The organism is Streptomyces telluris (genome assembly GCF_024519335.1).
GTDB classification, from domain to species: Bacteria; Actinomycetota; Actinomycetes; order Streptomycetales; family Streptomycetaceae; genus Streptomyces; species Streptomyces telluris.
The window spans coordinates 1-50,216 of sequence record NZ_JANIID010000044.1 but is presented as its reverse complement, the minus strand read 5'-3'; the positions used below and the strand labels follow the sequence as shown (position 1 = coordinate 50,216).

General features: G+C 72.5%; 41 protein-coding genes and 2 pseudogenes. 31 read left to right on the top strand and 12 right to left on the bottom strand.

Features of this window, described 5'->3' with window-relative positions:
• Positions 1–311: 311 nt before the first annotated feature.
• Complete coding sequence (locus NQU55_RS32570; protein WP_168095413.1) at positions 312–1,409, bottom strand: AraC family transcriptional regulator; 1,098 nt, start codon at positions 1,407–1,409, stop codon at positions 312–314.
• Between the two features lie 158 nt (positions 1,410–1,567).
• On the opposite strand from NQU55_RS32570, the gene NQU55_RS32565 reads away from it, so the two are divergent.
• Positions 1,568–3,310, top strand: coding sequence for an AMP-dependent synthetase/ligase (locus NQU55_RS32565; RefSeq protein WP_168095412.1), 1,743 nt, complete (start codon positions 1,568–1,570; stop codon positions 3,308–3,310).
• 157 nt (positions 3,311–3,467) lie between these two features.
• Here the strand turns inward: NQU55_RS32565 and NQU55_RS32560 are convergent, their stop codons facing one another.
• Positions 3,468–3,671 (bottom strand): cold-shock protein, encoded by a 204-nt coding sequence (locus tag NQU55_RS32560; protein WP_003984261.1) that lies wholly within the window; start codon positions 3,669–3,671, stop codon positions 3,468–3,470.
• A gap of 285 nt (positions 3,672–3,956) precedes the next feature.
• On the opposite strand from NQU55_RS32560, the gene NQU55_RS32555 reads away from it, so the two are divergent.
• A complete protein-coding gene (locus tag NQU55_RS32555; RefSeq protein ID WP_168095411.1) occupies positions 3,957–4,847 on the top strand; it encodes a menaquinone biosynthetic enzyme MqnA/MqnD family protein in 891 nt (296 codons plus the stop codon).
• Between the two features lie 48 nt (positions 4,848–4,895).
• Here the strand turns inward: NQU55_RS32555 and NQU55_RS32550 are convergent, their stop codons facing one another.
• Positions 4,896–6,008 (bottom strand): alpha/beta hydrolase, encoded by a 1,113-nt coding sequence (locus NQU55_RS32550; RefSeq protein WP_168095410.1) that lies wholly within the window; start codon positions 6,006–6,008, stop codon positions 4,896–4,898.
• Between the two features lie 163 nt (positions 6,009–6,171).
• On the opposite strand from NQU55_RS32550, the gene NQU55_RS32545 reads away from it, so the two are divergent.
• From NQU55_RS32545 to NQU55_RS32510, 9 genes and pseudogenes are all read left to right on the top strand, one after another.
• On the top strand, positions 6,172–7,737 hold the full coding sequence (locus NQU55_RS32545; RefSeq protein ID WP_256791657.1) for a serine/threonine-protein kinase: 1,566 nt from the start codon (positions 6,172–6,174) through the stop codon (positions 7,735–7,737).
• A gap of 52 nt (positions 7,738–7,789) precedes the next feature.
• A complete protein-coding gene (gene mqnC / locus NQU55_RS32540) occupies positions 7,790–9,001 on the top strand; it encodes a cyclic dehypoxanthinyl futalosine synthase (RefSeq protein WP_256791656.1) in 1,212 nt (403 codons plus the stop codon).
• 7 nt (positions 9,002–9,008) lie between these two features.
• Positions 9,009–9,668 carry an amidohydrolase family protein gene (locus NQU55_RS32535; protein ID WP_256791655.1) on the top strand — a complete coding sequence of 220 codons (660 nt, stop codon included), beginning with the start codon at positions 9,009–9,011 and terminating at the stop codon, positions 9,666–9,668.
• Positions 9,669–10,001: 333 nt separating this feature from the next.
• Positions 10,002–10,700 (top strand): demethylmenaquinone methyltransferase, encoded by a 699-nt coding sequence (locus NQU55_RS32530; protein ID WP_168095120.1) that lies wholly within the window; start codon positions 10,002–10,004, stop codon positions 10,698–10,700.
• A gap of 168 nt (positions 10,701–10,868) precedes the next feature.
• Positions 10,869–10,940 (top strand): annotated as a pseudogene (locus tag NQU55_RS37225) (zinc-ribbon domain-containing protein); the annotation flags it as partial.
• A gap of 393 nt (positions 10,941–11,333) precedes the next feature.
• The gene (locus tag NQU55_RS32525) at positions 11,334–12,287 is read left to right on the top strand and encodes a serine/threonine kinase C-terminal domain-containing protein (RefSeq protein ID WP_206329834.1); all 954 of its coding nucleotides are present in this window, start codon (positions 11,334–11,336) and stop codon (positions 12,285–12,287) included.
• Between the two features lie 109 nt (positions 12,288–12,396).
• Positions 12,397–13,674, top strand: a complete 1,278-nt coding sequence (locus NQU55_RS32520) for a geranylgeranyl reductase family protein (RefSeq protein ID WP_058047629.1) — start codon at positions 12,397–12,399, stop codon at positions 13,672–13,674.
• Positions 13,675–13,793: 119 nt separating this feature from the next.
• Positions 13,794–14,450 (top strand): hypothetical protein, encoded by a 657-nt coding sequence (locus NQU55_RS32515; protein WP_168095118.1) that lies wholly within the window; start codon positions 13,794–13,796, stop codon positions 14,448–14,450.
• Positions 14,447–15,076, top strand: a complete 630-nt coding sequence (locus NQU55_RS32510; RefSeq protein ID WP_168095117.1) for a hypothetical protein — start codon at positions 14,447–14,449, stop codon at positions 15,074–15,076. The genes NQU55_RS32515 and NQU55_RS32510 overlap by 4 nt, the downstream gene beginning before the upstream one ends.
• Positions 15,077–15,085: 9 nt before the next feature.
• Here NQU55_RS32510 and NQU55_RS32505 read toward each other — a convergent pair whose 3' ends face one another.
• Both NQU55_RS32505 and NQU55_RS32500 read right to left on the bottom strand, forming a co-directional pair.
• On the bottom strand, positions 15,086–16,108 hold the full coding sequence (locus NQU55_RS32505) for a winged helix-turn-helix domain-containing protein (RefSeq protein WP_168095116.1): 1,023 nt from the start codon (positions 16,106–16,108) through the stop codon (positions 15,086–15,088).
• A 350-nt stretch (positions 16,109–16,458) separates the two neighbouring features.
• Positions 16,459–17,307 carry a C40 family peptidase gene (locus NQU55_RS32500; RefSeq protein WP_168094323.1) on the bottom strand — a complete coding sequence of 283 codons (849 nt, stop codon included), beginning with the start codon at positions 17,305–17,307 and terminating at the stop codon, positions 16,459–16,461.
• A gap of 730 nt (positions 17,308–18,037) precedes the next feature.
• Here NQU55_RS32500 and NQU55_RS32495 point away from each other — a divergent pair.
• From NQU55_RS32495 to nuoN, 14 genes are all read left to right on the top strand, one after another.
• Positions 18,038–18,397 carry an NADH-quinone oxidoreductase subunit A gene (locus NQU55_RS32495; RefSeq protein WP_058047631.1) on the top strand — a complete coding sequence of 120 codons (360 nt, stop codon included), beginning with the start codon at positions 18,038–18,040 and terminating at the stop codon, positions 18,395–18,397.
• 10 nt (positions 18,398–18,407) lie between these two features.
• A complete protein-coding gene (locus NQU55_RS32490; protein WP_058047632.1) occupies positions 18,408–18,962 on the top strand; it encodes a NuoB/complex I 20 kDa subunit family protein in 555 nt (184 codons plus the stop codon).
• Entirely contained in the window at positions 18,959–19,675 is a 717-nt protein-coding gene (locus NQU55_RS32485; RefSeq protein WP_168094324.1) for an NADH-quinone oxidoreductase subunit C, read from the top strand. Before NQU55_RS32490 ends, NQU55_RS32485 begins: the two co-directional genes overlap by 4 nt.
• On the top strand, positions 19,675–20,997 hold the full coding sequence (locus NQU55_RS32480) for an NADH-quinone oxidoreductase subunit D (protein ID WP_168094325.1): 1,323 nt from the start codon (positions 19,675–19,677) through the stop codon (positions 20,995–20,997). Before NQU55_RS32485 ends, NQU55_RS32480 begins: the two co-directional genes overlap by 1 nt.
• A gap of 145 nt (positions 20,998–21,142) precedes the next feature.
• On the top strand, positions 21,143–21,964 hold the full coding sequence (gene nuoE, locus NQU55_RS32475; protein ID WP_168094328.1) for an NADH-quinone oxidoreductase subunit NuoE: 822 nt from the start codon (positions 21,143–21,145) through the stop codon (positions 21,962–21,964).
• Positions 21,961–23,322 carry an NADH-quinone oxidoreductase subunit NuoF gene (gene nuoF / locus NQU55_RS32470; protein ID WP_168094326.1) on the top strand — a complete coding sequence of 454 codons (1,362 nt, stop codon included), beginning with the start codon at positions 21,961–21,963 and terminating at the stop codon, positions 23,320–23,322. Before nuoE ends, nuoF begins: the two co-directional genes overlap by 4 nt.
• Positions 23,319–25,826: an NADH-quinone oxidoreductase subunit G gene (locus NQU55_RS32465; protein ID WP_168094327.1), complete on the top strand. Its 2,508-nt coding sequence runs from the start codon at positions 23,319–23,321 to the stop codon at positions 25,824–25,826. The genes nuoF and NQU55_RS32465 overlap by 4 nt, the downstream gene beginning before the upstream one ends.
• 71 nt (positions 25,827–25,897) lie before the next feature.
• Entirely contained in the window at positions 25,898–27,211 is a 1,314-nt protein-coding gene (gene nuoH / locus NQU55_RS32460) for an NADH-quinone oxidoreductase subunit NuoH (protein WP_256791661.1), read from the top strand.
• A gap of 5 nt (positions 27,212–27,216) precedes the next feature.
• Complete coding sequence (gene nuoI, locus NQU55_RS32455; protein WP_168096519.1) at positions 27,217–27,828, top strand: NADH-quinone oxidoreductase subunit NuoI; 612 nt, start codon at positions 27,217–27,219, stop codon at positions 27,826–27,828.
• Entirely contained in the window at positions 27,825–28,685 is an 861-nt protein-coding gene (locus NQU55_RS32450; protein ID WP_168096518.1) for an NADH-quinone oxidoreductase subunit J, read from the top strand. The genes nuoI and NQU55_RS32450 overlap by 4 nt, the downstream gene beginning before the upstream one ends.
• On the top strand, positions 28,682–28,981 hold the full coding sequence (nuoK, locus tag NQU55_RS32445; protein WP_058047640.1) for an NADH-quinone oxidoreductase subunit NuoK: 300 nt from the start codon (positions 28,682–28,684) through the stop codon (positions 28,979–28,981). Before NQU55_RS32450 ends, nuoK begins: the two co-directional genes overlap by 4 nt.
• 12 nt (positions 28,982–28,993) lie before the next feature.
• A complete protein-coding gene (gene nuoL, locus NQU55_RS32440) occupies positions 28,994–30,889 on the top strand; it encodes an NADH-quinone oxidoreductase subunit L (protein WP_256791653.1) in 1,896 nt (631 codons plus the stop codon).
• Positions 30,890–30,891: 2 nt separating this feature from the next.
• Positions 30,892–32,493 carry an NADH-quinone oxidoreductase subunit M gene (locus NQU55_RS32435; RefSeq protein ID WP_256791652.1) on the top strand — a complete coding sequence of 534 codons (1,602 nt, stop codon included), beginning with the start codon at positions 30,892–30,894 and terminating at the stop codon, positions 32,491–32,493.
• The gene (gene nuoN / locus NQU55_RS32430; RefSeq protein ID WP_256791651.1) at positions 32,490–34,142 is read left to right on the top strand and encodes an NADH-quinone oxidoreductase subunit NuoN; all 1,653 of its coding nucleotides are present in this window, start codon (positions 32,490–32,492) and stop codon (positions 34,140–34,142) included. The genes NQU55_RS32435 and nuoN overlap by 4 nt, the downstream gene beginning before the upstream one ends.
• Before the next feature lie 70 nt (positions 34,143–34,212).
• On the opposite strand, the gene NQU55_RS32425 is transcribed toward nuoN, so the two are convergent.
• From NQU55_RS32425 to fahA, 3 genes are all read right to left on the bottom strand, one after another.
• The gene (locus NQU55_RS32425) at positions 34,213–34,737 is read right to left on the bottom strand and encodes a hypothetical protein (RefSeq protein ID WP_168095467.1); all 525 of its coding nucleotides are present in this window, start codon (positions 34,735–34,737) and stop codon (positions 34,213–34,215) included.
• Positions 34,738–34,831: 94 nt separating this feature from the next.
• Positions 34,832–35,527 carry a GOLPH3/VPS74 family protein gene (locus tag NQU55_RS32420; RefSeq protein ID WP_168095466.1) on the bottom strand — a complete coding sequence of 232 codons (696 nt, stop codon included), beginning with the start codon at positions 35,525–35,527 and terminating at the stop codon, positions 34,832–34,834.
• Entirely contained in the window at positions 35,524–36,717 is a 1,194-nt protein-coding gene (fahA, locus tag NQU55_RS32415; RefSeq protein ID WP_168095465.1) for a fumarylacetoacetase, read from the bottom strand. Before fahA ends, NQU55_RS32420 begins: the two co-directional genes overlap by 4 nt.
• A gap of 368 nt (positions 36,718–37,085) precedes the next feature.
• Here fahA and NQU55_RS32410 point away from each other — a divergent pair, with 368 nt between their 5' ends.
• The 6 genes from NQU55_RS32410 (at position 37,086) to NQU55_RS32385 (ending at position 44,967) form a co-directional block, all read left to right on the top strand.
• Complete coding sequence (locus NQU55_RS32410) at positions 37,086–38,348, top strand: carboxylate--amine ligase (RefSeq protein ID WP_168095464.1); 1,263 nt, start codon at positions 37,086–37,088, stop codon at positions 38,346–38,348.
• A 145-nt stretch (positions 38,349–38,493) separates the two neighbouring features.
• Positions 38,494–39,696 carry an FAD-dependent oxidoreductase gene (locus tag NQU55_RS32405; protein WP_256791649.1) on the top strand — a complete coding sequence of 401 codons (1,203 nt, stop codon included), beginning with the start codon at positions 38,494–38,496 and terminating at the stop codon, positions 39,694–39,696.
• Positions 39,697–40,391: 695 nt separating this feature from the next.
• Positions 40,392–41,402 carry a polyprenyl synthetase family protein gene (locus tag NQU55_RS32400; protein ID WP_168095574.1) on the top strand — a complete coding sequence of 337 codons (1,011 nt, stop codon included), beginning with the start codon at positions 40,392–40,394 and terminating at the stop codon, positions 41,400–41,402.
• Positions 41,403–41,760: 358 nt separating this feature from the next.
• Positions 41,761–43,035, top strand: a complete 1,275-nt coding sequence (locus NQU55_RS32395) for a LolA family protein (RefSeq protein ID WP_168095575.1) — start codon at positions 41,761–41,763, stop codon at positions 43,033–43,035.
• Positions 43,036–43,124: 89 nt separating this feature from the next.
• Complete coding sequence (locus tag NQU55_RS32390; protein WP_168095576.1) at positions 43,125–44,084, top strand: ABC transporter ATP-binding protein; 960 nt, start codon at positions 43,125–43,127, stop codon at positions 44,082–44,084.
• On the top strand, positions 44,071–44,967 hold the full coding sequence (locus NQU55_RS32385; RefSeq protein WP_168095577.1) for an ABC transporter permease: 897 nt from the start codon (positions 44,071–44,073) through the stop codon (positions 44,965–44,967). Before NQU55_RS32390 ends, NQU55_RS32385 begins: the two co-directional genes overlap by 14 nt.
• A 172-nt stretch (positions 44,968–45,139) precedes the next feature.
• On the opposite strand, the gene NQU55_RS32380 is transcribed toward NQU55_RS32385, so the two are convergent.
• The 4 genes and pseudogenes from NQU55_RS32380 to NQU55_RS32365 form a co-directional block, all read right to left on the bottom strand.
• Positions 45,140–46,507, bottom strand: coding sequence for a M28 family metallopeptidase (locus tag NQU55_RS32380; RefSeq protein ID WP_168095980.1), 1,368 nt, complete (start codon positions 46,505–46,507; stop codon positions 45,140–45,142).
• A 121-nt stretch (positions 46,508–46,628) separates the two neighbouring features.
• Positions 46,629–47,732 (bottom strand): EamA family transporter RarD, encoded by a 1,104-nt coding sequence (gene rarD / locus NQU55_RS32375; RefSeq protein WP_168095981.1) that lies wholly within the window; start codon positions 47,730–47,732, stop codon positions 46,629–46,631.
• Positions 47,733–47,817: 85 nt separating this feature from the next.
• Positions 47,818–49,794: an APC family permease gene (locus NQU55_RS32370; RefSeq protein WP_168095982.1), complete on the bottom strand. Its 1,977-nt coding sequence runs from the start codon at positions 49,792–49,794 to the stop codon at positions 47,818–47,820.
• 134 nt (positions 49,795–49,928) lie between these two features.
• Positions 49,929–50,216, bottom strand: a pseudogene (locus tag NQU55_RS32365) (2-oxoacid:ferredoxin oxidoreductase subunit beta); the annotation flags it as partial.

The window sequence follows — 50,216 nt, the reverse complement described above, 5'->3', positions numbered from 1 at the left end:
CGGTGGGCGGGCGGGGCGGGGGGTGGAGGGGGGCGGGGGGGGGGGTGCCGACGCCCCCCGGCCGGGCGGGGGGCGGGGGCCGGGCGGCGCCCGCCGTGCCCGCGAAGCCCAGTGAGACGGCCAGTGCGGCGAGGGCGGCCCAGGCCTTCGTACGCAGGTGCCTACGCAAGTGCATGCGGCTCTCCCGACAGTGCAGTTGTGAGGGGTCACTCATGTCTCGTCGCGGATCCCCTCCGCGAAACTCCCCGGTGACGGCGGGAGTCGGGGAGACCGTAGTGACCGACGGGTAGGAAAGAAGCTGACCGGAAAGCTCAGCTTTGCTGACCCCCGTCATGGCCGGGCTTTGCCCCGCCGTTCACGGCCGGCTTTGCCGACCCCGTTCGCGCGCCCAGGAGCCGGTACGCACCCGGGGTGGTGCCCGTCCAGCGGCGGAACGCGCGGTGGAAGGCCGTGTCCTCGGAGAAGCCCAGCCGCGCCGCGAGCTCCGCGATCGGCTCCCGCCCCTCCGCCAGCCCGGCCACCGCCGCCTCCCGCAGCACCTGGTCGCGCAGCCGCCGGTAGGACGTGCCCTCCTCCTGCAGCCGCCGCCGCAGCGTCGCCGGGCTGACCGCCAGCCGCGCGGCGAGCTGCGCCACCTCCGGCAGCCGGGCCGCCCGGCGCTGCGGGGCCGCCTCCCGCAGGGCCCGCACGAGCGCGTGCCGCACCTGCTCGGCGACCGTCGTGCCGTACTCGCGGCGGCTGAGCAGCCCGGCGGGCGCGCGCCGCAGCAGCTCCGCCAGGCCGGCCTCGTCCCGGACGACGGGCGCGGCCAGCCAGCGCGGGTCGAACCCGGCGCGGGTGCGCGGCGCGCCGCAGCGGACCGGGCAGCCGAACAGCAGGCCGTACTCGTCCGCGTACGGCGGCGCCGGGTGGGCGAACTCCGCCCAGCGCAGGGGGATCCTGCGGCCGATCAGCCAGCTCGCCGCGCGGTGCCAGACCAGCACCAGGCACTCGGCGACGAAGGGGGCCTCGGCGAGCGCCCGCAGATCGGTGCGCACGGCGAACGCGGCGTCGGGCCCGGTGCGTTCGACGGCGAGGTCGGGGCCGCCGGGGAAGAGGCCGTAGAAGCGGGTGGCGCGGCGCAGGGCCGTGCCGAGGTCGGGGCAGCCGATGCTCGCGTGGCACATCATCGCGAACGTGCCGGGCCGGCTGGGCACGGGCCCCAGGCCCAGGAACTCGTCGCGGGTGGCCTGCCGGACGGCGGTGACCAGACGGGCGAACTGCTCGGGCGCCACGCGCGCGTGCGCGTCGCCGAGGAGCAGCGGGGGGATGCGGGCGCTCTGCAGGAGCGGCACGGTGTCGATGCCGAGTCGCCGCGGGCCGGTGAGGGTGGCGCGTACGTGATGCACGGTGATCGTGCGACTCGTCATGTGAATGACGGTAACTCCGTTGAGCGCCGGGGTCAGTGGGGCCGACCGTTCCGGTCATCCCCCGCGCGGGCGAACGTCCCTAGCGTTCGGGAAGGTCTCGGCACGCGGCGCGCTCCCGCGCGAGGGGCGGGCCGGCCTCAGCCACCAGGGAGGAACCCATGCCGCGCCCCCCTACGCTCGCCGTTCTCGTCCAGTGGGCCGCCGGGCAGTACGGTCCGCAGCCCGCCCAGCGGTTCCGCCGCGGGGGAGGGTGGGCGGAGCTCACCTATGCCGGCTTGTGGGAGGCCGTGCAGGAGACCGGGCGCGGGCTGATGGCGCTCGGGGTGCGCCCCGGGGACCGGGTGGCCGTCCTCTCCGAGACCGCTCCGGCGTGGACCCGTACGCACTTCGGCGCGCTGGCCGCCGGCGCCGTCGTGGTGCCGGTCTACCCGACGGCGGGCGACGAGGAACTGACCTGGGTGCTGGCCGACTCGGGCGCGTCCGTGGCCGTGTGCGGGACCGCGGACCTGGCGGCGCGCGTGACGGCCGTCCGCGGCGGGCTGCCGGAGCTGCGGCACGTGGTGCCGATGGACGCTCCGCCGCCCCACGGCGACGTGCCCGCGGCCGAGCTCCTGGCCCGGAGCGCGGCCGTCACCCCCGCCGACCTGTGCGCCGTCGTCTACACCTCCGGCACCACGGGCCCGCCCAAGGGCTGCTGTCTCACGCATGGCAACTTCACGGCCGTCGACGACGCCTCCGCCGACCTCGTCGGGGGCGGGCCGGGTGACGTCACGTATCTCTACCTGCCCCTCGCGCACCTCCTGGCCCAGCTCATCCAGCTGTCGGTGTTCGTCCGCGGCGGCACCCTGTGCTACTTCGGCGGGCGGATCGAGGACGTCGTCGCCGAGCTGGCCGAGGCGCGGCCCACGCATCTGCCGTCCGTACCGCGCCTGTTCGAGAAGGTGCACGCGACGGTGGTGTCGTCGGCCGAGGCCTCGGGGCCGGACGGCCGGGCCCGGCTGGAGGCTGCGGTGCGGACCGGGCTGGAGGCCGCCGCCGTGCGCGCGCGGGGCGAGGAGCCCGCGGGCGAGCTGCTTACGGCCTGGCGGGCGGCGGACGAGGGCGTGTTCGCGCGGGTCCGGGCGGCCTTCGGGGGCCGGCTGAAGCTGGCGATCACCGGCGCCGCCCCGATCGCCCCGCAGACCCTGGACTTCCTGCGCGCCTGCGGCATCGCCCTCTACGAGGGCTACGGGATGACGGAGGCCACCGGCGTGATCACCCTGAACCACCCGGGCGGGGTCCGCCCCGGGACGGTCGGCAGGCCTGTGCCCGGCGTCGAGGTGCGGATCGCGGAGGACGGCGAGGTGCTGGCCCGCGGCCCGGGCGTCTTCGCGGGCTACCGCAACGCCCCGGCCGCGACCGCCGGGGTGCTGGACGCGGACGGCTGGCTGCACACCGGGGACCTCGGCGCGCTCGACGCGGACGGCTACCTCACGATCACCGGCCGGAAGAAGGACCTGATCATCACGTCGGGCGGCAAGAACCTCGCGCCGGCGCCGGTCGAGTTCGCCGTGCAGCAGTCCCGGTGGGTCTCCCGTGCCGTGCTGATCGGCGACCGGCGTCCCTATCCGGTGGCGCTGCTCACGCTGGACGCGGAGGAGGTCGGGGCCTGGGCGGCGCGCGAGGGCGTGGACCTCGGCGGGCGGCCGGCCCGGCACCCGGCGGTGCGGGAGCTGTGCGCGGAGGCGGTGAAGGCGGCGAACGCGACGGTGTCCCGGCCGGCCCGGATTCGGGCCTTCGGGATTGTCGACGGAGATTTCACGGTGGCGGACGGGACGCTGACGCCGACCCTCAAAGTGCGGCGGTCCGTGATCGCCGAACGCTATGCGATCGAAATCAATGCACTGTATGACAGAAAGTGAAAGAAAGTGGTCAACAAGAAGTCGCTAAGGGAGGGTTAACGATCAGCGACGGGTGGGTGAAAGGCAGGAGCCCCGCCCCCTCCGCCGAGGCGGGGGAGCAGGGCTCCTTGGGTACAGCACGTCGACCGCGATCGGTCGATCCGGAGAGATCCGAGGATCAGACCGGGGTGACGTTCTCCGCCTGCGGACCCTTCGGGCCCTGCGTGACGTCAAAGTTGACCTGCTGGTTCTCCTCGAGGGAGCGGAAGCCAGAGGCGTTGATCGCGGAGTAGTGGACGAAGACGTCGGGGCCCCCGCCGTCCTGGGCGATGAAGCCAAAGCCCTTTTCAGCGTTGAACCACTTCACGGTTCCGGTAGCCATAAAGCCCTCCTTGGGCCCAAAGGGTTGCCCTGCTCCAGAACCTGCGAGAAGTCTGAAAACTACAAAAGCCTGCGGGTCACATGCTCCGCAGGCTCTGTACTGCAAGGGAAACCAAACTGCAACTTGCGGCGAGCCTAGCACGCGAGGGTTCTCGCGCGGAAGGAGTTGAAGATCACGCTGTCGGATGGTTTTCCCGGTGTTCCTGACGGAAAAGATCCCGAGTCGGGCACCGCCCGGCGGACCCCCGCCACCGCCGTCCCGGCCGCCCGGGGCTAGCCTCCGGATGTGGACATTTCTGCCTCGGCCGTAGAGACCGACCCCGAAGCCGGCATCCCCCAGCGCAGCCGTCCGCGCGTGGGTCACATCCAGTTCCTGAACTGCCTGCCCCTGTACTGGGGCCTCGCGCGCACCGGCACCCTGCTGGACCTGGACCTGACCAAGGACACCCCGGAGAAGCTCAGCCGGCAGCTGATCGAGGGCGAGCTGGACATCGCCCCGGTCACCCTCGTCGAGTTCCTGCGCAACGCCGACGACCTGGTCGCCCTGCGGGACATCGCCGTGGGCTGCGACGGCCCGGTCATGTCCTGCGTGATTGTCTCGCAGGTCCCCCTGGACCGGCTGGACGGCGCCCGCGTCGCGCTGGGCTCCACATCCCGCACCTCCGTGCGCCTGGCGCAGCTGCTGCTGGCCGAGCGGTACGGTGTGCGGCCGGACTACTACACCTGCCCGCCGGACCTGAGCCTGATGATGGGCGAGGCGGACGCCGCCGTGCTGATTGGGGACGCCGCCCTGCGGGCCTCCCTGCACGACGCCCCGCGGCTGGGCCTGGAGGTCCACGACCTCGGGCAGATGTGGAAGGACTGGACGGGCCTGCCGTTCGTCTTCGCGGTGTGGGCCGTGCGCCGGGACTACCTGGCCCGCGAGCCGCACATCGTGGCCAAGGTCCACGAGGCCTTCCTGGCCTCCCGGGACGTCTCTTTGGAAGAGGTGGCGAAGGTGGCCGAGCAGGCGGCGCGCTGGGAGGCCTTCGACGCCGGGCTGCTGGAGCGCTACTTCAGGACGCTGGACTTCCGCTTCGGCCCGGACCAGCTCGCGGGCGTCACCGAGTTCGCCCGCCGCACGGGCCCGACGACGGGCTTCCCGGCCGACGTGCGGGTGGAACTGCTGGAGCCCTGACCCCCCGGAGGGGATCAGGGCTCCCGGAACAAGCAGTCAGCCCGGAGGCTACGGGGCGACGGGGCCCACCATGTGCTCACTGATCCACTGCATGCTGCCGTCGTTCATGCCCTGGATGTAGGTCTTGGCGTTGTGCTTGCCGCCCTCGATCTTCTGCAGGCGCGTGTGGATCGGGCCCTTGTTGCCGTAGGTCGCGATGAACCTGTCCACGTGCGGGATGACGCTGGCCTCCTTCGTCCCGTACTGGAACGCGAGGTAGACGTCGGTCCCGGGCTTGTTCGCGGCGATCAGGTTCTTCGCGAGGACCTCGGGGTTGTTCTCGGCCTTCTCCTTCTCGTGGCCCTTCCACAGCGGGGAGTCCGGGACGATGTCCGGGCCGGAGGCGATCACGGCCTTGAACTTGTCCGGGTGCTTCAGGACGGCCTTCAGGCCGGAGAAGGCGCCGGAGGAGGAGCCCATGAACGCCCAGCCGTCGCGCGACTTCACCGTGCGGAAGTTGGCCTTGACCAGGTCCGGGACGTCCTCGGTCAGCCAGGTGCCCATCTTCGGCTGGCCCGGGATGTCACTGCCGTCCCAGTAGAGGCCGCCGTCGTCCGGCTTCGGGTTGAGGACCGGCATGGCCAGGATGAACGGCTTGCCCTTGCCCTCGTTGTACCACTTGGTGACCGACGACTCGAGGTGCAGGCCTCCGTCGTCCATCCAGTAGTTGTTCGGGAAGCCGGGGCCGCCGGGGAGCGCGACGAGGACCGGGAAGCCGTGGTCCTTGAACTTCGGGTCGTTGTACGCCTTGGGCGCCCAGACCCACACCTTGCCCTTGAAGCCGGACTTCTTGCCGTCCAGGGTCGTCACGGCGACCTGGGTGCCGTCCGAGAGGGTGCTGGTGTTCTTGAACTCGGCCTTGGGGCCCGTCGGCATCAGGACCTTGGAGTCCGCCTTCTGCGGGCCGTTCGCGCCGCCGGCCTGGCCGCCGCCGGGCTGGTCCTGGCCGAAGCTGACCGGCTTGCCCTTGTCCGAGAACGGGCCGAACTTGAAGTAGTTCATGATGCCGGCGGTTATCAGGCCGACCACGGCTATGGACGCCACGATGATCGTCCATCGTTTGGCGCGGGATGCGCGCTGGTGGCCCTGGGACTGGTAGGCCCCGTGTGGTGAGTACGTCATCGCGTCGCTCCGGACGTTGCTGCTGCCCCGAAGGACATGACGGTTTGTTCCGTCCTGGTGGATGGGGAAACCGCCCTGGGGGGTTCCTGGGACACCCCGTGAATTGAGTCATAGGCCGAAAAACCGGGGCCCCAGGCCCCCGCCGGGGGAGGCGAAAGGCCCGATGGAACCCTTGCTGCCGGAAGATCCGCAGGTCATCGGTGCGTACCGGCTGCTGGGCAGGCTGGGGGCGGGCGGCATGGGCCGTGTGTACCTGGGCCGCAGCGCCGGCGGCCGGACCGTCGCGGTCAAGGCCGTTCATCCCCATTTTGCCCTGGATGAGCAGTTTCGCGCGCGCTTCCGGCGCGAGGTCGAGGCCGCGCGCAGCGTGGGCGGGGCGTGGACGGCTCCCGTGCTGGACGCGGACCCGGACGCCGCGGTGCCCTGGGTGGCGACCGGCTACGTGGCCGGCCCGTCCCTCACCGAGGCCGTCCTGGCCGGCGGTCCCCAGCCCGGGCGGACCGTGCGGGCCCTCGGCGCGGGGCTCGCGGAGGCCCTGGCGGCCGTCCACGCGCTCGGCCTCGTCCATCGCGACGTCAAGCCGTCCAACGTGCTGCTCACCCTCGACGGGCCCCGGCTGATCGACTTCGGCATCGCCCGGGCCACGGACGGCACGGCGTCGCTGACGGCCACGGGCGTCTCGGTCGGCTCGCCCGGCTACATGGCCCCGGAACAGATCCTCGGCCACGGGGTGACGGGGGCGGCGGACGTCTTCTCCCTGGGGGCCGTGCTCGCCTACGCGGCCACGGGCGAGCCGCCCTTCGCCGGGGACGGCGCGGCGGTGCTGCTCTACAAGGTCGTCCACGAGGCGCCGGTCCTCGGGCCGGGCCTCACCGGGGAGCTGCGCTCCCTGGTCGGTGAATGCCTGGCCAAGGATCCGGCGGCCCGCCCTGCCCCGGAGGAGGTCGCCCGCCGGCTGGCCCCGGAGGGTGCCGGAGCCCTGGTGGGCGCGGGCTGGCTGCCCGGGCCCGTGGTGGAGCGCGTGAGCCGGCGCGCGGTGGAGCTGCTGGACCTGGAAGGGGGAGCGCCCACGGCCCCGGACGCGGGCCCGCTCCGGGCGGACGCCGCCCCGCCGCCCGCCGGTGCCGCCCCGTCCCCGGAGGACGCCGTGCCGCCCCCGTGGGGTGCGGGGCTGCCGCCCGCGGCGGAGGCCGCGGACCCCTCCCCAGGAGCCGGTGCGGGACGACGCAGAACGAAGGCCGTGCTCGCCGCGGTCGGCGCGCTCCTGCTCGCGGCGGCCGTCGCCGTGGTGCTCAGCCTCGGCCTCCTGCCGGGCGGGGACGGCGGCAAGGGCGGGGCCGGCACCACCACGGGCACCGGGGGCGGCCGGGCGAAGTCCGTGCCCGAGCAGTTCCTCGGCACCTGGACCGGGCAGGTCGTCCAGAGCGACGGCACCCCCAACGGCACCATGACCGCCGTCATCGCCGACGGCGCCCCCGGCGCCTACGTCGTCCGCACCACCTACTCCGCGCTCAACGTCCTGGAGTGCCGCAGCAAGGGCAAGCTGCTGACCGCCGTCCCCACCCGGCTCACCCTGGAAGAGGCCACCGACGGCACGCCGTCGCTCGGGTGCACGGGCGAGACCGCGCGGATCACGTTCTCCCTGGCCGCCGACGGCAAGCTCATGTACACGTCCGAGGACACCAAGGGCGGCAGCCCCCACGCAACCCTCACCCGCCGGGACGGATGAGGGCTGGCGTAGGCTGACGGTCGTGTCAAACCCCCTCCGAAGGGACGCCCCGGTGAGCGAGAAGGCCGACCTCACGACCATTGATGTCACAGCCGTCCTCGACCGCGCCGCCGCCGGTGGCCGCATCACTCCCGAGGAGGCGCTGGAGCTCTACCGCTCCGCGCCGCTGCACGCGCTCGGCGCGGCGGCCGACGCGGCGCGCCGCAAGCGCTACGCGGGCACCGAGCACATCGCGACGTACATCATCGAGCGCAACATCAACTACACGAACTCGTGCGTCACCGCGTGCAAGTTCTGCGCCTTCTACGCCCCGCCGAAGAGCGACAAGGTCTGGACGCGCCCCCTCGACGACATCCTGCGCCGCTGCGCGGAGACCGTGGAGCTCGGCGGCACGCAGATCATGTTCCAGGGCGGCCACCACCCGGACTACGGCGTGGAGTACTACGAGGAGCACTTCTCCGCCATCAAGAAGGAGTTCCCGCAGCTGGTGATCCACTCCCTCGGCGCGTCCGAGGTGGAGCACATGGCGCGGATCTCCGGGGTGAGCGCGGAGGAGGCCATCCGCCGCATCCACGCCGCCGGCCTGGACTCCTTCGCGGGCGCCGGCGCCGAACTCCTGCCCGCACGGCCCCGCAAGGCCATCGCGCCGCTGAAGGAGTCCGGCGAGCGCTGGCTGGAGATCATGGAGCTCGCCCACACCCTGGGCGTCGAGTCGACCTCCACCATGCTGATGGGCACCGGCGAGACCAACGCCGAGCGGATCGAGCACATCCGGATGATCCGTGACGTGCAGGACCGCACGGGCGGCTTCCGCGCCTTCATCCCGTACACCTACCAGCCGCAGAACAACGTGCTGAAGGGCCGTACGCAGGCGACCGTCTTCGAGTACCTGCGGATGATCGCCGTCGCGCGGCTGTTCCTGGACAACGTCGCCCACATCCAGGGCTCCTGGCTGACCGTCGGCAAGGAGGCGGGCCAGCTCTCGCTGCACTACGGCGCGGACGACCTGGGCTCGGTGATGCTGGAGGAGAACGTCGTCTCCTCGGCCGGCGCCAAGCACCGCTCCAACCGCATGGAGCTCATCGACCTCATCCGCAAGGCGGGCCGCGTCCCGGCGCAGCGCGCCACCACGTACGAGCACCTGCTCGTGCACGAGGACCCGGCGAACGACCCGGTCGACGACCGCGTCGTCTCGCACCTGTCGTCGACGGCGATCGAGGGCGGCACGGCCCACCCCGAGCTGAAGCTCATCGACGCGAGCTGACGCCGCTGTGCTGACGCTGCACACGGCCGGCCTGCTGCTGACCGCCGCCCCGGGCGCGGCTCCCGTGCCCGGCGGGGCCGTGCTGGTGGACGGGGACACGATCGCGGCGATCGGCCCGTACGAGGAGGTCGCCGCGGCCTTTCCGCGGGCGCGCGAGCGTCGCTGGCCGGGCGTGCTGACGCCCGGTCTGCGCCAGTGGCACGCGGCGCGGCTCCTGGGAGACGCCTATTTCCCGGATCCGCGCGAGTACGACGAGCTGGGGGACCGCCCGCTCACCGGCGAGCGGCTCGCGGCGCTGGAGATGACCGAGACCCGCCGGGCGGGCAGCGTCCGGCGCGGGTTGCAGCAGATGCTGCGGCACGGCACCACGGCGGTGGCCGCGACGGGCGGCTTCACGGACCCGGTGGTGGCGACGGCGGTCGCCCGGTCGGGGATGAGGGTCGTCTCCGCGCGCCTCGCGCCGGGGATCCTGCTCGACGGTCCGGACCTGGACCCCCTGCGGGAGGGCCGGGACCTGCCCGGCTCCGCCGAGGCGCCTCTCGCCGTCGGCGGTCCGGCCGACCTCGCCGCCTTCGACGTGCCGGACGAGGCGGCGCTCCTGTCGGCGGGCGCGGGGACGTGCGTGGCGACGGTGCTGGGCGGCCGGCTGGTGTACCGGCGGCGCTGACCGCCGTCAGTGATCCGTAAGGACGCCCGGCCCCTGCGTCAGGAGCCCGTCAAGGCGGAAGGCCCTGGTCCGTTCCGCGGGGCAGGATGGGCAGCGCGGGGACGGCCGCTACGGACGTCCCGCGGTGCCACTGTGGAGGGCCCTGGCAACGGTTCGTGACGCCGGGCCGCAAGGGCGCGCAACGCCGGGCGGGGGGTCCGGCGGTCCCGGGGAGCGGGGGCTCCCGGGACGAGCGCAGTCGGCACCGCAGGGCGGCCGGTCCTTCCCGGGCGCGCCGTCCCCGTCCAGCCACCCTCTGCGTCCCCGCCCGCCCCGGGGGTGAACAATGGGGGCGTGACCCGAGCATCCCTGGACAAGCAGCCGCACGAAGTCGCCGCGATGTTCGACGACGTGGCGGCCAAATACGACCTCACCAACGACGTGCTCTCGCTCGGCCAGGCCCGTCTGTGGCGCAAGGCCGTCGCCCGGGCCGTCGACGCCCGCCCGGGGGAGAAGGTCCTGGACCTCGCGGCCGGCACGGGCACCTCCTCGCTGCCGTTCACCATGGCCGGCGCCTACGTCGTGCCGTGCGACTTCTCCGTCGGCATGCTGCGCGAGGGCAAGAAGCGCAACCCCTGGATGCCGCTGACCGCGGGCGACGCCACCCGGCTGCCCTTCGCGGACGGGGTGTTCGACGCCGTCACGATCTCCTTCGGGCTGCGCAACGTGCAGGACACCGGCGCCGCGCTGCGCGAGATGCTGCGCGTGACCCGGCCCGGCGGCCGCGTGGTGATCTGCGAGTTCTCCACGCCCACGTGGGCGCCCTTCCGCACGGTCTACAGCGAGTACCTGATGCGGGCCCTGCCGCCGGTCGCGCGGGCCGTCAGCAGCAGCCCCGACGCGTACGTCTACCTCGCCGAGTCGATCCGCGCCTGGCCCCGCCAGCCGGAGCTGGCCGCGCTGCTGCAGGAGGCGGGCTGGTCGAAGGTCGCGTGGCGCGACCTCACGGGCGGCGTCGTCGCGCTGCACCGGGGCACGAAGCCTTCGGAGTGACGCGTCCGGGGGGACGCGTCCCGGACGGGCCGGGCCCGGAGCGGGCCGGATCGCGGGTGGGCCGTCCTGGGTGGTGACTGACGGTTTGTCATGGGCAGGGCGCCCTCAGTGGATACGATCAAGGCACCCCCGCCCTCCGAATGACCCGCCCGAGCTCCGGAGCGCTCCATGACCTTGCCCTGCTGTCCCGCCTGCGGTTCCACGCTCCCCGCGGAAGCACGCTTCTGCATGAAGTGCGGGCGCGAACGGCCGCTGGAGACGGAACCGGCCGCGGTGGCGCGGGGCGGGGCGGAGGCCCCGCCGATGCCGGCGGCGCCGGCTGCGGAGGAGATACCGGACAAGCCGGGCGCGGCGCCGATACCGGACCCGCCGGAGGCCCCGCCGGCGCCGGATGTGGCCTCGGCTCCCGCGGCCCCAGCTCCCGCGGCCCCAGCTCCCGCGACCCCGGCTTCCGCGGTCCCGGCCCCGGCGGCTCCCGCCCCCGCGGCTCCGGTTTCCGAGGCCCCGGCTCCCGCGGCCTCCGCTTCCGCGGCCCCGGCTTCCGCGGCCTCCGCTTCCGCGGCCTCCGCCCCTGCGGCTCCGGCCCCCATGCCCGTGCCCCCCGTTCTCCCGCCGCCCCCCGCGCCCTGGACCGTGCCCGCCACCGCCGGCCCGGCCGCGCCCGCCGCCGCGCCTGCGTACCCCGCCGCACCGGCACCGGCGTCCGCGCCCGGGACGCTCCCCGGAGCCGTGCCGGGCCATGCCGCCCCGCCCTTCCCGCCCGCGCCGGAGGCGAACCCGCTCACCGTCATCGGCCCCACCCCCGAGTTCTTCGTGCTCCCCAAGGCCCGCCGCAAGCTCAACCTCGGCTGGGTGGCGGCCGCCGTGGCGGTCATGGTGATCGGCGGAGCCGTGGGCGGCGGGATCCTCCTGACGCAGGGCAAGGACGACGGCAAGCGGGACGCCGCCCGCATCGAGGACACCGAGTCCGTGGAGCCGGCGCCGCCTACGAAGGCGCCGAGCACGCCGCCCTCGCCGTCGCCGTCCGCCTCGCCGTCCGCGTCGCCTTCGGCCTCCGCCTCCGCGTCGGCGTCCCCGTCCGCCTCCGAGTCCGCCTCGGCCTCGCCGTCGCCCTCCGCGTCGTCGGAGGCGGCGAGCGGCGGCCCCGCGCCCGCGGGGTACGAGAACGTGTCCGCTCCGGAGGGGTTCTCCCTCGCCGTGCCCCAGGGCTGGCGCCGCGAGGACAACGGCAGCGGCCAGATCGACTACGCGGGCCGCACGGGCAGCGAGTACCTGCGCATCGGCATCGTGCACGGCACCAAGCAGCCCGCCTACGACCACTTCCAGGAGCTGGAGAAGGGCGTGGCCCAGCTGAACGGCTACAAGCGGGTCAAGATGACCCGCAACACCTTCCAGGGCCGCCCGGGCGCCCTGTGGGAGTGGACCTGGGTCGAGAAGTCCTCCGGCCGCACCATGCACGGCTACAACCAGGCGTACGTGGACGGTTCGGGCACGGAGTACGCCATCATGTTCCGCGGCCGGGACGGCGGCGGGGACGCGTACCGCAAGCCCTTCGACACCGCGCTCGGCTCCTGGCGGGCCGGGTAGCCGGGCGCGCTCCGGCGCCCCCTGAAGGGCCGGGTGGCCCCCGCCCGGCCGCGGCCGGGCGGCTCATAGACTCGGGTGACCAGTCCTCAGCCGAACGGGAGAGCCGACCGTGACCGATACCGAACACTCCGCGGATGTGATCGTCGTCGGGGCCGGCCCGGCCGGGTCGACCACCGCGTACTACCTCGCCAAGGCCGGACTGGACGTCCTCCTGCTGGAGAAGACGGCGTTCCCGCGCGAGAAGGTGTGCGGCGACGGGCTGACCCCCCGTGCCACCAAGCAGCTCGTGGCGATGGGCATCGACATCTCCGAGGAGGCGGGCTGGCTGCGCAACAAGGGCCTGCGCATCATCGGCGGCGGCGTCCGGCTGCAGCTCGACTGGCCGGATCTCGCCTCCTTCCCGGACTATGGACTGGTCCGCAAGCGCGACGACTTCGACGAGCAGCTGGCCCGCAACGCGGTGAAGGCCGGCGCGCGGATGTACGAGCGCTGCAACGTGGGCGCGCCCGTCATCGACGACCGCACGGGCCGGATCGTGGGCGTCGAGGCGAAGCTCGGCGAGGAGAAGACCCCGGTCACCTTCCGCGCCCCGCTGGTCGTCGCGGCCGACGGCAACTCCTCCCGGCTGTCGCTGGGCATGGGCCTGCACCGCCGCGAGGACCGCCCCATGGGCGTGGCCGTGCGCACGTACTTCACCTCCCCGCGCCACGACGACGACTACCTGGAGTCCTGGCTGGAGCTGTGGGACCGGCGCGGCCCGAAGGACCGGCTGCTGCCCGGCTACGGCTGGATCTTCGGCATGGGCGACGGCACGAGCAACGTCGGCCTCGGCGTGCTCAACACCTCCGATTCCTTCAAGGAGCTGGACTGGCGCGAGGTCCTCAAGGCCTGGTGCGCCTCGATGCCCGAGGACTGGGGCTACACCCCGGAGAACATGACGGGCCCGATCCGCGGCGCCGCCCTGCCCATGGCCTTCAACCGCCAGCCGCACTACACGCGCGGCCTGCTGCTGGTCGGCGACGCGGGCGGCCTGGTGAACCCGTTCAACGGCGAGGGCATCGCGTACGCCATGGAGTCCGGGCAGATCGCCGCGGACGTCATCGTCCAGGCCCACGCGCGCGCTTCGTACGCCCAGCGCGAGCTGGCCCTGCAGCGCTACCCGAAGGTCCTCAAGGACACCTACGGCGGCTACTACACGCTCGGCCGGGCCTTCGTGAAGCTCATCGGCAACCCGAAGGTGATGAAGATCGGCGCCCAGCACGGCCTGACGCACCCGCTGCTGATGAAGTTCACGCTGAAGATGCTGGCGAACCTGACGGACCCGCAGGGCGGGGATGCGATGGACCGCATCATCAACGGGCTGAGCCGGGTGGCGCCGAAGGCGTGACGGGGTAAACCCTTTCGTGTAGTTCTGATGCCGTTTCGGCGTGTCACTCTTTCGGGAGAAACGGGATAGTCCGGTTCCACTGCGGAGCCGGCCCGCTTTCTCCCGAAGGGAGTGCGCTCATGAATGCAGCGCACAGAGCCCCGTCCGTCCGCCGGACGGCCCGGCTCGCCGCCGTGGCGGCCGCACTGGCCCTGCCCGCGACCACCCTCGCCACCACCCCCGCCCATGCGGCTTCCTCCTGCGTGGTCAACGGCGTTGCGCAGCCGGGGCCGGTCGTCACCGGCACCCCCGGCCCCGACGTCATCACCTGCTCGTCCCTGGACGCCGCGGACCGTGTCGACGCCTTGGAGGGGAACGACATCATCACCCTCACGGGCCTCACGCAAGGGCGGGTCAACGCGGGTGACGGCAGGGACCTCATCAGGCTGATCGGCGGCGCCACGCTGACCCCCAGCGGTGACCTCGACGGTCAGGTCGGAAACGACCTGATCGAACTCAACGGCCATGTCCACGGGACGGTCCGCGGCGGCCAGGACAGCGATGCGATCACCCTCTTCCCGGGGGCCACCACTGCGGGCACCACCCGTATCCGCGCCGCCAAGGGGCCCGACAGCGTCACCTTCGGCCCCGGGGTCGTGAACCTCGGACTGGTCGAGGGCGTCGACGACGACGACATCATCGTCGTCCCGGTCAACCTGGGAACGGTCGACGGCGGCCCCGGCTTCGACATCTGCGTCGTCGGCGGCAACCGCCCGCTCAACTGCGAACTCCCGTGATCCGCCACGCCCTCCGTCCGACCGGAGCCCTGGCCGCCACCGCGGTCCTCGTCCTCGGCGGAGCCGCTCTCGCCGCCCCCGCCCGGGCCGTCTCGTCCTGCCGCGTGAACGGCGTGCCCGTAGCCGGTCCGTTCGTCCGCGGTACCGACGGGGACGACTCCATCGTCTGCGCCGACGGAGTGGATGCCGAGACCACTGTTGACGCTCTCGGCGGTGCCGACACCATCACCCTCACCGGCGCGATCGGCGGGGTGGTCCGGGGCGGCAGCGGGGCCGACCGCGTCGAGATCACCAGCGGTGAACTGAGCGGCGGCGTCGAAACCCAGGAGGGCGACGACGCGGTCGGGTTCCGCGGCTCGGCCACCATCGGGCCCGGCGGGCACGTCAGGACCGGCCAGGGCAGCGACACGATCTCCGTGGCAGCGGGTGGCACGGTCCACGGGGAGATCACGGGCGCCCGCGGCACGGACAGGATCGACGTGCACGGCACCGTGGCCCGCGGAGGCCGGGTTCTCGGCGGTCCCGATGCCGACGCGATCTTCGTCCAGCACAACAGAGGCTACGTGTACGCGGGTGGCGACCCCGGCGACGAATGCCGCGTGGCGGCCGGCGATCCCTGCATGTAGGACGCGCGCTCACACCACCCCGTTGAGGAGCGCCTGTCCCAGCGGGGTCAGCGTGTGATGCACGGAAGGGCCCGTGCGGGTGGTGCTGAGCAGGCCCGCCTCCCGCAGCACCGTCGCGTGCTCGCTCGCCGAGGCCGGGGAGATGCCGGTGCGGCGGGCGAGCTGTGCCGTGCTGCCGCCCTCGGCCGCCGCGTCCAGCACGCGGGCGCGGGTGCGCCCCAGCAGCGCGGTCAGCCGCCCGGGTTCGCCCGGGGCGGCGGGGCGGGAGAGGACCGCCTGGTAGGCGGACAGGTCGAGGGCGACGGGGTAGCACAGGTCGATCGGGGCCTCGTCGTCCGCGCTGTGGGCGCGGGCCGTGGGGTGCGGCCAGAAGAACGAGGGCGTGAGCGTCAGGCCGCGGCCCGCCAGGTGCACGTCGTGGAAGTCCCGGTGGAAGCCCTCGTTGTGCATGCAGGGCACGTGCAGCACGGGCGACTCCCAGCGCACGGTGGGGTGCAGGGTGGCGAGCAGGTGCTCGACGCCCTGTTCCGCGGCGGTGCGGATGCGGCGCGTGCGGTCGGCCTGCACGCAGGCGGTGACCTGCGACCAGTACGGCGCGAGGGCCGTCTCCCAGTACGAGCGGAAGGCCTGGTCGACGGTCCGGGCGGCCGGGCGGTCGGCGGTGTGCAGGTCGCCGAACCACTGCGGCACGGGGCGGTGGTCCAGCGCGCACTCCAGCTCGGCCGTCCAGACCTTCCGCGGCAGCGACCACACCGACTCCAGGCTCTCCGCCAGCGAGCCGGCCCCGTCCTCGGCGTGCAGGAACGCCTCGGGGAGGTACTCGCCCATGTTGGCCGGGGCGAGCTCCAGCAGGGGCCGCATGACCGGGCTCAGGCCGCGCTGGGTGCGGTGCCGCCAGCCGTCCAGGGCGATGCCGCCCATCCACCGGTTCTGCAGCACGGGCAGGCTCAGCGCCGCCTCCGCCAGCGGATCGGGGCCGGGCGCGAGGCGCACCCTGCCGAGATCTTCGGGGCCGAAGTGGATGCGCAGCACGGTGACCGAAGGTAGCGCCCCGGCGGTATCGGCCAGCTGTCCAGATCTGGACAACTTTACGGGGAGTCCGGATTCGGTCCCCGCCGAAGGGCTTTGTCCCCGCGGTGACGGTGCTTGCAGACTTCACATACCGGGGCGGCCGCTTCTCATGCGGCTCGGAGCGTCCGTCCCGGTGCCGGGGGAGGCACGGATGTCCTGGGGCGACGGGGGTCGCAGGGTGTCCGTGCGGGCAGGCCGCGCCGCGGGCCGTGCGGGGGACACGGCCGCCGGCGGGCATGCCGAAGGGCCGCCGTCCCGAGCGGTGGGACGGCGGCCCTTCGCGGGTGTGCGAGCCGCTGGGCGGTCCGGCGTCAGAGGACGCGGACGGCACCCGTGGGCGGGGAGTAGCTCATGTCGCGCTCGACGATGCCCGTGCTCGGGTTCTGCGCGCCGATGAACTTGCCGCCGCCGATGTAGACGGCCACGTGGTACGCGCTGCCGGCGGAGCCCCAGTAGAGGATGTCGCCGACCTGCAGGTTCGAGGTCGACACCTGGGTGCCGGCCGTCGACTGGTCCTGCGAGATGCGCGGCAGGTCGATGCCGATCTGGCTGTAGGCGGCCATGACCAGGCCGGAGCAGTCGTAGGAGGACGGGCCGGTGGAGCCCATCACGTACGCCTTGCCGACCTGGGCCCGGAGGAAGGAGACCAGGGAGGCGGTGCTGCCGGTGGCGGTGCCGCTGCTCTTGGCGGAGGACGAGGCGGGGGCGTCGGCGTCCTCGGAGTCCTGGGCGGCGGACTTGCTGCTCAGGCTCTGGCGCTCGGTGGCGCGGGAGGCGCGGGCCTCTTCCTTCTCGCGCTTCTCCTTGGCCGCGGCGGCCTTGCGCTCGGCCTCCGCCTTGCGCTCGGCCTCGTCGGCCGCCTTCTTGGCGGCGGCCTCGACCTTGCTGGTGGCCTCGTCCTGCTGCGCGCGGTCCTGGTAGTCGAAGGCGGTCTGCTGGGTGGCCGCCGCGCTCTGCGCGATGGACGTGGCCAGGGCCGCGTTGACCGCGGGCATCTCGACGGTCGCCTCGACGGGCTTCTCGGCGGCGGTGGCGGAACCGGCGCCGGCCACGGCCAGGGTGCTGAGGACGCCACCGGCAACACCAGTGCGGACGACCCACGACTGGGTGGCCGTACGACGGGGCTTCCGGTGGCTGGTTATGTGCGCGTTGGGGGACATGGGACAACGGACTATCAGTCCGCGCAGGGTGAGTTCAATAAAGGTGACGTGCGTCACAATTGACGTGGACGCGACCAGAATTCGGGCATTTGATCACGGGAACATCACGGCACTCCGCGCCCCGCCGACCCCTATCGGCCGCCTCAGCATGGGGTTTTGGCCATCGGTCATGATCGGCGATGGTCATATCACCATCTCGGCTCACGTGTCGAGGCTACCCGGCAAAACCGGTTCCAGACCCGTCCGGCGCGTGGCGCAGCTCACGTCCCGCCCGCCCCGCGGGAGCCCTCGTGAACGGAGGCACCGGTCGTCGCCCGGTGCGTCCTCCGGGGCGACGCCGGGTCAGCGGACGGCGCTCCTATATCAGTTGAAGGCGCCGCGTGCCAATTTGTCTGCGCGCGGCATCTCTTGATAATGCGACACCCCTCCGACCAGGCACTCGGCGTCCGATTGTCACCTCTGGTGATCACTCGGGCGCTTCGCGTATGAAGATCGCCGCTCATCCGACTTGATGATCGTTCGTCAGGTGGTGGAGATCACAAACGCGGGTGTGTACCCCGTGTCGCAGATCACAGACCGGCGGGCATAGGATGCAATCGACCCGGGCTTGTGAACTGCCTCACATATCGGTGATCTTCGCGGTGATCTCCGGTGGTCGTCACCGAGGGCGGTGCGCCCGGCCGGGTCCGGTAAGCCGGCAGTCAGCGTCGACTGGAAGGAGCGAGGAGCGGTGAACGCCTACGCGCCCATCCTCGTACTGGGAGCCCTCGGGGCAGGCTTCGCGATCTTCTCCGTGGTCATGGCCTCGCTCATCGGGCCCAAGAGGTACAACCGCGCCAAGCTCGAGGCCTACGAGTGCGGTATCGAGCCCACCCCGCAGCCCGCGGGCGGCGGGCGCTTCCCGATCAAGTACTACCTGACGGCGATGCTCTTCATCGTCTTCGACATCGAGATCGTCTTCCTCTACCCCTGGGCCGTCACCTTCGACGCCCTGGGTCTGTTCGGGCTCGTGGAGATGCTGCTCTTCGTGCTCACCGTCTTCGTCGCCTACGCCTACGTCTGGCGCCGCGGCGGCCTGGAATGGGACTAGGGGGCACCACATGGGACTCGAGGAGAAGCTGCCCAGCGGCTTCGCGCTGACCACCGTCGAGCAGGCCGCCGGCTGGGTCCGCAAGTCGTCCGTCTTCCCGGCGACCTTCGGCCTGGCCTGCTGCGCCATCGAGATGATGACCACCGGCGCCGGCCGTTACGACCTGGCCCGCTTCGGCATGGAGGTCTTCCGCGGCTCGCCCCGCCAGGCCGATCTGATGATCGTCGCTGGCCGGGTCAGCCAGAAGATGGCCCCCGTCCTGCGCCAGGTCTACGACCAGATGCCCAACCCCAAGTGGGTGATCTCCATGGGCGTCTGCGCCTCCAGCGGCGGCATGTTCAACAACTACGCGATCGTCCAGGGCGTCGACCACATCGTGCCGGTCGACATCTATCTCCCCGGCTGCCCGCCGAGGCCCGAGATGCTCATGGACGCGATCTTGAAGCTGCACCGGAAGATCCAGGGCGAGAAGCTCGGGGTGCACCGCGAGGAGGCCGCCCGCGAGGCGGAGGAGGCGGCCCTCAAAGCCCTGCCGTTGATCGAGATGAAGGGGCTGCTGCGGTGAGCGAGCAGGAACGGGTCCCCCCCGAGCAGGTGCCCGCCCAGCGGGAGGATTCCGGCGAGACCGTCCGCGTCCAGCGCGGCATGTTCGGCGCCCGCAACGGCGGCGACACCACCGGCTACGGCGGCCTGGTGCGGACCGTACGGCTGCCCGGCGAGGCCACCCGCCCCTACGGCGGGTACTTCGACGAGGTGGCGGACGAGTTCGCGGGCGCCCTGGAGGAACAGGGCCTCCTCCCGGAGAACGTGATCGAGAAGACCGTCGTCGACCGCGGCGAGCTCACGTTCCACATCGCCCGCGAGCACCTGCCCCGCGCCGCCCGCACCCTCCGCGACGACCCCGCGCTCCGCTTCGAGCTGTGCACGGGCGTGAGCGGAGTGCACTTCCCCGGAGACAAGGGCCGCGAGCTGCACGCCGTCTACCACCTGCGCTCGATCACCCACAACCGGCTGGTCCGGCTGGAGGTGAGCGCCCCCGACGCCGACCCGCACATCCCGTCGGTCGTCGACGTCTACCCCACCAACGACTGGCACGAGCGCGAGACCTACGACTTCTTCGGCATCGTCTTCGACGGCCACCCCGCGCTCACGCGGATCATGATGCCGGACGACTGGCAGGGCTTCCCGCAGCGCAAGGACTACCCCCTCGGCGGTGTCCCCGTCGAGTACAAGGGCGCCCGCATCCCGGCTCCGGACGAGCGGAGGTCGTACAGCTGATGAGCGCATCACAAGCAAGCCCGCGCGAGACGACGGAAGGCACCGTCTACACGGTCACCGGCGGCGACTGGGACGAACTCGCGGCCACCGCCAAGCAGGCCGACGACGAGCGCATCATCGTCAACATGGGTCCGCAGCACCCCTCCACCCACGGAGTGCTCCGGCTGATCCTGGAGATCGACGGCGAGACCGTCACCGAGGCCCGCTGCGGCATCGGCTATCTGCACACCGGCATCGAGAAGAACCTCGAATACCGGACCTGGACCCAGGGCACCACCTTCGTCACGCGCATGGATTACCTGACGCCGTTCTTCAACGAGACGGCGTACTGCCTCGGCGTGGAGAAGCTCCTGGGCATCGAGGAGCAGATCCCCGACCGCGCCTCGGTCATCCGCGTGCTCCTGATGGAGCTGAACCGAATCTCCTCGCACCTGGTGTGCATCGCCACCGGCGGCATGGAGCTCGGCGCCACCACGATCATGATCTACGGCTTCCGGGACCGCGAGCTCGTCCTCGACGTCTACGAGCTGATCACCGGCCTGCGCATGAACCACGCCTACGTCCGCCCCGGCGGCCTCGCGCAGGACCTGCCGCCCGGCGCCGTGGACCAGGTGCGCGAGTTCGTGAAGAAGATGCGCAAGAACCTGCCGGAGTACGACAAGCTCGCCACCGGCAACCCCATCTTCAAGGGCCGCCTGCAGGACGTCGGCCACCTCGACCTCGCCGGCTGCATGGCCCTCGGCGCGACCGGCCCCATCCTGCGTGCCACCGGGCTGCCGCACGACCTGCGCAAGTCCCAGCCCTACTGCGGCTACGACACCTACGACTTCGAGGTGCCGACCGCCGACACCTGCGACTCCTACGGGCGCTTCCTGATCCGCCTGGAGGAGATGCACCAGTCCCTGCGGATCATCGAGCAGTGCCTGGACCGGCTGGCCCCCGGCCCGGTCATGGTCGCGGACAAGAAGATCGCCTGGCCCGCCCAGCTGGCCCTGGGCCCCGACGGCCTCGGCAACTCCCTCGACCACATCAAGAAGATCATGGGCACCTCCATGGAGGCCCTGATCCACCACTTCAAGCTGGTGACGGAGGGCTTCCGGGTCCCGCCCGGCCAGGCCTACGCCGCGGTCGAGTCGCCCAAGGGCGAGCTGGGCGTCCACGTCGTCAGCGACGGCGGCACCCGCCCCTACCGCGTCCACTTCCGCGACCCGTCCTTCACCAACCTGCAGTCCATGGCGGCGATGTGCGAGGGCGGCCAGGTGGCCGACGTGATCGTCGCGGTGGCGTCCATCGACCCCGTGATGGGAGGCGTCGATAGGTGAGCGTCGCACGCGCGGCCGCCGGGCCGCAGACGAGCACGAAAGCCGCACCTCTGCGCCGCGGGGGCGGAGATGGGGGTACCGCCCAGGCCGTTCAGGCACTGGGGGAGAACAGGGAGGCGCTGTGACCCATGACGTACAGCTCGGGATGCCTCAGCTTCCCGCGCCCGACTATCCCGCCGACGTACGGGAGCAGCTCGCGGCCGACGCGCGGGAGGTGATCGCCCGCTACCCCGACAGCCGCAGCGCGCTCCTGCCGCTGCTGCACCTCGTGCAGGCCGAGGAGGGGCACGTCACCCGCACCGGCCTGCGGTTCTGCGCCGAGCTGCTCGGCCTGACCACCGCCGAGGTCACGGCGGTCGCCACCTTCTACACCATGTACCGGCGCGAGCCCGGTGGCGAGTACCAGGTGGGGGTGTGCACCAACACCCTGTGCGCCGTCATGGGCGGCGACGCCATCTTCGAGGGCCTGCGCCGCCACCTCGGCATCGGCAACGGCGACACCACCCCCGACGGCAAGATCACCCTTGAGCACGTCGAGTGCAACGCCGCCTGCGACTTCGCTCCCGTCGTGATGGTCAACTGGGAGTTCTTCGACAACCAGACGGTCGAGAGCGCCAAGGCCCTCGTGGACGACCTGCGCGCCGGCCGCGGCGCCGATCCGACCCGCGGCGCCCCGCTGTGCACCTTCCGGGAGACCTCCCGGATCCTCGCCGGCTTCCCCGACCCCCGCCCCGGCGCGGTCGAGGCGAGCGGCGGCGCGGGCCCTGCCTCCCTGGCGGGGCTCCGGCTGGCCAAGGGCGACGGCGCCGGCCCGGCCCGGGTGGGCCCGCCCCGCGGCGCCCCGCCCTCAACCGGGCCCCGGCAGCAGCCCGGCGAGCACCTCAGCTCCCATGACGCCCCGCAGAAGACATCCGCCTCGGACCCCGACCACCCCGCCGGACCCGTCACCGAGGAGGGGGAGGGATGACCATGGCACCAGCGATGGGGGAGACGAGCCCGGAAAAGCTGCTCGCTCCCGTGCTGAGCGCCTTCTGGGACGAGCCGCGCTCCTGGACGCTGGAGACCTACCTGCGCCACGACGGCTACCAGGGCGCGCGCAAGGCGCTCGCGATGGCCCCCGACGACGTCATCGGCTACGTCAAGGACTCGGGCCTGCGCGGCCGCGGCGGCGCGGGCTTCCCGACCGGGATGAAGTGGCAGTTCATCCCGCAGGGCGACGGCAAGCCGCACTACCTCGTGGTCAACGCGGACGAGTCCGAGCCCGGGGCCTGCAAGGACATCCCGCTGCTCTTCGCCGCCCCGCACACCCTCATCGAGGGCATCGTGATCGCCTGCCACGCGATCCGCTCCGAGCGGGCCTTCATCTATCTGCGCGGAGAGGTCGTGCCGGTGCTGCGCCGGCTGCACGAGGCCGTGCGCGAGGCCTACGCCGCGGGCTACCTCGGCAAGAACGTCCTCGGCTCCGGGATGGACCTGGAGCTGACCGTGCACGCGGGCGCGGGCGCGTACATCTGCGGCGAGGAGACCGCCCTCCTCGACTCCCTGGAGGGGCGCCGCGGCCAGCCCCGGCTCCGGCCGCCCTTCCCCGCCGTGGCGGGCCTCTACGCCTGCCCCACCGTGGTGAACAACGTCGAGTCCATCGCGTCGGTTCCCGCGATCCTCCACAAGGGCAAGGAGTGGTTCCGTTCGATGGGCACCGACAAGTGCCCCGGATTCACGCTCTATTCGCTCTCGGGGCACGTCGCGAACCCCGGCCAGTACGAGGGCCCCATGGGCATCACGCTGCGCCAGCTGCTCGACATGAGCGGCGGCATGCGGCCGGGCCACCGGCTGAAGTTCTGGACGCCGGGCGGCTCCTCCAGCCCCATGTTCACCGCCGAACACCTCGACGTGCCGCTGGACTTCGACAGCGTGGGCGCCGCCGGCTCCCTGCTGGGCACCAAGTCGCTGCAGTGCTTCGACGAGACGACGTGCGTGGTGCGCGCCGTCACCCGCTGGACGGAGTTCTACGCGCACGAGTCGTGCGGCAAGTGCACCCCCTGCCGCGAGGGCACGTACTGGCTGGTCCAGCTGCTGCGCGACATCGAGGCCGGCAAGGGCCGCAAGTCCGACCTCGACAAGCTCGCCGACATCTCCGACAACATCAACGGCAAGTCCTTCTGCGCCCTCGGCGACGGCGCCGCGGCGCCCATCCTCTCCTCGCTGCAGCACTTCCGCGCGGAGTACGAGCAGCACATCACGGGCCGGGGCTGCCCCTTCGACCCGTCGAAGTCGACCCTGTGGGCCGACGGCCCACAGAACTCCCACCTGGAGGTGAACGCGTGACGGTCACGACGTCTGCCCCCTCCGGAGGAGGGGGCGCGGAGCCGCCGCCGGAGGACCTCGTCTCCCTCACGATCGACGGCGCGGCGATCTCCGTCCCCAAGGGGACGCTGGTCATCCGTGCCGCGGAGCTGCTGGGCATCGAGATCCCCCGCTTCTGCGACCACCCGCTGCTCGACCCCGCCGGCGCCTGCCGGCAGTGCATCGTGGAGGTCGAGGGCCAGCGCAAGCCGATGGCCTCCTGCACCATCACCTGCACGGACGGCATGGTCGTCAGGACGCAGCTGACCTCGCCCGTGGCCGAGAAGGCGCAGCGCGGCGTGATGGAGCTGCTGCTGATCAACCACCCGCTGGACTGCCCCGTCTGCGACAAGGGCGGCGAGTGCCCCCTGCAGAACCAGGCGATGACGGCGGGGCAGGCCGACACCCGCTTCGAGGGCCGCAAGCGCACCTTCGAGAAGCCGGTGCCGATCTCCCCGCAGGTGCTGCTGGACCGCGAGCGGTGCGTGCTGTGCGCGCGCTGCACCCGCTTCTCCCAGCAGATCGCGGGCGACCCGATGATCGAGCTGCTGGAGCGCGGGGCGCTGCAGCAGGTCGGCACGGGCGAGGGCGCTCCCTTCGAGTCGTACTTCTCCGGCAACACCATCCAGATCTGCCCGGTGGGCGCGCTGACCTCGGCCGCGTACCGCTTCCGCTCGCGCCCCTTCGACCTGGTGTCGTCGCCGTCGGTGTGCGAGCACTGCGCGGGCGGCTGCGCGCTGCGGACGGACCACCGGCGCGGCAAGGTGATGCGCCGCCTCGCCGCCGACGACCCGGAGGTCAACGAGGAGTGGGTGTGCGACAAGGGTCGCTTCGCGTTCCGCTACGCGCAGCGGCCGGAGCGCTTCGCCCACCCGCTCGTGCGCAGCGCCGAGGGCGTGCTCGAACCGGCGAGCTGGCCGGAGGCCCTGGACGCCGCGGGGCGCGGGCTGGCGGCCGCGCGCGGCAGAGCGGGCGTGCTGACCGGCGGCCGGCTGACGGTCGAGGACGCGTACGCGTACGCCAAGTTCGCGCGGGTGGCGCTCGACACGCACGACGTCGACTTCCGGGCCCGGGTGCACAGCGGTGAGGAGGCGGACTTCCTGGCCGCCCGCGTCGCGGGCCGCGGCCGGGATCTCGACGGGAGCGGGCCGACGTACGCCGCTCTGGAGAAGGCCCCGGCGGTTCTGCTGGTGGGCTTCGAGGCGGAGGAGGAGGCGCCCGGCGTCTTCCTGCGGCTGCGCAAGGCCTGGCGCAAGCACGGGCAGCGCGTCTTCGCGCTCGCCACGCACGCCAGCCGCGGTCTGGAGAAGGCCGGCGGGACGCTGCTGCCCGCCGCTCCCGGCACCGAGACCGAGTGGCTGCGGGCGCTGGCCGACGCGGCCGGCCCGGACGCACCGGGGCGGGCCGCGGCCGACGCCCTGCGCGCGGACGGGGCGGTGATCGTCGTCGGCGAGCGGCTCGCGGGCGTGCCCGGCGCGCTGACGGCCGCCGTCGCGGCCGCCGCGGCGACCGGGGCGCAGCTGGTGTGGATCCCGCGCCGGGCGGGGGAGCGGGGCGCGATCGAGGCGGGGGCCCTGCCGGGGCTGCTGCCCGGCGGCCGCCCGGCCACCGACCCGCGGGCGCGCGAGGAGACCGCGGCCGCCTGGGGCGTCTCCGACCTGCCGCGCAGCCCCGGCCGGGACACCGGCCAGATCGTGGAGGCGGCGGCCAGGGGCGAGCTGGGCGCCCTGCTGGTGGGCGGCGTCGAGGTCGCGGACCTGCCCGATCCGGCACGCGCGCGTGAAGCGCTGGACGCCGTCGGATTCCTGGTGAGCCTGGAGCAGCGGCCCAGCGAGGTGTCGGACCGGGCGGACGTCGTCCTGCCGGTGGCGGCCGTGGCCGAGAAGGCGGGCACGTTCCTCAACTGGGAGGGCCGGGCCCGCCCGTTCGAGGTGGCGATCAGGCCCGATCAGCTGCCGCGCCGCCACGTGCCGGCGGACGCCCGCGTGCTGCACATGCTGGCCGACACCATGGGCATCGGACTCGGCCTGCCGGACGTCGACGCCGTCCGCGCGGAGCTGCGCCGCCTCGGCCCCTGGGACGGGGCGCACGCCGCGGACCCGGTGGAGGCCGCCCGGCCGCTGCCGCAGCCCGCCGCGGGCGAGGCGGTGCTCGCGGGTCACCGGATGCTGCTGGACCAGGGGCGCCTGCAGGACGGTGACGACGCCCTCGCCGGCACGCGGCACGCGGCGCTCGCCCGGCTGTCCGCGGCGACCGCCGCGGAGGTGGGCGTGCGCGACGGCGAGCTGCTCGCGGTGACGGGCCAGGCCGGGACGGTGCGGCTGCCGCTGCGCGTGACGGCCATGCCGGACCGCGTGGTGTGGCTGCCGATGAACTCGGCCGGCGGCGGCGTCGCCGGGGACACCGGCGCGCGCCCCGGCGAGCTCGTACGGATCGGGGCGGATTCCGGTGAGGGCACCGGGACCGGGACACCGGAGGCGCGGTAGTGAACGCTGTGGAAGCTGTGCAGGCTGTGCAGGCTCACCGACTGACCGGACTGGCCGCCGAGGACCTGTCGATGTTCGGCCGGGACCCGTGGTGGCTGGTCGTCGTCAAGGCGGTCTTCTGCTTCGCGTTCGTCATGCTGACCGTGCTGTTCTCGATCGTCTGGGAACGCAAGGTCGTCGCGTGGATGCAGCTGCGCATCGGCCCCAACCGGCACGGCCCGTGGGGCATGCTGCAGTCCCTCGCGGACGGCATCAAGCTGATGCTGAAAGAGGACGTGATCGTCAAGCGGGCGGACAAGGCGGTCTACCTGCTCGCCCCGGTCGTGGCGGCCGTGCCCGCGTTCATGGCGATCGCCGTGATCCCCTTCGGCCCGGCCGGCAACGAGATCTCGGTCTTCGGGCACCGCACCACGATGCAGCTCACGGACCTGCCGATCGGCGTGCTCTACATCCTCGCCACGGCCTCGGTGGGCATCTACGGCATCGTGCTCGCGGGCTGGTCGTCCGGCTCGACGTACCCGCTGCTCGGCGGCCTGCGCTCGTGCGCGCAGATGATCTCCTACGAGATCGCGATGGGCGTCTCCTTCGCGGCCGTCTTCCTCTACTCGGGGTCGATGTCGACCTCGGCGATCGTGGAGGCCCAGCACGACCGCTGGTACGTGCTGCTGCTGCCGGTGTCCTTCCTGGTCTACATCGTGGCGATGGTGGGGGAGACCAACCGGGCGCCGTTCGACCTGCCGGAGTCCGAGGGCGACCTGGTCGGCGGCTTCAACACCGAGTACTCCTCCATCAAGTTCGCGATGTTCATGCTGGCCGAGTACGTCAACATGGTCACCGTCTCGGCGGTGGCGGTGACGCTGTTCCTCGGCGGCTGGCGGGCCCCGTACCCGGTCTCGGCGTTCTGGGAGGGCGCGAACCACGGGTGGTGGCCGCTGCTGTGGTTCGTGATCAAGCTGCAGCTGCTGCTGTTCTTCTTCATCTGGCTGCGCGGGACGCTGCCGCGGCTGCGCTACGACCAGTTCATGAAGCTGGGGTGGAAGGTCCTCATCCCGGTCTCGATGGTGTGGCTGATGCTCGTCGCCTCGGTGCGGGCCCTGCGGAACGAGAACTACGACTTCCAGCAGATCGTGCTGTACGTCGGCGGCGCCGTCGTCGCGGTCCTGCTGCTCTCCTTCGTGGCGGACATCTTCCGCAAGGGCGAGCGCGGCCAGGGCGACGGAGAGGCCGCGCCGGAGCGGGAGTTCGACCCGACGGGCGGCGGGTTCCCCGTGCCGCCGCTGCCCGGGCAGACCCTTCCGCCGGTGCCGCGCCGCAGGCCGCGCCGTGACGGAGACCTCATTGTCAGTGGCGGGCCCGATACTGTGCGTGACGGAAAGGAGGGCTGACGGCAGTGGCTACCGAACCCGCGCGGGGCGATGATCCCCGCGACACCCCCCGCAATCCCGTGGCCGGCTTCGGCGTGACCTTCAAGGCCATGTTCAAGAAGCGGCTGACCGAGCAGTACCCGGAGTACAAGAAGCCCACGGCCCCCCGCTTCCACGGCCGCCACCAGCTCAACCGGCACCCGGACGGCCTGGAGAAGTGCATCGGCTGCGAGCTGTGCGCCTGGGCCTGCCCCGCCGACGCCATCTACGTGGAGGGCGCGGACAACAAGGACGAGGAGCGCTATTCGCCGGGCGAGCGCTACGGCCGCGTCTACCAGATCAACTACCTCCGCTGCATCCTGTGCGGCCTGTGCGTCGAGGCGTGCCCGACCCGCGCCCTCACCATGACCAACGAGTACGAACTGGCCGACAGCAGCCGCGAGTCGCTCATCTATACAAAAGAGGAGCTCCTGGCCGGCCTGGAGGAGGGCATGGTCGACAGCCCGCACGCGATCTTCCCCGGCATGACCGAACAGGACTACTACCGCGGCCTGGTGACGGAGGCCGCACCCGGCACCGTCCGCCAGGTCGCGGTCACCAAGGGAGAGAAGCCCGACGAGGAAGGGGCCGACGCATGAACGCCCCTTCTCCGGTCGTCTCCTCCCTGGCCGCCTCGGCCGCCTCCACCACCTCGACGGGCGAGGCGGTCCAGTTCTGGATCCTGGCGGTCGTCGCCGTCCTCGGGGCGCTGGGCGCCGTCTTCATGAAGAAGGCCGTGCACAGCGCCCTCTCGCTGGCCGGCACCATGATCGTCCTGGCGGTGTTCTACCTCGCCAACGGCGCCTACTTCCTGGGCGTCGTCCAGATCGTCGTCTACACCGGCGCGATCATGATGCTGTTCCTCTTCGTCGTCATGCTCGTGGGCGTCACCGCCGCCGACTCCCTCAAGGAGACCATCAAGGGCCAGCGGTGGCTCGCCGCCCTGTGCGCGCTCGGCTTCGGCATCCTCCTCATGGCCGGCATCGCCAACGCCTCCCTGAAGGAGTTCAACGGCATCGGCCGGGCCAACGCCGGGGGCAACGTGGAGGGCCTCGCCGCCCTCCTCTTCACCAAGTACGTCTTCGCGTTCGAGATCACCGGCGCCCTGCTGATCACCGCGGCCGTCGGCGCGATGGTGCTCACCCACCGCGAGCGCACCGAGCGCGCCGCCACCCAGCGCGAGCTCGCCGAGCGGCGCGTCCGCGAGGGCAAGCAGATCACCCCGCTCCCCGCCCCGGGCGTCTACGCCCGGCACAACGCCGTCGACATCCCGGGCCTCCTCCCGGACGGCACCACGTCCGACCTCACCGTCAGCCCCACCCTGCGGGCCCGCGGCCAGGTCCGTGACGTCTCGGGCGAGGCCCTGGAGGACCTGGCGGCCCTGGAACAGCGCTCGGGCGACTGGCAGGAGCGCGGCCGCAGCGAGGACGCAGGCGCGAAGGGGGCGAGTAAGTGAACCCGGTCAACTACCTCTACCTGGCGGCCCTCCTGTTCACCATCGGGGCGGCCGGCGTGCTCATCCGGCGGAACGCGATCGTCATCTTCATGTGCGTCGAGCTGATGCTGAACGCCTGCAACCTGGCCTTCGTCACCTTCTCCCGGCTGCACGGCAATCTCGACGGCCAGATCATCGCCTTCTTCACGATGGTCGTGGCCGCGGCCGAGGTCGTGGTGGGCCTCGCCATCATCGTGACGATCTTCCGCTCCCGGCACTCGGCCTCGGTGGACGACGCCGGCCTGCTGAAGCTGTAAGGGGACGCTGACGTGGAGAACCTCATCGGATTGCTCGTCGTGGCACCGCTGCTGGGCGCGGCCGTGCTGCTGTGCGGCGGGCGCAGGCTCGACCGCGGCGGGCCCTGGATCGGCACGCTGTTCGCGGCGGTGTCCTTCGCGATCGGCGTGGTGCTCTTCGCCGCGCTGCTCGGCCGCGACGCCGACGACCGCACGCTGGACGCCACGGCCTTCAGCTGGGTGCCCGTCGGCGGCTTCCGCGCGGACGTCGGCTTCCACCTCGACCAGCTGTCGATGACCTTCGTCCTGCTGATCACGGGCGTGGGCACGCTCATCCACCTCTACTCGGTGGGCTACATGGCGCACGACGAGCGGCGGCGGCGCTTCTTCGGCTATCTCAACCTCTTCCTCGCCGCGATGCTCCTGCTCGTCGTCGCGGACAACTACCTCCTGCTGTACGTGGGCTGGGAGGGCGTCGGCCTCGCCTCGTACCTGCTCATCGGCTTCTGGCAGCACAAGCCGAGTGCGGCCACCGCCGCCAAGAAGGCGTTCCTCGTCAACCGCGTCGGCGACATGGGCCTGTCGATCGCGATCATGCTGATGTTCACCACGTTCGGCACCTTCGCGTTCGGCCCCGTCCTGGAGCGGGCCACGGAGGCGGGCGAGGGCAAGCTGACGGCCGTCGGGCTGATGCTGCTGCTCGCCGCCTGCGGCAAGTCCGCCCAGGTGCCGCTGCAGTCCTGGCTCGGGGACGCGATGGAGGGCCCGACGCCGGTCTCGGCCCTCATCCACGCGGCCACGATGGTGACCGCCGGCGTCTATCTGATCACCCGCTCCGGCGCAATCTTCAACGCCGCGCCGGACGCCCAGACCGCGGTGGTCACGGTCGGCGCGGTCACGCTCCTCTTCGGTGCGATCGTCGGTTGCGCGAAGGACGACATCAAGAAGGCCCTGGCCGGCTCCACCATGTCCCAGATCGGGTACATGATCCTGGCCGCCGGGCTGGGACCGATCGGATACGTCTTCGCGATCATGCACCTGGTGACGCACGGCTTCTTCAAGGCCGGTCTCTTCCTCGGCGCCGGCTCCGTCATGCACGGCATGAACGACGAGGTCGACATGCGCCGCTACGGCGGCCTGCGGACGTACATGCCGGTCACGTTCGTCACCTTCGGCCTCGGCTACCTCGCCATCATCGGCTTCCCCGGGCTGTCCGGCTTCTTCTCCAAGGACAAGATCATCGAGGCCGCCTTCGCCAAGGGCGGCACCGAGGGCTGGATCCTGGGCGGCGCGGCCCTGCTCGGCGCGGCCATCACCGCGTACTACATGACCCGCGTGATGCTCATGACCTTCTTCGGCGAGAAGCGCTGGCAGCCCGACGCACAGGGCGAGCTGCCGCACCCCCACGAGTCGCCGCGCACCATGACGATCCCGATGGTCGTCCTGGCCTTCGGATCGGTCTTCGCCGGCGGCCTGTTCAGCATCAACGACACCTTCCTGAAGTGGCTGGAGCCGGTCACCGGGCACGCGGAGGGGCACTCGCCCGTCAGCGCCCTGACCGTCACCGCGGCCACCATGGTCGTGCTCGTGATCGGCGTGGCGATCGCCTGGGCGCAGTACGGGCGCCGGCCCGTCCCCGTCACGGCCCCCCGCGGCAGCCTGCTCACCCGGGCCGCCCGGCGCGACCTCCTGCAGGACGACTTCAACCACGTCGTGCTGGTCCGCGGGGGCGAGCACCTCACCCGCAGCCTGGTCTACGTCGACCACTCCCTGGTCGACGGCGTCGTCAACGGCACCGCCGCCTCCGTGGGCGGCCTGTCGGGCCGGATGCGCAAACTGCAGAACGGCTACGCCCGTTCGTACGCGGTCTCGATGTTCGGCGGTGCGGCGGTGCTCATCGCCGCCACCCTGCTGATGAGGGCGGTTTAGCCATGTCCTTTCCCCTGCTGACGCTCACGGCCGCGGTTCCCGCGGTCGGCGCGGTCGCCACCGCGGCCGTGCCGGCCGGGCGCCGCACCGCCGCCAAGTGGCTCGCGCTCGCCTTCTCGCTGGCGACGCTCGTCCTGGCGGCCGTGCAGCTCGTGCGCTTCGACCCCGACGCGAAGGGGCCCTTCCAGCTCACCGAGTCGCACGCCTGGATCAAGGACTTCGGGGTCCGCTACGAGCTGGGCGTGGACGGCATCGCGGTCGTCCTGATCGCCCTGGCCGCGCTGCTGATCCCCTTCATCATGCTGGCCGGCTGGCACGACGCCGACCCGCAGGAGAGTGGATCGTCCCGCTGGCGCCCCACCCAGGGCTTCTTCGCGCTGATCCTCATGGTCGAGGCGATGGTGGTGATCTCCTTCGAGGCCACCGACGTCTTCCTCTTCTACATCTTCTTCGAAGCCATGCTCATCCCGATGTACTTCCTCATCGGCGGCTTCGGGGACCGCGCGGGCGAGCGCACCGAGGGGGACGCCGCCGCCCAGCGCTCGTACGCCGCGGTGAAGTTCCTCCTCTACAACCTCGTCGGCGGGCTGATCATGCTGGCCGCCGTCATCGGGCTGTACGCGGTCACCGCCGACCAGCTCGGCACCGGCACCTTCTCCCTCCAGGAGATCGTCCAGGCGCGCGCCGCCGGCAAGCTGGACCTCGCGACCACCACCGAACGGGCCCTGTTCCTGGGCTTCTTCTTCGCCTTCGCCGTGAAGGCCCCGCTGTGGCCGCTGCACACCTGGCTGCCCAACGCCATGGGCGAGGCCACCGCTCCCGTCGCCGTGCTGATCACCGCCGTGGTCGACAAGGTCGGCACCTTCGCGATGCTCCGCTTCTGCCTCCAGCTCTTCCCGGAGGCCTCCAAGTGGGCCACTCCCGTCATCGTCGTCCTGTCGCTGATCAGCATCCTGTACGGGGCGCTGCTCGCGGTCGGGCAGCGCGACATCAAGCGGCTGGTCGCCTACGCCTCGATCTCCCACTTCGGCTTCATCGTGCTCGGCATCTTCGCGATGACCAGCCAGGGCCAGAGCGGCGCGACGCTGTACATGGTCAACCACGGCATCTCCACGGCCGCGCTGATGCTCGTCGCCGGCTTCCTGATCTCCCGCCGCGGCTCGCGGCTCATCGCGGACTACGGCGGCGTGCAGAAGGTCGCCCCGGTCCTCGCCGGCACCTTCCTCGTCGGCGGTCTGGCGACGCTGTCGCTGCCGGGCCTCGCGCCGTTCGTCTCCGAATTCCTGGTCCTCGTCGGCACGTTCAGCCGCTATCCGGCCGCCGGTGTGGTGGCCACCCTCGGCATCGTGCTCGCCGCCCTCTACGTCCTCGTGCTCTACCAGCGCACCATGACCGGGCCGGTGAAGGAGGAGGTGCGGGGCATGCCCGACCTCAGGGCGCGCGAGCTGGTCGTCGTCACCCCGCTGATCGCCCTGCTGCTCTTCCTCGGCGTCTATCCCAAGCCGGTGACCGAGATCCTCGACCCGGCCGTCCGGCACACGATGTCGCAGGTGCACGAGGCCGACCCCCAGCCCGACGTGAACGATGTGGAGGCCGCGAAGTGAGCCACGCAGCATCCGTCCACAGCCTGTGGACGATGTCGGCCGCCGCGCCGCAGAAGATCCCGGCGCCGCACATCGAGTACGCCCAGCTCTCGCCGACGCTGATCGTGCTCGGCGCCGCGGTGCTCGGCATCCTCGTGGAGGCCTTCCTCCCGCGGCGCGCCCGCTACCACGCGCAACTGCTGCTGTCCTGCGTCGCGCTGGCCGCGGCCTTCGCCGCCGTCGTCGCCCTGGCCGCCGGAGGCTACGCCACCGGCAAGGCGCACGCCGCGGCCATGGGCGCCGTCGCCGTCGACGGCCCGGCGCTGTTCCTGCAGGGGACCATTCTCCTCGTCTCCCTGGTGGCCGTGTTCACCTTCGCCGAGCGGCGCCTGGACCCGGAGGCGCACGGCAAGCCCGTCGACTCCTTCGCCGCCCAGGGCGCGGCCGTGCCCGGCGGCAAGGCCGAGCAGGACGCGGTGAAGGCCGGCTTCACCACCACCGAGGTCTTCCCACTCGTGCTCTTCGCGGTGGGCGGCATGCTCGTCTTCCCCGCCGCGGACGACCTGCTGACGCTCTTCGTCGCGCTGGAGGTCTTCTCCCTCCCGCTGTACATCCTGTGCGCGCTGGCCCGCCGCAAGCGGCTGCTGTCGCAGGAGTCGGCCGTGAAGTACTTCCTGCTCGGCGCCTTCTCCTCGGCCTTCCTGCTGTTCGGCGTGGCCCTGCTCTACGGCTACGCCGGCACCGTCACCTACTCCGGCATCGCCGACGTCGTGAACGGCTCCGTGCGGACGCTCGACCCGGCCCTCGCCGCCACCACCGGCAACGACGCCCTGCTGCTGATCGGTGGCGCGCTCGTGCTGATGGGCCTGCTGTTCAAGGTCGGTGCGGTGCCCTTCCACATGTGGACGCCGGACGTCTATCAGGGCGCCCCCACACCCGTCACGGGCTTCATGGCCGCGGCCACCAAGGTCGCCGGCTTCGGCGCGCTGCTGCGGCTGCTGTACGTGGTCCTGCCGGGGCTGCGCTGGGACTGGCGGCCGGTGATGTGGGGCGTCGCGATCATCACGATGCTGGTCGGCGCGATCGTGGCCGTCACGCAGACCGACGTGAAGCGGCTGCTGGCCTACTCCTCCATCGCGCACGCGGGCTTCATCCTCGCGGGCGTCATCGCGACGACCCCCGACGGCGTGTCGTCCGTGCTGTTCTACCTGGGCGCGTACTCCTTCGTCACCCTCGGCGCCTTCGCGGTCGTGACGCTCGTGCGCGACGCGGGCGGGGAGGCCACGCACCTGTCCAAGTGGGCGGGGCTCGGCCGCCGTTCGCCGCTGACCGCCGCCACCTTCGCGGTCTTCCTGCTGGCGTTCGCCGGCATTCCGCTGACGAGCGGCTTCGCGGGCAAGTTCGCCGTGTTCAAGGCGGCGGCGCAGGGCGGGGCCGCGGCGCTGGTCATCGTCGGTGTGGTGTCCTCGGCGATCGCCGCGTTCTTCTACGTCCGGGTGATCGTGCTGATGTTCTTCAGCGAGCCGAAGGCGGACGGGCCGACGGTGGCGGTGCCGAGTCCGCTGACGTCGTCGGCCATCGCGATCGGCGTCGCGGTCACGCTCGTTCTCGGCGTGGCGCCCCAGTACTTCCTGGATCTGGCCGGCCAGGCAGGGGTGTTCGTGCGGTAGCCGTAGGGCTCACGGCTCACGGCCCGGCCCCTGACCCTTCCGAGGGTCAGGGGCCGGGCCGTGTGCGGAGTCAGCTCGCCGGCTTCGTGGGCAGGCCGCCCGGGAGGCCGCCCGGGAGGCCCGCCGGCTTGCCGTCGCCGCCCACGGCCTTGGTCATCTTGTCCTGCTTGCCGGAGGCCCAGGCCACGGTGAAGGACTTGCCGTCGAAGTCCTTGATGGTGCCCGTGCTGTAGTCCGTGCTGCCGTCCTGGCAGTGTTTGATGGTGATCGTCGCGGGCTGGGAGTTGTCGACGAGCGTGCCCGAGCAGGCGGTCTTGCCGCTGAGCATCACCTTGTCCTGGGCGAACGACAGGATGACGAGGCTCTTGTCGGTGAGCTTGCCGCTGTTGGACCAGCCGCCCGCGAGCTCGGCCGCGGTCGCGCGCTTGGCGTCGGCGGGGGGCGCCGACGGCTGCTCGGCCGGGGCCTGGGAGGCCGGGGTGGCACCGCCGGCCGGCTTGTCGTCCTTCTTGCCGCCGTCGCTCTCGCTGCTGCAACCGGTCATCAGCACAGCGGCGCAGAGCGCCGCCCCCGTGATCTGTACTGCCTTGCGCACGTGTCTCCTCCGAGTGGTTATGGACACGACAAATTAGCAGCCCTGCTCCGGCCGTCCTGAAGTCCTCACCCGGCGGCGGGGGTTGCGGAGGGGATCACCCGCCGCCGTCGCCCCCGCCCCCTCCGTCGGCGGCTCCGCCACCGCCGTCCGCGTTGTCGCTCATCACATTCTTGTGCACGGCCCGCGCCGCCCAGTCCGTACGGACGAGCCGGCGCATGGCCTGCCGCTCGGGCCGGCGTCCCCAGCCGGGGCAGAGCGACCCCGATATGCCGATGGCGGACGCCAGCGCGGCCAGCGCGCGGGCGCGCGGATCGGCGAACCCGCCGCGCCGGGCCAGCTCGAAGCGCCTCCGCGCCGCCGTCGTCAGATCCACCGGGCCCACGGAAGCGTGCCGGTACGGGAAGAGGCCGAGGAACCGGCGGGTCTCCACACGCACCGCACCGCTCTCCGCCAGCCGGGCCAGCCAGGCCTCTTCGAGGCGCCCGGACGCGCTCCGCACCCAGCGGGCCGTGCGCGGCCCGCCGCGCTTCGCGTCCTTGCCGGGCTGCGCCAGGCTCTCCAGCGCCGCGGCCAGCAGCGGGTCGTCCGGTGGCGGCAGCGGGTTCGTCACCCGCACCCGGCCGTGCTCCTCCACGACCCGCCCGGCCAGCCGCAGTTCGGCCAGCGCAGCCCCGGCCACGCCGTACGCCGAGGAGTGGCCGGCGCGCATCAGCTTGCGGCCGCTGTCCGGGTCGAAGCAGAGCAGCAGGAGTTCCTCGGCGAGCGTGGGGCGCGGGGCGTCGGGGGTCATGGCGTGGCGGTGCCGTGGGCGGGGACGTCGCGGGCGGGGAGGATGCGGCCGGTGACCTCGCCGAGGCCGATCCGGGAGCCGTCCGGGCCGGGCGCCCAGGCCGTGAGGGTGACCTCGTCGCCGTCCTCCAGCCACGGGCCCTTGCCGGCGGTGAGTTCGAGGAGGCAGCCGAGCTGGTCGGGCTCGGGGCCGCTGACCGTGCCGGAGGCGAAGAGGTCGCCGGTGCGCAGCGTCGCGCCGTTGACCGTCATGTGCGCGAGCTGCTGGGCGGCGGTCCAGTACATGGCGGAGAACGGCGGCCGGGAGACCGTCGCGCCGTTGACCGTCACCTCGATGCTCAGGTCGATGCCGCCGGGCTCGGCCGCGGAGTCGTCGAGGTAGGGCAGGAGCGGGTGGGTGCGCTCCGGCGGCGCCGTGCGGGCCTCGTCGAAGGCGTCGAGGGGGGTGATCCAGGCCGAGACGGAGGTGGCGAAGGACTTGCCGAGGAACGGGCCGAGGGGGACGTACTCCCAGGCCTGCAGGTCGCGCGCGGACCAGTCGTTGACGAGGCAGACGCCGAAGACGTGCTCGCGGAAGTCCGCGAGGCCCACGGGCGCGCCGGCGGGGGTGCCGACGACGAAGCCGACCTCGGCCTCGATGTCGAGGCGGCGCGAGGGGCCGAAGGAGGGGAGCGCGTCGGCGGGCGCCTTGCGCTGGCCCTGGGGACGTACGACGTCGGTGCCGCTGACGACGACGGTGCCGGCGCGGCCGTGGTAACCGATCGGCAGGTGCTTCCAGTTCGGCGTGAGGGGCTCGCCGTCGGGGCGGAAGATGCGGCCGACGTTGGTGGCGTGGTGCTCGCTGGAGTAGAAGTCGACGTAGTCGGCGACCTGGAAGGGCAGGTGCAGCGTCACGTCGGCGAGCGGGTGGAAGGGCCCGTCGGCCAGCCAGGTGCGGACCTCGGCGCGCACGGCCTGCCAGACGGCCCGGCCGGCTGCCAGGAGGGGGTTGAGCGTGGGCTGCTCCAGCAGGGCGGCGTGCGCGGAGCCGTGGGCCGCCGCCGCGGCCGCCGCGTCGAGGACGGAGTCTCCGTAGCGGACGCCGATGCGGGGGCGGTCCGGGGCGTCGGCGGTCGTGAAGACGCCGTACGGGAGGGTGTCCGCTCCGAAGGGGTCGCCTTCGGCAAGCTCGCGGGGGCTGTGCTGGGGCATGGGACGCTGCCTCGCTCTCTCCTGGACGCTCCGGGAAGCCGGTGGGCCCCGCCGGGGCCCGCGGCCCCACATTACGTGCTGGTGGCCGGCAGGCAAGGGGTGTCAGGAGGGGGTCTCGCGGCGGGCTCCCGCCGTGCGCCCGGGGCGGGTCCGCAGGGCTGCCCGGAGCGCCGTGCGGAGGGCCGTGCGGGCGGTCCTCCGGGCGCGTTCCGAACGGCTGCCCGCCGATCGTCCGAACCACTGTCCGAGCTCCGGCTAAAGAGCGCGCAATATCCGGTAATTCCTTGCTGGAAGCGGCGATTCCGAAGTAGCGTCCTTAATCGGGCCAGGCACAGTGGGGGGCCGCTGCGGCTGAGGGGCCGAGGGGGATGCTGGTGGCGAGCAGGAGCACGCCCATCGCGGCGGACCGGTCCGTTCCAGGGCTGATCGTGAAGATCGGTGACTATCCCCTGCACCACGGCGGGGTGGGCGCGATCCGCAGCCTCGGCAGACTCGGCATCCCCATGTACGCCGTCACGGAGGACCGCTGGACCCCCGCCGCCGTCTCGCGCTATCTGCGCGGCGGCTTCGTCTGGCGCACCACGGGCACCGAGCGGCCGGCGGAGCTGGTCGAGGGCCTGCTGCGGATCGGCCGCGAGATCGGCCGCCCCGCGGTCCTGGTGCCCACCGACGAAGAGGCCGCGGTGCTCATCGCCGAGCACGCCGGGGAGCTCTCCGGCAGCTTCCTCTTCCCACCCGTGGAGCCGGAGCTGCCGCGCAGGCTGGCGAGCAAGCAGGGGCTGCACGAGCTGTGCGTGGAGCACGGGGTGCCGTCCCCGGAGGCCCTGTTCCCGGCGTCGTTCGAGGAGATCGAGGAGTTCGCGGAGCGCGCCCGCTTCCCCCTCGTCGCCAAGAACAGGGAGGCGTTCGAGCGCCGCCGCAAGCCCGCCGTGCACGGCACCACCCGCATCCGCGGGCCGCGCGAGCTGCTGCAGCTGGCGCGCGGCTGGGGCCCGTCCCCGGGCGTGATCCTCCAGGAGTACCTGCCCCGCGAGCAGGCCGAGGACTGGATCGTGCACGCCTACTTCGACGCGGAGTGCACCCCGCTCGCGATGTTCACGGGCGTGAAGGTGCGCTCGTGGCCGCCGCACGCGGGCATGACCGCCAACGCTTACGTCGTGGACAATCCCGAACTGGCCGACATGACGGCCCAGTTCATCAAGCAGATCGGCTTCTGCGGGATCGTCGACCTGGACTGGCGCTTCGACCGCCGCGACGGCCGGTACAAGCTGCTGGACTTCAATCCCCGCATGGGCGCGCAGTTCCGGCTCTTCGAGAGCGAGGCCGGCGTCGACGTCGTGCGGGCCCTGCACCTGGACCTGACCGGGCGCAGGGTCCCGGAGGGGGAGCAGCCCGCCGGGCGCCGGTTCATCGTGGAGAACATCGACCTGCCCGCCCTCGCCGCCTACCGCCGCAGTGGCTACAGCACCCCGCACGCACCGTCGCGCCCCACCGGCACGGAGCTGGCGTGGTTCGCGCGCGACGACATGAAGCCCTTCTTCACCATGCTCGCCCGGTTCGTACGACCGGGCGTGCGGCACCTGTGGCAGATGTGGCGCTCCAGGCGCGCCACCGCGTCCGCCGCCGGATAGCCCGCCGCCGGACAGCCGTCGCCGAATGACCGCTGTCGAACAACTGAACAGCCGAACAGCCGCTGACGAATACCCGTCGCCGAGTGTCCGCCGCCATCAACGATTACCGGTCATGCATAGCGAGTAACGCCCTGGGAGGGGACTCGTGACACTTCCCGTAGCAGTCATCGGGGCCGGCCCGTACGGTCTGTCGACCGCCGCCCACCTGCGGGCCCGTGGGATAGCGACCCGCGTCTTCGGCTCGCCGATGGTGAGCTGGCGCGAGCACATGCCCGCCGGGATGATCCTGAAATCCACCCCCTCGGCGTCGAGCATCGACGCGCCGCAGCCGGGCCACACCCTGCTCGACTTCTGCCGGGAGACCGGCGAGCGGCGCTTCGAGTCGGACTGGGACACCATCCCGGTCGAGACGTTCTCGCGCTACGGCCTGTGGTTCCAGGAGCGCCTGGTGCCGGAGCTGGAGCAGGTGCGCGTGGTGTCCGTGGACCGGCGCGCCGCGGACTTCGAGCTGAAGCTGGACTCGGGGGAGCAGTTCGCCGCCCGCGCCGTGGTGATCGCCACGGGGCTGAGCGGGCTGGAGCAGCTGCCGCCCGAGCTGGCCGCGGCCGTCCCCGACGGCCCGTCCGTCTCGGGGCCGATCTCGCACAGCTCCCAGCACCGCGACCTGTCGCGGTTCGCCGGGCGCGAGGTGGTCGTCATCGGCGCCGGGCAGTCGGCGCTGGAGACGGCGGTGCTGCTGGCGGACGCCGGGGCGGCGTCGGTCCGGGTGGTCGCCCGCCGAAAGGGTGCCGTCCGCTTCGGCGCGGCGCCGGACGGCCAGCCGCGGCTGAAGCCCGACACCCCCTTCGGCCGGGCCTGGTCGCTCTACGCGTTCTCGTACCACGCCGATGGTTTCCGCCATCTTCCGCCGCCCGCCCGGCGGTTCCTCGTGCAGCGCGTGCTCGGCCCGCTCGGCGCCTGGTGGCTGCGCGAGCGCTTCATCGGCCGGGTCCACGTCTCGGAGGGCAAGCGGATCACCTCGGCCCGCATCGAGGAGGGCCGCCCCGTCCTCGGCCTCGCCGCCCCGGACGGCTCGGGCGCGGGGGAGCTCGCCGCCGACCACGTCATCGCGGCGACGGGCTACCGGGTCGACCTCGCGGCCATGGACTTCCTCGGCCACGGCCTGCGCACCAGGCTCGCCGTCGGCGCGGGCGGCCCCCGGCTCGGCCCCGGCTACCGCTCCTCGGTACCGGGGCTGTTCTTCACGGGCCTGCCGGCCGCGGCCAGCTACGGCCCGGTCATGCGGTTCGTCTGCGGTACGGAGTACGCCTCGCCGCGGCTGGCGCGTGCGGTGGGGGTGCTGCCGTAACCCCGGGTGCCGCCGCGCCCCGGGGCGCATGCCGTAACCCGGAGTACTGCCGTAACCCCTAGTACTGCCGTAGCCCGTAGGGGTAGGGCAGTGGGCGGGCACCGCCTCCCGGCCCCGGGAGGGTCGCGGGGCGGTGCCGCCCGCCTCCGGCCTGCCCCGGGGCGGGTGCGCCGGGGCGGCAGGCCGCTCCGAGGGGTCCGCCGCGAGCCGGTACGGCACCGCCGGACGCCCGGCCGGTGGTTGCCCGCCGCGGCGGAGGGAAGAGAACGGCAGGCTGCCGGCAGGAGGGAACTCCGCCGCCCGGGCCCCCCAGGGGTAGCCGCAGGAGAGGGCAACCGCCGTGGGCGTGACCGGCGGTGCCGTACCGGCCCGTGGCGAGACCCGAGGCGCGGCGGGCCGTCCCGCCGAGTGGCCGAAACCCACGAGATCAGGCCTGCCCGGCAGGGCCGCCCGCGGGGTGACCAAGGGCCGCGCGGGGCACATGTCACGTCGCACCCACATCGCACACCAGCACGCGTGTCGGGTCGCGAAGGACGCCGGACACCGGCCGGGGAGAGGGTCCGTGAAGGGCCCGGGACAGCGCAACCCGGACGGGCGGCCACGGTGATCCACAGCCGACCGGATACGCTGACTTTCGGTGGAGACAGCGACACATCGACAAACCCCGTGTTCGCAGGCAGACAGGAGTACCCCTCGTGACCGTCGTCGGGCCTTTCGGGCTGAGCGTGCGGGACCAGGCTCTTGAAGCCGATGTCCAGGCGGGACTGGCCGCTGTCGAGGAGGGACTCCTCGAGGCCACCAAGAGCGACGTGCCCTTCATCACCGAGGCCGCACAGCACCTCGTGCGCGCCGGGGGCAAGCGTTTCCGGCCACTGCTGGTGATGCTCGCCGCCCAGTTCGGCGACCCCTACGCCCCGGGCGTCGTCCCCTCCGCCGTCGTCGTCGAGCTCACGCACCTGGCCACCCTCTACCACGACGACGTCATGGACGAGGCCGAGAAGCGCCGCGGCGTGGACAGCGCCAACGTCCGCTGGGGCAACTCCCTGGCCGTCCTCACCGGCGACTTCCTCTTCGCCCGTGCCTCCCAGATCCTCGCGGACCTCGGCCCCGAGGCCGTCCGCATCCAGGCCGAGGCGTTCGAGCGCCTGGTCACCGGTCAGATCCTGGAGACCGCGGGCCCCCGCGACGGCCGCGACCCCATCGAGCACTACCTCGACGTCCTCGCCGGCAAGACCGGCTCGCTGGTCGCCGTCTCCGGGCGCTACGGCGCGATGATGTCCGGCGCCGACGAGCGCACGATCGACGTCCTCACCCACTACGGCGAGCGCCTCGGCATGGCCTTCCAGCTCGCCGATGACGTCCTCGACATCGCCAGCGACTCCCACGAGTCCGGCAAGACCCCCGGCACCGACCTGCGCGAGGGCATCGCCACCCTCCCCGTCCTCCACCTGCGCGCCCGGGCCGCCGCCACCGGCTCGCCCGCCGACCTCGAACTGTGCGAGATGCTCGACGGCGACCTCGCCGACGACGCCCTCCACGCCGAGGTGCTGCGCCGCCTGCGCGCCCACCCCGCCCTGGAGCAGGCCCGCCGCGACACCGTGCGCTACGCCGAGGAGGCGCGGTCCGTGCTGGCCCCGCTGCCCGAATGCTTCGCCAAGGCGGCCCTGGAGAACCTCTGCGACGCCGTGGTGCACCGGGCCGGCTGACGCGGGCCGGGTGCCCCGACGCGGGCCGGATGTCCCGACGAGGGCCGGGTGCCCCGACGAGGGTCGGGTGCCTCGACGCGGGCCGGTTGGCCCGACGAAGGTCAGGCGCCTCCTCCCCCTCGCGGGTGGCCGCCCCGTAGGGGATGTCCTACCCGAGGGGTACACGGACTTGATCCCGTCGTCTGATGACCCGGCAGGCCGCCTCTGGTGGAATCGAAGTGTCTCGAGGCGAGGGAAGAGACCGGGAAAAAGCCCCGGATTCCCCGCTCCACCACCGAGCGGCCGGGCTCACAATGAGCTCAGGAGGTGGCGGGTGCACGACACGTCGAGACCGCCGCCGACGACGGAGGTAGAGGACATGGCACGCATCGAACCGACCCACGGCACCGACGGGGCGGCCGGCGCCGGGGAAAGCGCCGGGCGGGCACCGGGCCGCCGCAAGGCCGTCCGCTACGCCGTCCCGGTCGCGGTGGCCGGCGTCGCCGCGGCATCGATCGGGATCGGCACGGCGCTCGCGAGCAGCGGCGACCCCGACCTGCCGAAGATCAGCGCGCAGGACCTCATAGCCAGGATGGCGAAGTCGGACACGCAGCAGCTGTCCGGCACCGTCAAGATCACGACCGACCTCGGCCTCCCCTCGATGCCCGCGGGCCTCTCCCTCGGTGAGGGCCCGGGCGGCAAGGGCGCGGGCCACGGCCAGGCCGGCAAGGGCGCGGGGTCGGACGCCTCGCCGCAGGCCAAGCTCACCGAGCTCGCCTCCGGTACGCACACCCTGCGCGTCGCCGCCGACGGCCCCGACAAGCAGCGGCTGTCGATCGTGGAGCGCGCCGCGGAGTACAGCCTGATCCGCAACGGCGACCAGGTCTGGGCCTACGACAGCAAGAGCAACACCGTCCACCGCTCGACGGCCCCCAAGGGTGCCGAGGGCGGCGGCAAGGAGGCCCCCGGCGAGCTGCGCGGGGCCTCGCCGCAGGACCTCGCCAAGAAGACGCTCGCCGCCGTGGACGACTCCACGTCGGTGTCGGTGGACGGCACGGCCAAGGTCGCCGGCCGGGACGCCTACCAGCTGGTCATCAAGCCCAAGCAGGCCGAGTCGACGGTCGGCGCGGTGCGCATCGCGGTGGACGCGAAGAACGGCGTGCCGCTGAAGTTCACGCTCGCTCCGAAGGGCGGCGGCAAGGCCGTCGTCGAGGCGGCCTTCACCAAGGTCGACTTCTCGAAGCCGGCCGCGGACACCTTCGCCTTCACCCCGCCGAAGGGCGCCGAGGTCACCGAGGACAAGCACGGCAAGGGCGCCGAGGGCGGCAAGACCGGTGCGGACGGCCGGAAGAAGGGCCTGGACGAGTCGGGCCTGTCCGGCATGAACGTGATCGGCAAGAGCTGGACGTCGATCGCCGAGTTCCGGTCGCCCGGGGGCGTGGGGCCGGGCGCGGGCGCCAAGGGTGCCAAGGGCGGCAAGGACGCCGGTCCGGCCGGTGCCCTGCTCGACGGCCTCGGCAGCAAGGTCTCGGGCTCCTTCGGCTCGGGCCACGTCTTCAGCACTCGCCTGGTCAACGCCCTGGTCACGGACGACGGCAAGGTCTACGTGGGCGCCGTCACCAAGGACGCGCTGGTCAAGGCCGCGTCGAAGTAGCACGCCCGGCGAAGCGGCACGCCCGGCGAAGTGGTGCGCGGGGCGAAGGCGAAGCAGTACGTACAGCGGATCGCAGGCAGGGAGGCCCCATGGAGGAGCTGTCCGCCGCCGGGGAACCGGCGATAGCCACCCACGCGCTCACCAAGCGCTATCGGGGCGGGCAGCTCGCCGTCGACCGGCTCGACCTCGTCGTGCCGCGCGGCAGCGTGTTCGGCTTCCTCGGCCCCAACGGCTCCGGCAAGACGACCACCATCCGGATGCTCATGGGGCTGATCGAGCCGACCTCCGGCGTCGCCCGCGTCCTCGGCGAGGAGATGCCGCGGGCCGGGCGGCGCGTGCTGCCCCGGGTGGGGGCGCTGATCGAGGGGCCCGCCCTCTACGGCTTCCTCAGCGGCCGCGAGAACCTCGTGCGGTACGACGCCGCCGACCCCACGGCCGACCCGCGCACCCGCAAGGCCCGGGTGGACGCCGCCCTGGACCGGGTGGGGCTGGTCGCCGCGGCGGGCAAGAAGGCCCGGGCGTACTCCCTGGGCATGAAGCAGCGCCTGGGCCTGGCCGCGGCCCTCCTGCAGCCGCGCGAGCTGCTGGTCCTGGACGAGCCGACCAACGGCCTCGACCCGCAGGGCATGCGCGAGATCCGCACCCTGGTGCGCGGCCTCGCCTCCGAGGGCACCACGGTCTTCCTCTCCTCGCACCTGCTCGACGAGATCGAGCAGGTGTGCACCCACGCCGCCGTGATGGCCCAGGGCCGCCTCCTGACCCAGGGCACGGTCGCCGCACTGGCCTCCTCGGCGCGCGGCAGGCTGGCCGTCACCACACCCGACACGGCGGAGGCCGTCCGCGTTCTCAAGGAACAGGGCGTGAACGACCTCACCGTCGACGACGACCGCGTCACCGGCGAACTGCCCGCCGTGGCCCGGGAGCTCGCGGACCTCAACGCCGCGCTCGTCCGCGCGGGCGTCCGCGTGCGCTCCTTCGGCACCGAACGCGCCTCCCTGGAGGACGCCTTCGTCGCACTCACCGGAGAGGGATTCGATGTCGCAGGCTGAGGCCGTACCGGCCGCTCCGGCCGCCGCGGAGAGGCGTGCTGCCGGCCCGCTGCGGGCGCCGTTGTCGCTCTTCCGCAGCGAGGTGACGACGGTGTTCCGGCGGTGGCGCACGCTCGCGCTGCTGGGCGTGCTCGCGGCCGTGCCCGTGCTGGTGGGCATCGCCGTGAAGATCGAGACTCAGGACGGCGGGTCGGCCGGCCAGGGGGGCGCGGGCCCGGCGTTCATCAGCCAGGTCACCAACAACGGCCTCTTCCTGGTCTTCACCTCGCTGGCCGCGACGCTGCCCTTCTTCCTGCCGATGGCCGTCGGCGTGATCGCGGGGGACTCCGTCGCGGGCGAGGCGAGCGCGGGCACGCTGCGCTACCTGCTGGTCGCGCCCGCGGGCCGCACCCGGCTGCTGCTCGTCAAGTACGCGGCGACGCTGACGTTCTGCTGCGCGGCGACGCTGACGGTCGCGGCCTCCGCGCTCGCCGTCGGGGCGGTGCTCTTCCCGCTGGGGGACGTGACCCTGATCAGCGGGGTGACGGTGTCCTTCGGGGAGGGGCTGCTGCGGACGCTGGCGGTCGCGGGGGCCGTGGCGCTCTCGCTCGTGGGCGTCGCGGCGCTCGGGCTGTTCGTCTCCACGCTCACCGGCAGCGGGATCGCGGCGATGGCCACCACCGTGGGCCTGCTGATCACGGCGCAGATCCTGGACCAGTTCCCGCAGCTGCACGCGATCCAGCCGTACCTCTTCCCGCACTACTGGCTGAGCTTCGCGGACCTGCTGCGCGCCCCCGTCTACTGGGACCAGCTGCTGGACAACTTCGGTCTGCAGGCCCTGTACGCGGCCGTGTTCGGCTCGGCGGCGTGGGCGCGGTTCACGACGAAGGACATCACGGCCTGAGGGGCCCGTGCGAGGCCTGTGCGGGGCCGTGCCGGGCCCGGGCCGACCGTGGTGAGGGGTGCGGGCCCGGGAGGCGTGTGACGGCCTCCCGGGCCCGCGTGCGGGGTTGTGCCCTCAGTGGTCCGTGCCGGGGCGGCGGGGCCGGCTGTCCGCGCCGGCCGGCCGCGCCGGATCAGAAGGTGAGCTTCCAGCCGTCGATGCGCCCGGTGTCCTGCGCGGCGATGTCCTGGACGCGCAGCTTCCACGTCCCGTTCGCCGTCTCCCCGGAGGCGTCGACGGTGTACGTGGCGACGACGTCGTCCGCGGAGTCGTTGCCGCTGGAGTCCTTCAGCCGGTACGCCTTCCCGCCCGGCCCGACGAGGTCGACGACCAGGTCGCCGCGCCAGGTGTGCTTGATGTCGACGGAGGCCTTGAGGGCGGACGGCGCGTTGCCCGTGAGGCCGGAGACCGTCAGGGGCGACTCGACGGCCGCTCCGCCGTCGGGGATGGCGAGCTGCGACTTGCTCTCGAAGATCTTCCCGCCGGGCGGGTTGGTGGTGCCGCCGCTCAGCGTCCACACCGCGCTCGCGATGGCGTCGGTGTTGGTGTCGAGCGCCTTGTCGCTGATGTTCGCCGAGGTGTCGCAGGACGAGTGGTAGCAGCGGTCGAAGGGCTGGCCGGCGGTGCCGCCCCACTTCTGGGCCTGCGCGGCGGTCTTGCGGTAGTCGGCGCCGCTGAAGAGGCCGCCGACGGGGATGCCGACCCGCTGGAAGGGGGCGTGGTCGGAGCGGCCGTCGCCCTCGGTGTCGATCTCGGTGGCGATGTTCTTCGTGGCGAACCAGTTCTCGAAGAGGGCCTTGAGGTTCTGGTCGTAGCCGTAGACGAAGTAGCCGGGGTTCGGCGAGCCGATCATGTCGAAGTTGAGGTACGCGTCGATCTTCCCGCGCTCTGCGGCCGGGAGCTGGTTGACGTAGTAGCTCGAACCGCGCATGCCGAGCTCTTCCGCGCCCCACCAGCCGAACCGCAGGTGCTTGGCGGGCTTGTAGCCCTCGCGGGCCACGGCGAGCGCGGTCTCCAGGACGCCGGCCGAGCCGGAGCCGTTGTCGTTGATGCCCGGTCCGGCGGAGACGGAGTCCAGGTGGGCGCCGGCGAAGACGACGTGGTCCGCGTCGCCGCCGGGCCAGTCGGCGACGAGGTTGTAGCCGGTGGCGCCGCCGGTGGTGAACTGCTGCACGGTGGTGGTGAAGCCGGCCGCGTCCAGCTTGGACTTCACGTAGTCGATCGACGCCTTGTAGCCGGGGCGGCCGTGGGCGCGGTTGCCGCCGTTGGCGGTGGCTATGGACTGCAGTTGGGCGAGGTGCGCCTTGACGTTGGCGACGGGTATGTCGGGTCCGGCGGCGGCGACCGGACGGGCCGTGGCGGCGGTGGGAACCGCCAGGGCCGGGCCGGAGGCCGCGCCGAGCAGGGTGGCCGCGAGGGCCGCACCGGTGGCCAGGAGGGCGCCGGTGCGGGATCTTCGGGGTCGTGAGGGCTGCAGGGTGGGACCGCTGAGTTCAAGCATGGGGGGCTCCCAACTCATTTTGACGTGGGCATGATGTTGAGGGTGCCCCGAAAGAGCGTCAAGGGCGGATTTCGGACAGGGGACACCGGTTTCCGGATATCGGGCGGGTCCCGGAAGGTCCTTACCGGCCCTGAGCTGTGACTTCTGTTGCCTGTGGGGTAGTTGTGACTTCTGTGTTAACGATGGCGGCGGCGCCGGTCGTGTCCGCCGCACCCGTCGCCGTCGTGCCCGTCCCCGCCGTGTCCCCGGCACCCGTCGCCGCACCCGCTGCCGCCGCGGCGGCCCGTGCCGTCCGCAGCTCGGCCCGCGCCCTGCGCGCCGTCCGCAGTGCGTCCCACGTCAGCACGGCCAGCGCGAGCCACACGAGAGCGAAGCCCGCCCAGCGCTCGGGCGGCATCCCCTCGTGGAACACCAGCAGCCCCAGGGCGAACTGGAACGTAGGCGCCAGGTACTGCACCATCCCCACCACCGACAGCGGCAGCCGCACCGCCGCCGCGCCGAACAGGATGAGCGGCACCGCGGTGATCGCCCCCGAGCACATCAGCAGCGCGGTGTGCCCCGCGCCCTCGCTCACGAACGTGCTGTGCCCCGTCGCCCCCAGGAACACCAGGAATCCCAGCGCGGGAAGGAACTGCACGGCCGTCTCCGCCGCCAGCGACTCCACCCCGTCCAGGCCCACCTGCTTCTTGACCAGGCTGTACGTACCGAACGTCGCCGCGATCGCGAGGGCGATCCACGGCGGCTTGCCGTAGGCCACCGCCAGCACGAGGACCGCGGCCGCGCCGACGCCGACCGCCGCCCACTGCGCGGCCCGCAGCCGCTCCCGCAGGACCACCACGCCGAAGGCGATGCTGACGAGGGGGTTGATGAAGTACCCCAGCGACGTCTCCACGACGTGCCCGGAATTCACGCCCCAGATGTAGATCCCCCAGTTCACGGAGATCGTCGCCGCGCCCAGCGCGATCATGCCCAGCCGGCGGGGCTGCCGCAGCAGCGGGCGTATCCACCCCCAGCGCCGGGTCACTATGAGCACGAGCACCACGGCCGCCAGCGACCACACCATGCGGTGCGCCAGGATCTCGACGGGCCCGGCCGCGTCCAGGAGCGGCCAGTAGAGGGGGAAGAGCCCCCAGATGCCGTAGGCGGCGACGCTGCAGATGAGGCCGGTGCGGGATTCGCTGCGGGGTTCACTGCGTGACGGCGGTGCGGGTGGTGATGCGGACATGGGTCCCCTCCAAGGCATGGTGCGACCTTGCGAAGGTAACCGAGGCGGGAGCGGCACCGGCGTGTCCGGCGGTGCCGCTCCCGCCTCACTGGTGGGGCGCGTACGCGCGCAGCCGGGCCATCGCCGCGGTCACATCGAACGGCACCACCGTCACCGCCACGTTCGGCAGGTGCTGCAACGTCTTCGCCAGCTCGTCCCCGGAGTCCGTGTGCAGCAGCGCGGCGAGCGGCCGTGCGTACGTCCGGCGGGGGACGAGGAGCGTCAGGGCGGTCGTCCCGTCGGCCGTGTCGCGCGCGGCGAGCGCGGCGACGGCGTGCCGCAGCCGCCGGTCCGGGCAGTCGACGAGGTCCAGCGGCACGTCCGTCCCCGGCAGTTCCTCCCACCGCGCGGCCAGCCGCCGCGCCCGCGCCTCGTCGATGACGAAGTGCACGGCCCGCACTTCGTCCGGCCGCAGCTCGTGCGCGTACCGCAGCGCTTTGACGGCGGCGAGGTCGAGCACGTCGAGGAGGACGTACACGAGGTGCCGCCGCCAGCGCGGCTCGGCGGCTTCGGTGAGGGGCGGCATGGTCTCCAGGGCCGCGGCCTCCTCGCGGTACTCGCGGTTGATGCGGATGAGCGCCCACACGCCGATCGGGAAGACCACGACGACCAGCCACGCGCCCTCGGTGAACTTCGTGATCGCGAAGATCACGACGACCAGGGCCGACACCACGGCCGCCACGAGGTTCACCCCCGTCCTCCAGCCGCCCTCCCGCCGCCGCCAGTAGTGGGCCGTCATCCCGGCCGCGGCCATCGTGAAGCCCGTGAAGACGCCGATCGCGTACAGGGCGACCAGTTTGTCGACGTTGGCGCCGGTGACCAGCAGCAGCGCCAGGGCGACGACGGTCAGGGAGATGATCCCGCTGGAGAACGCCAGCCGGTGGCCGCGCCGCATCAGCTTCCGGGGCAGGAAGCGGTCCTCGGCGACGAAGCTGGCGAGGAAGGGGAAGCCGGTGAAGGGCGTGTTGGCGCCGGTGTAGAGGATGAGCGCGGTCGCCAGCTGGACGAACACCAGCCCGGCCGTGCCCGCCCAGCCGTCGCCGAAGACGAGGTGGGCCTCCTGGGCGATGACGGTCGGGTTGCCGTCCACGTAGGGGACGGCGTGCGTGTAGTGGGCGAGGGTGGAGACGCCCAGCACCATGACGCCGAGGACGCAGCTCATGACGGTCAGCGTCCGCCGCGCGTTGACGCCCTGGGGCGTGCGGAAGGCGGAGACGCCGTTGGAGATGGCCTCAAGCCCCGTCAGCGAGGAGCCGCCGTTGGCGAAGGCGCGCAGCACCATGAAGAGGGAGGCGCCGTAGAGCCAGCCGCTCCCCTCCTGGCCGAGCGGCACGACGCCCGGGGCGTTCAGGTCGGTGTGCGGGAGCCCGCCGTCCAGCGCCCGGACGAGGCCGACGACCAGCATGAGTGCGACGGCGAGCATGAAGAGGTACGCGGGCGTCGCGAACGCCCGCCCCGCCTCGCGGATCCCCCGCAGATTCCCGTACATCAGCAGCACCACCACGGCCGCGGTGATGGGCAGCTTGAGGTGGTCGAGGCCCGTGTACCCGTTGCCCGCGAGGTGGGCCAGGGAGATCAGCGCGTCGGTGCCGGCCGCGGTCTGGACGGCGACCGTGACGATGTAGTCGACGAGGAGCGCGACGGCGGCGATCTGGGCGACGCGCGGCCCGAAGTTCTCCCGCGCGACGACGTACGACCCGCCCGCGCGCGTGTACACGGACACCACGTCGCGGTAGGAGAGCGTCAGGAGCAGCAGGACGAGCAGGATCGCGCCGGTCACCGGCATCAGCAGGGTGAACGCGGCCACCCCGGCGACGGGCACGAGGATGCGCAGCATCTCCTCGCTGCCGTACGCGGTGGAGGAGATGCAGTCGGAGGCCAGCACCCCGAGCGCCATGGGGTTGCTGAGCTTCTCCTGGGAGAGCTGCTCGGTGACCAGGGGCGGCCCGAGCAGCCGGCACTTCACGCGGTAGGCGAGCCGGTCGCGGATGGGGGGAGAGAGCGTGGCATCGGGGTCGGCCATGCCCCCATGAGAGCGGGCGGGCGGGGGAGGGAGCGTCAGACGCCCCCGGACGGGCCGGAAAACAGCCCGTCCGAGCGCCTCGGCTCACCTGTCCGGTGACCTCCGCCGATCTGTCCCACGACCTATCCGACGACCTATCCGACGACCGTCCAGGTGTCGTTCCCGGCCAGCAGGGCCGTCAGGTCGCCCTTGCCCTTCTGCTCGATCGCCGCTTCGAGCTGGTCGGCCATCTGGGTGTCGTAGACCGGCCGCTCGACGCTGCGGAAGACACCGATCGGCGTCTGGTGGAGGGTGTCGGGGTCGGCGAGGCGGGAGAGGGCGAAGGCGGTGGTGGGGGACGGGGAGTGGGCGTCGTGGACGAGGATGTCGGCCTCGTTCTCCGGCGTGACCTGGACGACCTGCAGGTCGCCGGTGGCCGCGTT

Coding starts and splice junctions, on each gene's coding strand:
- NQU55_RS32450 (WP_168096518.1), top strand. CDS start 27,825: ATGAACGCCCCTTCTCCGGTCGTCTCCTCCCTGGCCGCCTCGGCCGCC.
- nuoH (WP_256791661.1), top strand. CDS start 25,898: ATGTTCGGCCGGGACCCGTGGTGGCTGGTCGTCGTCAAGGCGGTCTTC.
- rarD (WP_168095981.1), bottom strand. CDS start 47,732: ATGTCCGCATCACCACCCGCACCGCCGTCACGCAGTGAACCCCGCAGC.
- NQU55_RS32390 (WP_168095576.1), top strand. CDS start 43,125: ATGGAGGAGCTGTCCGCCGCCGGGGAACCGGCGATAGCCACCCACGCG.
- NQU55_RS32560 (WP_003984261.1), bottom strand. CDS start 3,671: ATGGCTACCGGAACCGTGAAGTGGTTCAACGCTGAAAAGGGCTTTGGC.
- NQU55_RS32515 (WP_168095118.1), top strand. CDS start 13,794: ATGAATGCAGCGCACAGAGCCCCGTCCGTCCGCCGGACGGCCCGGCTC.
- NQU55_RS32480 (WP_168094325.1), top strand. CDS start 19,675: ATGAGCGCATCACAAGCAAGCCCGCGCGAGACGACGGAAGGCACCGTC.
- nuoE (WP_168094328.1), top strand. CDS start 21,143: ATGCCTCAGCTTCCCGCGCCCGACTATCCCGCCGACGTACGGGAGCAG.
- fahA (WP_168095465.1), bottom strand. CDS start 36,717: ATGCCCCAGCACAGCCCCCGCGAGCTTGCCGAAGGCGACCCCTTCGGA.
- NQU55_RS32545 (WP_256791657.1), top strand. CDS start 6,172: ATGGAACCCTTGCTGCCGGAAGATCCGCAGGTCATCGGTGCGTACCGG.
- NQU55_RS32565 (WP_168095412.1), top strand. CDS start 1,568: ATGCCGCGCCCCCCTACGCTCGCCGTTCTCGTCCAGTGGGCCGCCGGG.
- NQU55_RS32500 (WP_168094323.1), bottom strand. CDS start 17,307: ATGTCCCCCAACGCGCACATAACCAGCCACCGGAAGCCCCGTCGTACG.
- NQU55_RS32490 (WP_058047632.1), top strand. CDS start 18,408: ATGGGACTCGAGGAGAAGCTGCCCAGCGGCTTCGCGCTGACCACCGTC.
- NQU55_RS32550 (WP_168095410.1), bottom strand. CDS start 6,008: ATGACGTACTCACCACACGGGGCCTACCAGTCCCAGGGCCACCAGCGC.
- nuoF (WP_168094326.1), top strand. CDS start 21,961: ATGACCATGGCACCAGCGATGGGGGAGACGAGCCCGGAAAAGCTGCTC.
- NQU55_RS32395 (WP_168095575.1), top strand. CDS start 41,761: ATGGCACGCATCGAACCGACCCACGGCACCGACGGGGCGGCCGGCGCC.
- NQU55_RS32435 (WP_256791652.1), top strand. CDS start 30,892: ATGTCCTTTCCCCTGCTGACGCTCACGGCCGCGGTTCCCGCGGTCGGC.
- NQU55_RS32380 (WP_168095980.1), bottom strand. CDS start 46,507: ATGCTTGAACTCAGCGGTCCCACCCTGCAGCCCTCACGACCCCGAAGA.
- NQU55_RS32570 (WP_168095413.1), bottom strand. CDS start 1,409: ATGACGAGTCGCACGATCACCGTGCATCACGTACGCGCCACCCTCACC.
- NQU55_RS32420 (WP_168095466.1), bottom strand. CDS start 35,527: ATGACCCCCGACGCCCCGCGCCCCACGCTCGCCGAGGAACTCCTGCTG.
- NQU55_RS32410 (WP_168095464.1), top strand. CDS start 37,086: ATGCTGGTGGCGAGCAGGAGCACGCCCATCGCGGCGGACCGGTCCGTT.
- NQU55_RS32370 (WP_168095982.1), bottom strand. CDS start 49,794: ATGGCCGACCCCGATGCCACGCTCTCTCCCCCCATCCGCGACCGGCTC.
- NQU55_RS32385 (WP_168095577.1), top strand. CDS start 44,071: ATGTCGCAGGCTGAGGCCGTACCGGCCGCTCCGGCCGCCGCGGAGAGG.